Genomic DNA, 57,671 nt, shown 5'->3' with positions numbered 1-57,671 from the left:
TTTAATACCACAATTAGCATGAATCAGGATGATGAAACCCAAAAAAGGTTCACCTTTATGAATATAAACATAGCGGCTGATTATGTGGATAGCTTTGGTTTAACATTACTAGCTGGGCAAAATATTAGCCAAGCACAATACCAAGATTTAGATGATGTAGCACTTATTAACGAGACCTTTGCCAAACAAATCTCGACTGACGGTACGCTTGAATCTGTGGTAGGAAAAAATATTGCTAGCCGACGTATCATTGGAGTGGTTGCCGATACCTATACTATCATGGCTAAAAACCAAGGCTACCCAGCTATGCTTTATACTGACAAGAGCAACACCTCAACAATAAACTTGGTGATGCAACTGCCAGAAGGGCAAGAGTTTGATAAGAAAGCCATTATTCAAGCAATTAAAAGTGCTCATCCACAAGTCAACGAAGTTAAAGCTCGTACACTGACTGAACGCTGGGATGAGCAAACAATGCCAGCTCGCGTACAGTTTTACTTTATCAGTGCATTATCGGTATTAACGCTATTGTTAGCCGCGGTGGGCAGTAATGGTATGGCAATCAGCTTTACAGAACTAAAACGCTTTGAGCTTGCCATCCGTATGGCAACAGGAGCAAGTCGTAGTAATCTGATGAAACGCACCATTAAAAGCTTTAATGGTTTACTGCTGAGCGCACTTGTCATTGCGATTACACTTGCATGTGGTATTTACTTACTATTGCAATTGCAAATACCTTTGTTGCCGGCATTTTCCTGGCAGGCACTTACAATATTTACTAGTTTATTGATTGCTATCGTCTTTATTGCCATTGTTTTGGTAGTATGGCGTATTATAAATGCTGATCCTATGCGTGCGCTTAGAGAGCAATAAATTTAAGGAGTTGGCAGCAAACGCTGCCAATACGACCATTATGAACCAACCCACTATTTTGGTTGTGGATGACGATGACGATATCCGCTTTGCACTCACATTACTGTTAGAGCAAGCCGGTTATCGCGTGGTTGAAGCTGATGGACCTGTGCAATGCATGCAATTGCTTAGCCGATTAACGCCTGCACTGGTGTTATTGGATATGAACTTTACTCGTGATACCACCTCAGGAAAAGAAGGGCTCGCGTTACTTGCACAAATTAACCCATTAAATATTCCCGTCATTTTAATGACCGCTTGGGCTAACATTGAGCTGGCAGTCACTGGCTTACAAAATGGCGCAAAAGATTTTATTGAAAAACCATGGCGTAAAGAAAAATTGCTAAGCCAAATTGCTAATCATATTAAGTCCGTAACGGCAAAGCCTGTGGACACTAGTTGGATTGCTCAATCCAGCGCGATGCAGTCTCTCGAGACACTCATCAAGCAACTGGCGCCGACCGATGCGAATTTATTAATTTTAGGTGAAAACGGTACCGGGAAATCGCAATTAGCAAAGCGAATTCATCTGCTCAGTGGCCGCTGCGAAGCGCCGCTGATAAGTCTCAATATGGGGGCATTAGCAGAGTCGTTATTTGAAAGTGAACTATTCGGTCATCATAAAGGGGCTTTTACCGATGCCAAGCAAGACCGCTTAGGCGCATTTAGCCGTGCTAAAAATGGCACCTTGTTTATGGATGAAATCGGCACTTTACCGTTTCATTTACAGCCTAAATTATTACAGGTGTTAGAAACCGGTGAGTTCACTCCGCTTGGCGCAAACGCCAGCGAAAATATAAACGTGCGACTAATCGCAGCTACCAATCAAGACTTAGCCAGCGCAATTACAAACGGCCAATTTCGCCAAGATTTATATTATCGCTTAAATACCTTTGTCATTCGTCTGCCTGCGCTACGCGAACGTAAAGACGATATCTCTGCGCTGTGCGAACATTTTATCAATCAGTTTGCGGCTAAGTACAACAAGCCCATATTGCCATTATCCGCCAGTGCTCGCGAGTTGCTAAAAAACCACCCTTGGCCTGGCAATATTCGAGAATTAAGTCATGTAATCGAACGTGCGGTGCTGATCTGTAACGGTGAAGCAATTGAAATAAATCATATCATGCTCGACTATCAAACAACACAAAGTCAATCTATCCCTGCGCTGACTTTAGAGGAGCTAGAAAAACAACGCATAGTCGAAGTACTACAACAACATAATCAGCAGATCACAGCGGCAGCTAAAAGCTTAGGTATTTCTCGTAATGCGCTTTATCGGCGTATGGAAAAATATCAATTAGAGGGTTTGGATGAATCATTTTAAAATGAGCCATAAAGCCAAGATGATTGCCATTTTAAGCGCCATATTTGCCGCAATTCTTATTCCTACTGCTGCTTTAGTGTATCAACTAAGCCAAGATATTTTACTCACCGTCACTTTAGGGGTTTGCTTAAGTTATGCATTGATTGTTTGCGCCTATCGGTTATTCCATAGTCATTTTTCACCCGTGGCACAATTACAAGCTTATATTGATGCAAAACAGCAAGGGCAAAGTAACCTTAGCTTAGGCTACAGTGATTCAAGCTCCCCATGGGCAATACTCGGCGCACAAATAGAAACATTATTTACAACACAACAACCGCAGTCTGAGCACTTAATTGATGGGTTATTTCAGCATTGGCCACACCCTATTGCAGTATTTAACGAGCAAAGCCAACTGATATTTTTTAACCACCCAATGTATGCTCAGCTGAAAACGCCATTACTACGAGGAATGACTTTTACAGAATGTGGTTTTAGCCTTGATAATAACCAATGCAGCCATGCAAAATTAAACCTGGATTGGCAAATACAACGCATTGCCCTGAGCGATGCTAAACAAACACTTATTACCGCCAGCTATATAGGCCATCAGTTACAAGATGCAAAGCGCCAATCACAAGCTGATCTAATTCGTATTTTATCGCATGAATTAAACAACTCACTGACGCCCATGGCCTCAATGACAGATACACTAATGGCGGCAGATGAATTAGACGAAATACAAACGAGACAAGTGCTAACACGGATTAAATCGCGCAGTGAGTCACTGCTGCTTTTTATTAAAGCCTATTCAGAGTTAAGTCGTTTACCGAGCGCAAAACCGCAAACCTTTGATTTAAAAGCGCTCGCAATACTCAACGCCAAAGAACAAAGCGTTCAACTTAACTTCGCAGGTTCCCCATCCTTTTTTGCCGATAAACTACTGATAGAACAATTATTAATTAATGTATTTAAAAACAGCTATGAAGCCTGCGCAGAGCAAGCTTGCATAACATTGCGCTGTTTTGCACAAAGCGACATGCAAATATTACAGCTGACTGATAACGGTCCTGGTTTTGCCAATATTGATAATGCCCTGCAACCTTTATACACCACCAAAAAACAAGGCAACGGCTTAGGCCTTGCCTTGTGTAATGATATTGTGCAAAAGCACAACGGCCAATTGCAGTTAGCTAACACAGCAGATGGCGCGCAAATCACCATTAAACTACCGCAAAATAGCTGTTAAAAACTTACAAATAAATTGTGCCTTGCATATACCGCACTGCGTATCCTGTCAGAGTAACACTATGTTCACTGACTTCGCATTGCATATGGCCGCCACGACTAGAGGCTTGATAAGCACTTAAGGTTTTTTTAACTAATTGCTGCGCCCAATAAGGCGCGAGACCGGTATGAATTGAGCCGGTAACGTAATCTTCATCACCGCCATTAGCAGGCCAAAAATAACGTGAAATAAAGTCGTATTTTGCGCTTGGTGCGGTTGCAACTACATCAAGTGGAGCTAGTGTTTTTAGCAAGTTTGAATCTGTTTTAAGGTTTAATATATCCTGCTCACTTTCATAAATCGCAAAGTAAGCTTGTTTGTTTTTCAACACCTTAACTGGTTGTATAGACAAGCCAGAAAATAGCTCAGAGGGTATTTCTGTTGTAACAAAAGGAGCTTGTTTTGGAAAAGTCATGGCAAAGCTGCCATCGCTATTTTTATTAATAACTAACTCACCGACTGCAGCAGCTTGAAAACGAACTTGCGATAAATTGTGCTGTTCGCACAACACAAATGCCGCAGCGAGTGTAGCATGCCCGCAAAAATCGATTTCCATTAACGGCGAAAACCAACGGATAGCAAAACTACCGTCAGTTTGACGACAAGTAAACGCGGTTTCGGAGACGTTATTTTCTGCGCCAATTTTTAGCATTAGCTCATTATCAAGCCAATTATCTAAATCAATAACTGCGGCATAGTTACCTTTAAACAGCTCGTTAGTGAAAGCGTCTATTTGATGGATTGTGAGTTGCATTTTTGCTCAATTTATCAGGCTAAGTTTCTAATAACTTGCCACAAATTGAGCTAAAAGAGTATTAAATTTATCTAGCTAATATTAAGCTGCGACAGGGCGCATTTTATAATATTGAATACAACCAAGTTGCGCGGCATTAGTCAGTAAGATCATCACAAACGTTAAAACATGCGAAGTACTTGGTGCCGCCATCGCTAATTCTGCAAATAAACCACACACACCCGCTATAAACTGTAAACTAAAATAACGTGCACTTAGGTTGCTAATATCACCACTGCGCAGCGTTTTATAGGTTTGCGGCATCACTCGTACAGAGCTCATGATCAAACCCACAAAAGTAAGCCATGTGAGTACCTGTGCAGTTTCTAACTGTGGATTAAGCAACAATAAAAATGGTAAGAACGAAAAGCCTAGCATGGCAGTTAATTGAATTCGCTCTCTTGTCTTTGCATTATAACGGGCAAAATAATACAAAATTAAGCCACTTAAGCATCCAGTCACCACAAAAGGCAGCACCATATAAAAGCGCTCAAAGTACAAGTTATATGTAATAAAGTAGACACTTTGGGCAACACCAAAGGCCATCATTAGTAATGATAAACCCGATACACTGCGATTTTTACGAATTTTATTGAGTAACGGTAAAAAGCTAAACACTAAAATAAATGATGATAAAATAGGCAGGTAATGCGCCAAAGTAGACCTCGCTCGTTAGTAGTTGATTAATAAGTTAGCAACTTATAAACAAAACAATAAATCAGTGTAAATTACTGTTTTTATATGCTTTATGTAAGGCGCGGCATTGTAAAGGTCCTATAAAAACAAGCAACCATTTGTACAAAATAAACTCATTGCTAATGCGGCAAGTTAACCTTACAGTTTCCGTTTTTCGACTGACACTTTGCAGTTAACAAGTAAACATCTCATCGCATAGAATTGAAATAACATTGATAATTGTTATCATGCAACAAATTAATTTTGATAGCTCTTTGCCTTATGAGAAAAACACTTTTTAAAATACACAGTTGGATTGCGCTTTGTGCTTTAGTTCCACTTATTGTGATCAGTATTACTGGCAGCGTATTAGTGTTTAAAAGTGAAATTGATGGCTTACTCATGCCAGATAGTCACTTTGTCGTTGATAGTCACGCAGAACGCAAACCCATTGATAAATTAATAGCGGTTGCTGAGCATGAATTTCCTAGTTATATAGTAGGTAGTTGGGAAATATTTAATGATGATACTGCTGATCGGGTTTATTTAATCGAACGCGGTACCGACACTTGGTATAAATTTCATATCAATCAATATTCTGGCGAAATACTCTCGCAGCCAGTTAGCACCAGTCACTACTTCACAGATTGGTTTTTAGAACTGCATTACACATTTTTGCTAAACGATTTAAAAACTCTACCAGGTCAAACAGGCACCGTCCTTGGGTTCTTTTTTGCAATCTTTCTATTTATCCTCGGCGTTACAGGCTTAATAATTTATCGTAAATTTTGGCAACGTTTATTTTCAGTACGCTTCAAGGCGACGCTGCAAATTGTACTAAGCGATATTCATAAAATGACAGGGGTACTTGGCTCACCCATTATTTTAATTTTGGCGATCACTGGCGGCTACTTTAATTGGGCTGTGTGGTATCACGAAGTAGTCGAACACGCAGAAGAACAGCATTTTATACTCACTAAAAACTTACATAGCGATACCATTAACTTTCAAGCCATTCTAGATGACAGCAAAAAACAAATCCCGACATTTAATGGTACTTTTTTAGTTATGCCACTGGAGCCTGACGAAAACATTACGCTATTTGGTGAAGTTGATAGCAACAATCCACTGGCAAGCGAATACGCTAACACCGTTACTTATGATAAACAAACCGGTGAACATATAGCTAACTGGGATATTCGCGAAGTCGGCATTGGTTGGCAAGTAATTGATAGCTTTAGAAAATTACACTTTGGTTATTTTGCCGGTTTACTCAGTAAAATCTTATGGTGCGTGATTGGCCTAAGCCCAGTATGGCTTGCAGGCACTGGTTTTTACTTGTGGCTTAGCCGCCGTAATCGTAAAAAACAATCACAAAGAAATCGCGAGCAAAGGCGAACAGCGACAGCATTTAATACTTGATTAAATTTTTACCTCAGCGTACCTTTATCTAAACGCTGAGGTGACTATGAAACTTTACTTTTCTTTATTATTAATATGTTTATTAACAGCTTGTAAAAGCACAGAACAGCAGAGTACGGTTGCGCCAACACTAACTAGTTTACTAAATCACACTCTCTTTGAGTTACAGCAAGTCCCTTCAGAACAAGTTATTTTTCAACTGCCCAACGATGAAGCTAAGATCTTTCTATCTTATGTCGAGAATCAACGCCAAGAAGGTTTAACTGACGATATTATTCTTTATAACTACATTGAACGCAGCTTTAGTAATTTTAGCTATCATGGCGATACCCTCACAGCAGAGCAAACCCTCGAGTTATCTCATGGTAACTGTATAAGTCTGGCAATATTAACCCAAGCCTATGCAAACTTAATTGATCTGGAAACTGGTTTTCAAGAAATGACAAGCCAGCCTGTTTACGCCAAAGAAGGCAATCTGGTATTTATTGCTAACCATTTTCGTACTAAGTTATATAGCCCTTTCACTGAAGATGAAGATCAAATTACTTTTATTCGACCAGGAGTACTTATTGACTATTTTCCTTCGCGAGGAAGTTTTTATGTTGGCAGTGCTAGTTATGAGGATCTCATTGCCAAATATTATAGTAATTTAGCGGCTGATGCTTTACTGGAAAATGATTATAATCAAGTGTATAGCTTGTTAATTAAGGCTAATCAGTACGCCCCAAATGATGCTGAGTTATTCAATCTTGCGGCTATATTACATCGTCGAATTAACGATAAAACAACCAGTCAATTAATTTACCAAACAGCGCTTGATCAGCAATTACAAAGTTTAAACTTACTAAGCAATTACAAAGTACTCGCAGAAGATATTGGCAATGAAATGTTAGTTGAACAAATTAATTCATTGTTAGGTGCTCAAGAAAAAGATCCTTATGAATTAATTGCTCTTGGTGAAACAGAAGCATTGAGTGGACGCTTAATGAGCGCTAAAAAACACATAGATGAAGCAATAAACAAGGCACCTTATTTGGCTGATCCCTATGTAGCTCTTGCAAAAATCCGCTATCAGCAAGGTAATTTAAATGACGCTCATAAATTACTTAAACAAGCTATGGATCTCGAAAGAGATCATCAACAACGTAGTATTTATGCGGCAAAGCTTGCCGCTATAAGAAGTCACCAATAACCGCCTTGAGTGAAAAGACTCAAGGCGTAAGCGTTTACAACGAATAATAAAACCCGAGCCAGCCTCTAAGCTCATCATCAAAGCTGTCGCCTTCGACTCTGACTAGGCCAAAATCAAGCTTCACATCATTGAGGCCTGCAGGGCCTAAGCCAAAACTAAAGGGGCCTTGCCATTTCACACCATAGCTTTCCCCGTATACCTGTTGGTCAATCTGATGCTGTTGATAGTACAACCATGGCATGCCTTCTGCCCAGCTAATACCTCCACCATAACCTTGATAGCGTTTGCCAATAGCGCTGTAAAAGGGCAGTTCAGGTGCAAAAACAAAGTCACTGCGAATATTTTTTGATAACAACGAAGAGCTAAAACCACCTAATCGCAACTCACTATCATCTCTATATTGCTGGCTATAATTAGCATACATAGGGATTGCCAGCGCTTTACCAAATAGCTGCGCAGCAACATCATAGCCCTGCCAATTCTGCGTGTCGCTATCGCCACTATACCAACGCGCATCAATCGCTTGGCCAATGGCATAATCTTGTCTGTCATAGCTCCAAGATTGCTTCAAGCCGACTCTAAGCCACTGTGAACTCTGCTCTTGCTTGATATTTGCATCATCTATCTCTGAGTAGTTATAAGCCAGTTCTGGCTGTACTTTAAACTCTCCAAAGCTCAGTGGCAGGCTGGCAGCAATATAGCCGCCTTGCACTGACTGATCAGCCAACAGGCCATGCTGATATTGCTTGCTAGCATTCAAATCATAAGAAAATAACTGGCTGTCAAACTTGATTGCAAGCGCACTGTAACGTGCTTGGGCATAAATGCCTTGCAGTGCAGTGTCATGTAAATCAACACTGTAGCCCAGCTGCCAATCTAATTGCTTGAGTAAATCGCTGCCTTTAATACTCGCTGAAAATAATGCCGCAGAGGCTGAATGATATTGTTCACCTAACGCAAAAGTGGCTTTTTGCTGCCAAATATCGTAGTGCGTTTGCTCACCAATGGGTTGTTGATATACTTGAGCTTTTGGCAAGGTGTGCTCATTCACAAGCAACAAAGGCGCAATACTGTTAGTTGCAAAATCGGTGATTTCTTCTTCGTTATTATTTACTTGTAGCTGCATAATGTCAGGGCCATCACTACTGATTGAAAAATACAGTAAATCCCCGTCAGATAATGCGAGTGGATTAGCAACCGCTTGTTGACCTTGAGTCAGCTTGAACAAACGTTGTGTAGTTAAATCATAACGATAGATATCCGTTGCCTGAGCTAATCCTGCAACAAAATAAAGCTGCTTGCCATCCGCACTCCAACTTGGTTGTGATAAGTATTGATATCCCTTAGGCATTGGTACAGCAATTGATTTTTGTCCATCAATATCTTGTATATACAACTGCCAATTATGATTAAACTCAGTTTTAAGAAAGGCGAGTTGCTGTTGATTGGGGCTAACTACAGGATAATCGTAAACCGTTGCTAGACTTTTTTCGAATAATGGTTGAGCTTGACCGGTTTGTAAATCAACTCGCACTAACTCTGAGTAACCTCCTTTAACCTGTTCTCCATAAAGTGTTTGCCCATTATCTGCAATACTAAAGCGCCGCAGGGCAGCTAAATCAGTTAGTTTGGTAACTTCACCGGTTTGCGTATCCCAGCTAAATATATCTGATATACGCTGATTATCAATATTATCTACGTTGCTGTAGGCTGAAAAATACAACACGTCGTCATTTAGCCATTGTGGGTTTTGAATACCCGCACGGTTGATTTGATTCAAGACTTGCTTTTGCTTACGTTGAAACACCTTGGGTGGTTTATCAGCAACATCTTTAGGATCATCAGCGAGTAGCTCTTGTTGCTCTTGGTTAAACTCTTCTGCAGCTTTGAGGTTATCCTCAGTACTGTAGAGTTTTAACTGAGTCTTGCCGTCTTGATCACGCTCCACCACTGCAAGTTGCTCGCTATTTGGTGATAAAGCAGGACCACTAGCATAGTGATCTAACGCCAACCAAAGCTCACTAGTAAGTGACTGTTCACTTCTTTCTTTACTCATTGCTTGATAGGTATACTCAGCAATAAAACGTCGATACAACTTACTCGCAGAGTCACCAAAGACCCCTTCGAATGCGTCATCAAATTCGCGTTGCTTAACCCCTTGCATACGCGTCCAAACAGCATCAAGGGTTTGCTCTGAATAGTTTTTCTCTAGCCAAGCTAAAAATCGGGCGCCCATTAAATACGCCATAGAGCCAGCCATAAAGCCACCATCTGTACTATTCAACTGATCATAGCGGGGCAATGCACCTTGCTGAGCAAATTCGATTAAAATCGCCTCGCTGTAGTTATCAAATAACCGACCACGCCCCGTCATTTTCGATTCAAGTAATGTTGCGTAACCCTCTGCCACCCAGCGAGGCATCTCGCTGTGTGTTATATCGTATAAATCCCAAATATTCCTGAGCTCTTGACGCCATTTACTGCGGGTAGGTTGTGCTAAATGCACTAGATGAATATATTCGTGCAGTACCAGTAATTGCTGCCAACCACTATTATTTGAGATCACTGTATCTGACTGCGGTGGTGTAGTAAAAAGCGCCATCAATGGCTTATTTGAAACCGGTAATGCAAAACCATTAGCGGCATTGAGTGGATCAAACACCACCACATCAACCGCTTCATCTAAAGCACGGTTTTGTTGCTCAAGCACTTTGCTGCGGACGATTTCTAATTCATTGGCCGCAGAGCGTGCCCAATCTGCATTTTCTTGACTGTAATGAACATTAAAGTGTTCGGTATGAATTGTTTGCCATTGCACGGCGGCCTGTGTATGTGTGGCTAATAATAACGAAGTAGCGAGTAACGTTTTTTTCATCATGTTCCCTGATCTCTTATTTTAAACCCATTATTGTCATAACTTAGTCTAAAAAGAGAGCATAAAAATGTAAGAAAACGTGAGTTACCGCTATTACGCTTTATAGCCTAATAAAATACCATCCTAAGAACTTGAAAGCGGTGAATTACATCCAACTTCGTTGATCCGATTCAGCTTGGCAAAGAATAAAGTCGATAATTTCATCGGCTTGCTCTGCTTTGATATAAGGCATAGTCGCTGTGCCCGCAGCGAGTTGTATAGACAAGCTCTTCAAACCACTTTTTCGCATAAAATAAGTGCTTACTGCGCGCGTGCTTTGCGCTTTATATAGTTCAAACACTCGATAATGCACACTTATCATGCCACTGCGAAACACTGCGTAATATCGCCCTTGATATTGATAAAAATAATAACCGTATCGTCGATATGATAAGTACACCAAGGAACTTAGTAATACAGCACAAAGCAGGCCATATACAGGGCTGTAACCTTGTCCTGCATAGCCCATAAATGCAATTAAAGCGCTCGGTAACAAAGCATAAAAGCATAGATTTTTGATCAGTAACGCTTTTTCGACACCTTTAAAGTTGAGTGCTTTAAAATCATCACTGGTTAAATTAAGCCAAGGATGTACCCACTGACAAACTTGTTTTACTTGCTCAAGTGAAAGCACTGGCATCACTAAGCTTTGTTTGCTCTTTGCGCCCGCGCTAAAGCCGCCGCTGGTTGCTTGCAAGCACTGCACGGTATAACGTTTAAGTAGTCGTGCAATTAGGTTTTGCTTAATCAGCAGCGATTGTACTTTATCAAGACTCACCGACAACTGATGACGCTCTAATAATCCAGCAATGCGTTTAAATTTTCCGGCCTGAAAGTAAAGCTGAAAATTATAAAAGCGGATTAATGACATTAATACCGATAATAAAACGGCAACCAACACAACAAGCACAAGTATTGAAAACACAGCGAGTGCTGCAGCATCAACCAACACGCCCACTTCTTGCTGATAGAATGATTCTAGGCGATTAATCACCGCTTTTTCTAAAAACTCCAGCACAACATTCATAAAAGGCGCAAGCGCTGCTAATGCCAAAATAGCCATATTCGACATCAAGCCAAATTTTGCAACTTCTTTATTGCTCAGCACCAAACATTGTTGTGGTTCGTTGGTATATGTATCTTCAGGTTGCTGCTTAGCTGCAGTTTGTTGTTGGGTTTCTTTATAAGCCAATACTCGCTCGCGCATTTGCTCTGCATATAGCGATGTAACCCCGGGTAATACAGCCTCTTGGCTAGTGCTGCCAGCGGCATCAAAAATACAGTTAACCAAACCCAGAGGCTTAAAATAAAACGGTTCGGCAATATTAACATTCTGCACTCGCAAAAAGTTCAAGGTTAAACGCTCTTTTTTAAACACCCCTTTATTGAGTAATATTTCATGCTCATCAGTAATGCAAAAGCGAAAATTAATATAGTAAAAAAATGAATAAATTAACAAGCTAATAATCGCTACCGCTAATGCAACTTGCCCCCAAAACCACTTATTTTCAACTTGCGTAACAAACACAACCATAATAGGTAGTAAGTTAAATACACCGTCTTTGACAAATCGGAAAGCAAAATGCACGATAAAATAAACCAGTGACCAAGACGAAACACGCTGCCATTTCAAATTATCCATTTAACGACTCATCAGTAGCTAATACACTATCACCGGCTTGATTGCTGGTATTGTTAGATACTTGTCTTGCTTCAGTGTACTTTTGAATATACTGACGGATATTTTTACAATCATCATGACTTAAGCCACTAATGTTGAGATCGGCGCTCATTCCGCCAGCACTGTACAAACGCAAGCTAGCCAAGCCCAGTTTTCGCTCCAAAGGGCCACGATGTATTTCTGTGTGCTGCACTCGTGAGAAAGGTAAAATCGTCACCTGCTGCCAAATAACGCCTTTGCGATAAGCTATATCATGCTCACGCATAGCAATTCCTTTAAGTCGCATACTGACAACGTTATAAGCTAGCGATAAAGCTAAAATAATTGGTAAACCAATCAGTAAGCTCGTTTGTGCCAGTGCTGCAAACTCCTGATTAAAAAAGCAAACAGCGCCTAATATTGCAGTTAATGGTAGATAAAACAGCAGCCAGTTAAGCTGAGCGTGCAGCAACGCTTTATCTGCCAGTGGCTTATATACTATTTGTTGATGTTGGGGTAAGACGTCCAGTTGGTGGTTTTCGAACACTTTTTTTCCTTAACAAGCCAACGATTTGATACGTTGGCTTTGATTTATAGCAAAGTTGCGGCCCTATATTACACCCAGCGAATGGTCGTCGCTAAGGTATGACTTTCGCCTGGCGCTACAATCGCACTATCATCCATTACATTTGCCGCTTCAAGGCACAACATTGTATGGTATTCATCATCAGCAAAATTAGATAAACGCTTAGACTTATCAATCCACGGGTTCCACAGCACACAAGAGCTGGAGTTTTCACGGCCGACTTCAATAATTCCATCCGGGGTAATAATACGCTGGATAACTGCGGCTTGGGTATAAACCATATCTGTTTCACGAGCAAAACCAACCAGTCCATCTTGATCAAACGGGCCTTCGCTAAACTCAATATATTTGGAACCTTGCAGCCCATCCACTTGAGTTTCTTCAATAGCAGGGGTTGGAAAATAAGTGTGCAGCGCTTGCGTGAAAGTAATAGTTTGGTTACTTAAATTAGTGGTTGTTAAACGCACTTCAAGCTGATTAGTTAGTATAAATTCAACCTTTAGCTTTGATTTGTGTGGCCAGTAGGTTTCATCAACTTGTGCCATTGGCAAGGTTAAGCTAACTCGAATTTCATCGTCTTGCTCTGCAACTTCATCTGCTCGCCATAAGCTCGTACGTGCTACACCGTGAATTGGCCACTCAGGATTTGGATTGACACCAAACCATGGCCAACAAATAGGAATGCCACCACGTATACTTTTACCTTCTTGGTAATCTTCTTCGCTTGATACCCAAATTAATGGCTTTTTGCCACTTGGCGTGAATTCAGTGAGTTGTGCACCTTGTAGAAAAATTTTAGCGCTACAAAGCTCGCTTGCAACATTGATATATTCTAAACCAGTGTCAGTTTGTTCGATGCTTACAGATGGAGATAACTTCATTATACGTCCCATAAAAATGAAAAACCTATCTCACCTTACCCAATCCCCAACCAATTAGTAAATATTATTTAGTGAGTTTTTATGTCAAATTTACAATTTTTCACTCTGTCATGACTTATAGGTAAGCTCAGCACCAAAAACGTTTAATTAAATAATATGCAAATGAACTAAATTTAATTTCAACTCAAAACAAATAAAAAACAGCCACAGCTCTTTGTAAAGCCAATAATACAGTATAAATCGACCTTATCTATTTGAACTCTATTTATTAGATGTGTAATATTTATTGATTGCGCGAGCGCCTTGACCGTAAACCATCTGCGAATGAGATAAAAATGAAAAAATATGACGAATTATTGGTTTCTTTACGTAAAGTGATCCGCGCGATCGACCTCCATTCTAAGCAGTTAAATAAAATCTCCGGCCTCACCGGTCCGCAGCTATTAATTATGACTGAAGTAGCACAAACTGATGGTATTACAGCCAGTCGCATTGCCCAAAATGTAAACCTGAGTCCTGCAACTGTAACTAATATCTTGGATCGCTTAGAAAACCGCGATTTAGTGACGCGTGTTCGCAGCCAATTAGACAAACGTCGAGTGAGTCTTTACCTCACTGCAAATGGTCAAACGATTCTGCAAGCAGCACCACAACCGTTACAAGAACACTTTATTGAAAAGTTCTCAGCCTTAGACGAGTGGGAACAAAGCCAGCTACTATCATCAATGCAGCGTATTGCTACTATGATGGATGCTCAAAGTATAGATGCAGCTCCTTTATTAGAAGTTGGTGTGCTGACCCGCGCCGCTGAAGGCAAACCCACCGAATAAATAGTTTATAAAATCATATTAAACAAATGATTACCCTAGAACGCATGGTTAGTTAACTTGGGTTAAAGGTACAATTAGTCTATTCTATACAGACCTATATCAAGAATAGCGATTTATCATGCTTAAACTATCAAAGTTAGCTTTCGCGACTATGCTAGGCGCAACAAGCAGCGCCTCATATGCTTCAGACATTGATGCTATGCAAGCTCAACTTTCTCAACTCCAACAACAGATGCAGCAACTGCAACAGCAGCTTGCGGCTGAAAAAGCAAAACAAGCTAAAGTTAATCAACAGCTTGAAGAACAGACCAAGACTATCGCAAAGCAAACTCAAGATAATACCGAAACAGCCCTATCCGGAGTTAAATTTGGTGGTGCAATTCGTACTAACTACAGTCACACCTCATATGATGACGGCAATAAAAACCGTGGTGGCGATTTTGATTTTGATATTTTCCGTTTAAATGTTTCTGGCGATATTGGTGGAGTGCTGATCGGCGGAGAGATCCGCTTTTTTGATTACATGACCGCAATAAAATCAGCATGGGCAGGCTATCAATTTACTGACGACTGGCAAGTGCAAGTAGGTATCACAAAAGTGCCGTTTGGTAATGATCCTTATAACTCCCATAACTATTTCTTTAGTGCAAACTACTACGTTGGTTTAGAAGACGATCATGATTTAGGCGTGATGTTTAAACGTAAAGTAGCTGATAACTGGCAGCTCGATTTAGGTTTTTTCAAAAATGACGAACTCGGTGGTGTCGATGGTTATGTTGAAGATCGCAGCCATCGCTATTCGTACGATATTGTTGGTAGTCGCACCGTCGACGAGGGTATTTATGCCGAACCGAGCAAAGGGCTTGGTGAGTATAATACCTTTGCCGGCCGCTACGCCTATTACTTTGAACACGGCAAAGGCATGACCACAGAAGTCGGAATATCAGGCTTGGCCGGTGGCTTACATGACGGCCAAGACCGCGCAGGAAGTTACAACGCATGGGCACTGCATGTAAACAGCGTTATCAATAATTGGAATATTCAGCTACAGCATGGCGAATATGACTACAATATCGATGACACTAATCGTATCGCGGTTGGCGCATATGGGTTTTATGACTCTATTGCGACCGATGCAACCACAAGTAGCTTTAATGTCGCTTACAGCGTACCGGTTGAATGGGGTCCAGTAAGCAACCTGCAATTTTATAATGATTACAGCGCGATCTATAACAAGTCTGATGACACTGCCGATACTTGGATGAATGTTACCGGGGTATCCGTCGCGGCTGGCGGCTTGTTCACTTACTTTGATTTAGTTCATGCCCGCAATCAAGCATTTGTAGGTGGATCTGTTGCCGGTGATAGTAATGAAACCGAGCGTCGCTTTAATATTAATATTGGCTATTACTTTTAATCTTTAAAGTCAGCCTGTAATTAGGGGGGTTAGTCTTAAGAGGTTACCCCCTCATAAACTCATCCTTCATAACGCTGTAAGCAATGACTGCAAGCAATTACATTCCCATCAACTCATAATAGGATATAAAAAGAACAGCGGCATCAGGTTGAATCGCAAGCTGAGGCGCTGAACGTGGCAGAGTATAACGTCATCGAGTACAATTAACTGACAATGCTGAGTAAACTAGCAGCATATTGTTTAACGTTGCTTGCCAAGCATTTAGCCGTTTTCAACTTTATCAGGCACAAGTCTATTCATGAATTTAAAAGTAATTTTAGCCACTTATAAAAGTATTGGCTATCAACTATTAGGACTAGCCTTGGTTGGGCTGGGAATTATAGGTATTGTTTTACCTGTGATGCCCACCACTATTTTTTTCATTTTGGCATTAGCGTGCTTTACTCGCTCGTCCCCAAAACTCGCTGCTTGGTTACTCAATCATCCTCGTTATGGCGTAACCTTACGCCATTGGCAAAAGTACAAAGTAGTACCCGTAAAGGCGAAGTGGTTTGCGGGTATTGGTATGTCACTTGGCTTTATTGTATTGCTGCTTTGTGCACCGCCGTGGTGGGTTTTACTGCTGGTAGCCTGCATCGAAATAGCGGTTATGATTTATTTACTCTCTCGCCCTTCAAAATACCTACCAATGTAAATTTCGTAAATAATGTTGTGATAACTAATGCAAATCATTACCATGTAGATAACATTGCTTAACTACTAAATTATTTATGCCGTTAATAAATAAACGAACTTTATATAGTACCAGTCGTGCGTTGCATATTTATCTATCAACAGCACTGCTGTTTTTGCTTATTTTATTTTCTGTCAGTGGGATTGTACTTAATCATGTTGATTGGCTAGAAGGCGATAAAAGTGATGGGCAACTAACCACATCACTCCCAAGTGCATTACTTGAGCAGGGCCAAGAAAACCTAGCAACCTTACCCATTTTATACCCTGAAATAGAAGCTTACTTAGCCAACCAATATGGCTTAACTAAAGTAAAAAGTATCGACTGGGAAAAAGAAGATGCACTCGTGATGCTCGACTACCCACTGCCTGCAGGTTTTGCCTTCGCAGAACTTAATTTCATCAGTGGCGAACTGAATCTCGAATATCAAACTGGCGGCTTTTTAAGCTTAATTGGCGATTTACATAAAGGCCGTCATAGCGGCGAAGCATGGAGCTGGGTGATTGATATATCAGCCGTGTTAATGATTTTTTTTGCTATCACCGGGATGATTATTTTATTTCAAAATAGAAAAAAACGCTTAGTAGGAATATGGCTAACAGTGCTTGGGGTCGCAACACCAGCAGTCATTTATTTATGCTGGGTTCCGCAACTAAAAGGAGTGTCTTAATGCTAAAACTTAATACCTTAATAAGCGCTGTTGTTTTATTTACAGCAGCTTTGTTTCAACCTCATGCGAATGCCGCTGAACTTGAAATAGAACTAACCCTACCTGATCTAGACGTACAACCTTACCATCGACCTTATGTCGCGGTTTGGCTAGAAACCCCAGAGCGTAAGCATGTAACCACGGTTGCCTTATGGGTTGAAAAAGCAGAATGGTTTAAAGACTTACGCCAGTGGTGGCGTAAAGCCGGAAAAAGTGACGCTAACTTTGATGGTGTAACAGGTGCAACAAAGCGCCCAGGTACTTACACCATTAACTGGAATGGCACAGATCTAGATGGCAAAGCCGTAGCTGCAGGCAAGTATTTACTTAATTTAGAAGTCGTTCGCGAAGAAGGTGGCCGTGATTACACCCGTGTAGAACTTGATCTAAATAAAGACGGCAAGATCACCATCGATGGCACCAATGAATTTTCACAAAGCTTCGTCACCATTAAAAGTCAGTAAATGTAGCTGCTAAAACAATTTAAATAAGGAAAGACTATGAAAATCAATTTACTTAAAAGCGCATTTATCGGCGCACTTACTTTCACTGCCCTAGCATCTAGCTATGCCAATGCACATGCTCGCTGGTTAGTGCCTTCGCACACATCTCTTTCAGGCGACAAAGCACATTATGTGATGATCGATGCCAGTATTTCGAATGAAATTTTCGCACCAGATAAAGCATATCGTCCAGCACAAAAAGGCGCGGAATATGATGATAATCTGATTATGGCAATCGGCCCTGATGGCAAACCAGTTAGCGATAAAATTCGTGCATATTATCTGCAACGTAAAAATTCAGCGGCGGTAAAACTAGCTGGGGAAGGTACTTATCATATAACGATGAGCCAAGAACCACGACTAATGACTTTTTATAAAGATGCCAAAGGCGAACGTGGCCGTGTATTTGGCCCTAAAGACAGTAAAGATATCCCAGCTGATGCAACCGATATTAAAACCACAAAATCGATTGCAACGGTAGATACATTTGTAAGCCGCAACGGCACCTCAAAACCTGCGCTACTTGGTCAAGGCTTAGAGATCAGCGGCCCGACTCATCCTAATGATTTATTTGTTGGTGAAGAGGCGCGTTTTCAGTTATTAAAAGACGGTAAACCTGCTGCCAACATAGAACTTGCCATCTTAAAAGGTGATACACGTTATCGTAACGAACGTGGCGAAGTTAAAGTAACCACAGATAAAAACGGCTTTTTCACTAACACATGGCAACACCCTGGACGATACCTGATTGAAGCAAGTGTGAGCGAAGGTTCAACTGAAAAAGGTATCGATAGCGTACGTTATTCATTATTTACTACCTTAGATGTAGCACCTGAATAAAACCCCTCATTAAAAATAAAGGCCAAGTAACTTAGCTTGGCCTACAACTCTAAATAAACACATAAACAACTTAGCGCCAAAATTTTTCGAAAATTTGAATTTAATTCTTTTATTTTCCCTCTTTTGGGTTCATATTATAAACAATTAAATTAACATAACTATAAAATATTTAACGGAAATAAATATTATGAAAAATGGACTTTATACCAACCTAATTCAAACCAGAAATAATCCTCATTTAAATTTAATAGCAAGCACTACAGGCTTAGCTTTACAGTACCACTAAACACAACAAAACCAACAACAAGGAAAGTAATATGAAATGGAGTTTTTTAATCCAGCTAGCTTTGATCCTAACTCTCACAGCCTGTGGCTCAGGAGGTGGTGACTCAGAAAAAAAACCAACCAATAAAGTCACTAACAATAAACCCGTTGCCATGATCAGTGCACCAACCGGTGAAATGCGCGTAAATACCGCGCTAACATTTAGCGGTACAAAAAGTAGCGATCCCGACGGCGATTCATTAGTTTATAAATGGCGCTTAACCACTGCAGACGGACAAAATGAGCTCGCTCTTGCTGTTGATAATGAAAGTAAAGTTGAAGTATCACTTGCTGAAGCAAAGAGTTATAAACTAATTCTAGTTGTGAGCGATGGCAAACTTTCGAGCGCCCCAGTTGAAAAATTAATTGAAATTAAAGCCGAGCCAACGCAATTAATTGCTCATGCAGGACTTACTCAAACAGTAAAACAAGGTGATGTGGTTGCATTAAATGGTGCGCTAAGTAGTACATCTAACGGTGTAATAAATAAATACTTATGGCAGTTTACGGCAAAGCCTCTTACCAGCAATGCAATCATAGAAAATAATAATAGCGTTACCAGCAAATTCATTGCAGATAAAACAGGTGCTTACGCAATAAAGCTAACCATTACTAATTCACTGGGCGAAACAGCAAGCAACGAGGTAATGATAAAAAGTGAGTCTTTATACGAAAATTCAGCTCCTCAAGCGGTTATTAAAGTACAAAATAAAACCGTCGCTCCTCGCAGCATAGTCACATTAGATGGCAAGCAAAGCAGTGACCCTGATCAAGGTGATACACTAAGTTATCTGTGGACTATTACCGCACAACCTGCCGATAGCAACCCGACACTCACTGATAACTTAAGCCATACCGCAGGCTTCTCTTCTTTAGACCTCGGTGAGTACACGCTCTCACTAACAGTTAAAGATCAATACGGTGAAACTGATACCGCCACAGTTACTTTAACTGTAGAGATAGCAAATCAAGCTCCTATTGCACAACTTGTAGCTGAGAGAAACATTAACTTAGCTGAAACTATTACTCTGCAATGCGAACAATGCAACGATCCTGAAGGGCAACCCTTGAGCTACCTTTGGCAGATAAAAAGCAGACCTGAGAATAGTATAGCGCAGCTAATCCAAGGTACGACAGCAACCCCTTCTATCAGTGCTGATATTGAAGGTGATTATGTGATCACATTAATCGTATCAGACGGACAGCTTAATTCTGAGCAAGCAACAAGCGTTCTTCACGCTCAAGCCAATGCAAAACCAACAGCGATTATTGCTGATGTAGCACCTATTTTAGTCGATGAAGAAATTCAACTTGATGGCTCACAAAGCACAGATCCTGAAGGCAAAGAGCTTACCTACCAGTGGGAAATTTTATCGCCATTAGGACGTGCTACGCTTTCTAACACAGACGTTGCTAAACCTTACTTTAAAGCATCAGGTGCAGGAAGTTTTGTTATTTCGTTACGTACCAATGATGGTAATAAGGACTCCGATACGCAAACAATTACTATCATAGTTAGAGACAATGCAAAGCCAGTCATTATTTCTAAAGGCGAACAATTACGTCAGGCTTTTGTTGGTAATATAGTAACATTTGATGTTAGCCAAAGTTACGACCCAGAAGAGACCAATCTTAATTATACTTGGGGGCTTACCAAGCCTAATGAGTCAAATGCAGCACTGGTAAACATAAAAGATGGCGTCGCTGAATTTACCCCTGATATTATAGGTAGCTATAATGTCACTGTTACTGTTACTGATGCTGAGGGCAATGCAGCTGTAATGGAGTTTGCGATCTCTGCTACCGATCCCGCTTTACTAACAGGCATAGTTAAAGGACAAATTACCAACGTAGCTAAAGTTGGTATCAATAACGCTATACTGATGATAAATGGTAAGCAGCATACTACAAATAGTAGCGGCTTCTTTGAGGCAATAGTTAGTGTTGAACAAGGCGCAACTGTTAGTATTTCTACAGCAGATGAAAGACTGGCAACTAGCGAGTATAGTTCAGCAGCGATAACACAAAATGATTTCATCATTAATATTAATCAAACAAGCCTACCGGTTTTTCAAGATGTAGAAGTCTCTGTATTCGTCTGTCCTGATTTTACTGGACCCGACACCGTAAATCTGCGCTTTAAAATGATCGATACTATTTTAACGTCGAATAGTTTTCAGGCTCAGTATGATGAAACCAAGCCTTTGATATTACAAAAAAGTAATAACACATATCTAGATAGCACACTAAATATTGCACTCCCTGTAACTGCAACATATGAAATAACCGTGGTTGAAGACAATGTGCGCAATACATCTTATTCAAGTACTGCTATTTACTACTCTCAGTCGCTCCCAAACTTAGCGATAATCACCATTTGTAATAATTAGAAAAAACTAAGCCACTTCACGCGTGTTGAAGTGGCTTAGCGTACCTTCCAGATCCAATCTAAAGAATATTAAGAACAACCCTAAATTTAGTATTTTTGACCACTTATTCGCTATACTTATCTGATAATAAAAATAAAAACCAATAAAAACAAATCATTAAATTTTGGCTTTGTTTTTGCTATAAATTAGAAAATCGTAAAATATAATTAACAATGAGAAAATAAATAATGATCAACAAACCTCTTTCTTTGCTAGCCAAAGCCCTTCCTATTGCCACTAGCCTATTGTTTCTCAGTGGCTGTATTGTGCATGTTTCAACCTCGTCAGCCAATATACAACGACAGCAGCAACGCTCAGTATCAGCGTCACAATTACAGCAACTAAGTATTAATGCTGAGGCGGGTTCACTTAAAGTGATCGGCTCAACCACAGCAACTAACATCAGCGTAGATGCCACTATTTATACAGCAAAAAGTGATGACCCTTACATACTTACTCTGGAACAAAAAGACGATAAAGCCGTACTTATAGCAAAAAATTATAGTTCGTCAGGAATAGTGGTATATCAAGGTAATTCACCCAGTATTGATTTAGTTATTACTGTGCCAAGCTCATTTAACCTTGAGATTGACGATGACTCTGGCGATATAGATATTGCTGGTGTACTAGGTAATATCATTATAGATGACGACTCAGGGAGCATTCGTATTGATCAAGGTCATCACGTCACAATTGACGATGATTCAGGGGATATCGATCTGCAAAATATTACTGGTAATGTAGAGATCAGTGATGACTCTGGCAGTATTACTGCACGTAACGTTGCTGGCAATATGACTATTGAAGATGATTCGGGTGATATAACCCTTACTAATATCACTGGCAGCGTAGATATTGACGATAACTCTGGCAGCATCAATGCCAAAACTCTAGGCAGTTACATCACCATTGAAGATGAATCGGGTGATATTTATGTTGAACATGTAAATGGCCTAGTCACCATTGAGGATGGCTCAGGCAGTATTCGTGTTAACGACAGTAAAGGTCTCACCATCATTGACGCTGGCTCTGGTGATTTGAGCATCGATAATATCAACGGCCCAGTAAAACTTAACTAACTCTTGATGTAAAACGGCCAAGTAATTGGCCGTTTTTTACTGTCTAATTTTGTGTTGTCGGTCGTGTGCTCACAACAACTGCTATATTTTGCTAATCGCAAATACCCTCAGCGTCTTATCGCAATGCTTGATGAGCGTAAATGTGTCATCGTTAGTTTCCCTACCTGCGGTATTTTGCATTAAAAACATCAACAAGTAATAGTAAGCACTGTTTACTACGCATAAAGCTCCTTTTAGTGCCATACAACACACCATTAAAATTCTTTAAAAAAGAATGTTAACACCTATTTTTACTAATTTTCGTTCTTTTAACGTGAGTATATTATTAATCAAGCATCAATAGTGACACTCGAAATTAAGTGATCATCTATTGTTAGGGCTATAACTTATGTATTCAATTAATCGAATCAACGTGACTCTGCTTGGTCACCTTTAAGGAGCAAAACATGGCTAAAATACTCAACCCAACTGAACATGATATTGGTGGCTTAAACGTAAAGCGCGTACTGCCTAATTTTGATAAAAAAATGGTGGGACCATTTATCTTTTTTGATCACATGGGACCAAACGATTTTCCTGTTGGCCAAGGGATCAATGTTCGCCCTCACCCGCACATAGGCTTATCAACACTCACTTATTTATTTCGCGGCAGCATTTTACATCGCGACTCGCTAGGTAATAATTTAGAAATCCACCCAGGCGATGTGAACTGGATGACGGCAGGTAAAGGCATTGTTCACTCAGAACGAGAAAGCTTTGAAGTGCGCGCTAACCCGCATCATATTGACGGCTTACAATGCTGGATTGCGCTACCAGAAAATATGACTGAGATTGAGCCTTCATTCACCCATATAAAAAAACAGCAACTACCACACATAATTCATGAAGGTATCATGATGCGCTTAATTGTTGGTGAAGCTTACGGATTAAGCTCCCCAGTTAAAACCTACTCCCCCATGTTTTATATTGATGTGGTTGGCAGCGCCAATAGTCAAATTAAGTCGCCTAACCCACAGCAAGAAACCGCGTTATATGTTATTTATGGAAGCGTTACCGTGGGTCAACAGGATTATCAAGCGGGTGATTTTATCCTACTTGATAACCTCGATACTGATATTCACTTTGCCAGTGATGCACGCTTTATTTTGCTCGGTGGCGATAAGTTTGAAAAAGTCCCATACTTGCATTGGAACTTTGTTGCTTATAGCAAAGAACGCTTAGAGCAGGCAAAACAAGACTGGCAAACTCAACGTTTCCCAAAAATCCCTGGTGACGATAAAGAATTTATTCCGCTATAGTAAACAGTATTTTAAGGCATAATAAGTTAGCCAGTATTAGCAAAGGACAACTATGTTAGAGATCGCATTAATTTATTTAGCCGCAGCCATTGTTGCGGTGCCTATCGCAAAACGCCTTGGGTTAGGCTCCGTGCTCGGCTATTTGCTGGCAGGTATTTTAATTGGCCCGTATTTGCTGGGGTTAGTGGGCGATCAAACGTCTGTTATGCATTTTGCTGAATTTGGTGTAGTAATGATGCTGTTTTTAGTCGGCCTTGAACTACAACCTGCTAGGCTTTGGAAGTTACGCCACTCTATTTTAGGGCTTGGGGGGTTGCAAGTAACCCTAACAGCGGCGGTAATTTTTGCAATTTGTTATTGGTTTATGGCCATGCATTGGCAAACAGCACTAGCAATTGGTTTAATGCTCGCGCTTTCTTCAACAGCAATTGTGCTACAAAGCCTAGAAGAAAAAGGTTGGCTGAAAAATGAAGCCGGCCAAAATGCGTTTTCGGTACTGCTATTTCAAGATATTGCCGTTATTCCTATTTTAGCATTACTACCACTATTGGCGTTTGAGCCAATGTTAAATGCCACCAGCACGCATAATTCGCTAACTGCCGATTGGCCAGTTTGGGGGCAAGTAACCGCCTCAGTAACAGTGATCGCGGCAATTATTTTAGCTGGTAAGTATATTTCTGCGCCGCTATTTAGGTACATTGCTGAAACCAGAATGCGGGAAATATTCACTGTATTTGCGTTATTTTTAGTGGTAGCGATTGCGCTGATTATGCAAAATGTTGGCTTATCTCCAGCGTTAGGGACTTTTTTAGCTGGTGTGGTACTGGCAGAAAGTGAATTTCGTCATGAGTTAGAGGCCGATATAGAACCCTTTAAAGGACTGTTATTAGGATTGTTTTTTGTCGCTGTCGGTGCCTCTATCGACTTTGCATTGTTATTTAATCAATTTACTTTAGTGGTTACATTGGTTGCAGCTTTAATTGTTGTAAAGGCCGCTGTTTTGTATGCCTTAGCACGAACTTTTAAAATTCATCATACCCAGCAACTGTTATTCACTGTAGCCCTAGCACAAGGTGGTGAGTTTGCTTTTGTGCTCCTGACGATGACTAATACATTGCAAATTTTAACCCCAGAACAAAGCAACTTAACCACCTTAGTCGTGGCCATCTCAATGTTAATAGCCCCTTTACTATTAATGCTTTACGACACATTACAAAAACGTAGCAACACAACAACAAAACCTGAGTTTGATAAACCAGAGCAGATAAGCCCAGCCAAACACGTAATCATTGCTGGGTACGGCCGTTTTGGACAAATTATGGGGCGCTTACTGAGCACCCAAGGGTATGATATCAGTGTCCTTGATCACAGTCCTAGCCAAATTGATCTGCTGCGCCGCTTTGGTAATACGGTGCATTATGGTGATGCAGCACGTAAAGAACTACTCGAAGCCGCTGGAGCTGATACCGCACAATTACTGGTTATTGCTATTGATAATGCAGACAAAACTCTCGAAATAGTTAAACTTGTCCGCAAACACTTTCCGCACTTAAAGATTGTGGCGCGCGCTAAAGATCGTCGCCATGCTTACCAATTACTTAATTTGCACGTTGATGCGTTTAACCGAGAAACCGTTGACTCCGCCATCAACCTTGCCGTTGAAACCCTAGAACTATTAGGAAATTCAAAGGAAGACTCGCAGCGCGCAGGACACTTATTTAGAGAGCACGATCGTGCTTCAGTACTGCAATTAGCAAAACTGTGGGGCGATGATCACAGTTATGGTGTAGCGGTACGTCAACGCACTGAAGATCTAAAACAAGTACTCAATCAAGATAAACGTGCCAGAGAATCACTCAATACCTGTGACCAAGGTGACTGCGAGGACAACCATAAAGATGCTTAAAATAACTTTAGAGCAATGGCGTATGTTTAGGGCTGTGGTTGAACATGGCGGTTTTAATCAAGCATCACTAAAAATTTATAAAAGCCAATCAAGTATTCACAATGCTGTTGGTAAAATTGAGACCGCTTTAGGTGTTAAGTTATTTACTATTGAAGGACGTAAAACCGTGATCACCGAAGCTGGTGAGATGATGATGCGCCGCGCTAATTACCTACTCGATGAAGCCGCCAAAATAGAAGCAATTGGGCAGACTCTCAGTGAGGGGATTGAAAGCAAATTACGTATTGCTGTTGATGAAGTTTTTCCGCAAGCACTGCTTTATAAAGTACTCAACAATACCTCGGCAATGTATCCATTATTACGTATTGAATTATACGAATCAGTACTGACTGGCGCGAATGAATTACTAGAGAACACCAGTGCCGATATTGCAATATCGGGATTCACTGGCAAAGCCGGGTTTAGTGAAGAGTTGTGCAATATCGAGTTTACTGCTGTTGCGCACCCAGATCATGCGTTACATAGCATCACTCGACCTATCACCCTTGAAGATTTAAAATCGCACCGACAAATTGTGGTACGCGATTCTGCCTTACACAATAAACAAGACGGTGGCTGGTTAGGTGCCGACCAGCGCTGGACAGTAAGCCATATGCGGACTTCCATTGATATGATCAGCAACGGCTTAGGCTTTGCTTGGCTACCTAGCACAGCGATTACCAATCAGTTAGCACAAAATCGGCTCAAGCCCCTTAATCTTAGCCACAATAGTAAGCGCAGTGCCATGCTACATTTATTGTTTAAAGACGGTGATCGCCTTGGCCCGGCAGCGCGCACATTCATTGGCGAGTTACGATATCAAGTAATGCAGGCTGATCTTGATTGCTAATCAAGGGCTTTCATTCTATTAATTAGAACGAATAGTCCTTTTAAAAGCGATTTTAATCTTCCTTATAAAACTTATACTGCTGCTATTCAAATTAGGGTTTAATCAGGAGTTAAGTTATGCACTACATACGCAAAGCCAGCGAGCGCGGCCAAGTTGATCTTGGTTGGTTACAAAGTCAGCATAGTTTTTCATTTGGCCATTACCATGATCTAAAACACATGGGGGTGTCGGTACTTAGAGTGATCAACGAAGATAAAGTACTTGCTGGTCAAGGCTTTGGCACTCACGGACACCGGGATATGGAAATAATTTCCTATGTCATTTCCGGCGCATTAAAACACCAAGACAGCACCGGCAATGAATACATTGTTCCTGCTGGTGACGTGCAACGGATGAGTGCCGGTAGTGGTATTATGCACAGTGAATATAATGCTTCAAATTCAGCAACAGCGCACTTTTTACAAATTTGGATACAACCCAAATTGCGTGGTATAGCCCCTAGCTATGAGCAAAAAAGTATTCCGCAAACAACTCAGCTTACACCACTTGTTACACCAAATGGCGAACACGGCAGCGTGAGCATCAACCAAGATGCCAGTATCTATCGTTTAAAACTTGATGAGGGTCAATCGCATACATTGCAAACAGCGGATAGAAAAGGTTATTTGCATATTATCTGCGGGCATATAGACGCAAACAAGCAAAATTTTAGTAACGGCGATGCCTTTGCACTAAATCGCAATGAACGGGTAACATTAACAGCCACCAGCAGCTTAGAAGCGCTGTGGTTTGATCTACCAGCATAAAGTAAATAATCAGTAAGTAAAAAAACCAATGACAGTAACAACCCTTTCTATCATCGCATTTGTCGTATTGCTCACCGGCGTGTCAAAATCAGGCTTTGCAGGAGCGCTTGGAGTGTTTAGTGTCCCTTTACTAATGCTAGTGATGCCCCCCGTTGCCGCAATCGGTTTGATGCTACCGGTACTTATTGTTGCCGATGTCTTTAGTTTAAAAAGTTACTGGCAACAATGGGATATACAGCAACTTAAACGCTTACTACCGGGTTTATTGGTAGGCGTAGTTATTGCACATGCGTTAATTGGCTGGTTAGATGCGACGTTTATAAAAACAGCGATTGCTATTTTATGTATAGTGTTTGCTATTCGCAGTTTAGCCTTTAGCAAGTTTACTTTTAGTGCCTTAAATAGCCGTTTAGGTGCCTTCTCTATGGGCGGTTTAGCCGGTATTGCAAGTACCTTAGTACATGCTGGCGGCCCACCTTTAATAATGTATTTCAGTACCATTAAGTTACCACCGAAACGATTTGTCGCAACTGTGGCGATTATTTTTGCGATGATGAATGCCGTCAAGCTTATTGGCTTTATTAGTCTGGGTTTAATCGAAATAAAGTGGGCATTAATTGCACTTGCCAGCTTGCCGATTGCTTTTTGTGGTAATCGTTTAGGGATCTGGTTGCAGGGCAAACTCAATACTTCGCAGTTTCTGAAAATAATGAATGTACTACTCTTGTTGCTGGGTATTTGGTTGTTAGTGATGTGATCTGGCTAGTTAAACATTTCGTAGTTAGGTAAACTGATTCAACAAACGCTATTTAAGGCTCTATTTTGTTAAATAACCAACCACTTCGTAAACCCTTCTCTGTACTGGTTGTTATTTATAAAAAAAATAAAGACTGTTTACTGATCCAACGTACCGATGATGCTAACTTTTGGCAATCAGTCACCGGCGGGATTGATGAAGGCGAAACGCCTATTGTGACAGCTTACCGTGAGCTATTAGAAGAAACAGGGATAGATGCCCGCGCACTGGGTTTAACAATACGTGATCACCAAAAAACCAATCAATATACCATTAGAGAGTCATGGCGACACCGCTATCAAGCCAATGCGTTAATTAATACTGAGTATGTTTTTAGTATTTGCGTACCCGATGATATCGCCATTACTTTAGATCCGAATGAGCACACCGATTTTATTTGGCTAACGCAACAACAAGCGGCTGACAAAGCCTGGTCGCCAAGTAATCGCGATGAAATCTTGGCGCTATAGTTTATTTAATTGTTATCAATTAGGTTAACTGCTTACTTGTAGCACTTATTGAAACAATAAGCCCATATTGATTGCTTGTGGCAACCACATCATTGCGTCTGAGGTTAACTCATCGCTAGAAACCTCTAGCTGTAATGCTGTTTGCTTAATCGCCATATTAAAGCTACTTCCTTGTATACAAAAACCGAGTAGCAAATACTGCCAATGAGCTAAAGACCAGACTCTAAATCTATAATGTATACGTGTTAAAGCAAGGTAACATGGTTGCTGAATAGGTAAAATCAACTCATCAGGCATTACTTCTAATTTTGCTATGCAGGCTTCAATTTGTGAAATGAGCTCTAAAATAGGGTAATCTAATGTTATTACCCGCAAACAAGGCGCCGCTTGAATATCAGTATTATTTACTAAACACGTGAGCATTTGCTGTTCGATAGAAAGCTCGGTTGCCGTTACATTTTTTTCAAGACCTTGGGCTACTAACACCTCAGACTTGGTGCGTTCAAATAAGGCTATTTGAGCAGGTAAATCGACCATAGTTTGTTGAGCAACATCGATTATACCTTGTGGTTTAGTTTGTGCTAAAAATTCGGCAAATTGCTCACCTAAATAATATAGACTCCAACTTTTAGAAGGCACCGTCACAATAAATGCTTTAGCAAATGTGGAAAATAACGAATCTCCCATATACTGCGCCAACAATGAAAACTCACAACGTAAACAATCCACAAGCCTTAGCACATAACCTGCAGCGTAAATATCTACTCGCTGCTGGGCTGAAATTTTATCTGTACTTTTAATTAGCGTATCAAGCATAACGCCATCATGCGCATATGCCTGTAAGAGTTTATCATCCAAATCACCACGAACAATTAATACTGTTTGCAACCAATGTTGCACTTGCCTCAATGAATGTTCACTCATAATTTCTCTTTAGCTAAAACCAGCGGTGTAGAAATACAACCTTGTTGGTGGCTATTTTGTACTGGAGCATGAGGAATTTGACCCGCTAATACAGTTTTAGCTTTGTTTAACTCAGCGACTAATTCAGGAAACGCAGGAATATTTGCATCCCATTCCAGTAAAGTCGAGACAGGCCCACATAAAGATTGCGCGAGTTGATACAATTCCCATACAGGTTCAGGAACTGGTTTATCATGGGTATCTATCAAACAATGCCCGCTGAGTGTTGGCCCCGCCAAATGCATTTGCACAATACTTTTAAGCGGTAAGTTTTTTATATATGTCCTTGGGCAAAAACCGTGATTATACGCCGACACATAAACATTATTAACGTCTAGCAGCATAGCACACTGTGTTTGTTCGACCAGCTGCGTAAAAAACTCCGGCTCCGTGAGCGACGAGTTTTGAAACTCTAAATAAGTAGAGGGGTTCTCCAGCACTAATGGCCGCTGTAAAAAGTCTTGTACCTGATTAACCCGGTTAATAACATGCTTTAAGCTTTCCTCAGTAAGCGGCATAGGTAGTAAATCGTGGCTATTTACTCCTGCAAAGCCTGTCCAACATAGATGATCTGATATCCACGCTGGTTTTACAAAATCCGCCAATGCTTTTAACTTTTCTAAATAGTCAAAATCAAGCGCAGAGCTACTGCCTATATTCATAGACACACCATGCATAACAATAGGGAAATCAGCCATCAATTGTTCTAATACATGACGGCCATAGCCATAATTATCGATGTAATTTTCACTAATGATCTCAAACCAATCAACCCCTGTTACTGGTTTTTGCATTAAGTACGGATAATGCTCACTGCGCAACCCCAAACCAAAGCCTAGCGGGTTTATTTGCTCAATAGCAGAAGCAGCAAAAGGCTGCTTCTGTATGTATGATGTCATGTATTCAATCCAATTAAGTTGAAGGCGGAAGCGCTAAGCGAATATCATCTGCAGGTGGCGGCGTAGTTTGCACTCCTTTTGCATTACAATAGGCCTGCCACGCGATACTGTAAACCGCATCACCTTCTTTAAATGGCATTTGCTCTAGAACTTTACCTGTTTCTGGGTCGGTATATGGTTTAGCCGTAGATGCATAGTCTGGTCCATCACCAAATTCAAACAATTGCATCTGGGGTTTTGCTGATGGCTCTTTTGGGAATAGCTGCGAGGCAGAAATCGGCACAGCACAGCCACCTAAATTATTACATTTGTTATTTGCAGGAGCGCTAAATGGACCATCAGCAGGGGCGCTACCACCACAGCTTCCTCCCGGTGTTGTGCTATGCACAAACCCACACCCACCTTGCGCTTTGCAATTGTTCGAACCTTTACAGCTGTGGAAAACTGTTGCGGGAGGCAAATTATTTGAATTTTCTTTTGTATAATCCATACCTTGGCATGCATGGTATAAAACATCCTTAGACATATCCGCAATACCCGCAACCAGATCTGGAGCCTGCCCTGTTGTAGCCCAACAAATAGATACTCGATCGCCCGAACCACCCATTGCAGGACCTGGAAACTCAGTCGTTTTACCACCCCAATAGCGATCCAATGCTGTGGTAAGTCCTTTTAAAGTGCCAACCGCTGATTCACTAAAAATTTGATGTGTTTGTGCACGACGTTCAGGGCTAGAAAACAAATTATTCAATGCTTTTTCTACATCAACTACAGCAGGTAAATCTGGGTGCTTATGCTTAGCCTTATCGCCACCTTGCGGGTTAAGCATTGCTACTGTAAATTTACCGCACAAGTTATGCCACGTTTGCCAGGTCATATACACTTGGGCCGCGTTGTTATCACTGTAAGATTGACCCTCTTGGTATTCATATTGAATAATCAAATCAAGTACATCAGCAAAGGTAATAAAATGATCTTTTTTAGTATTTGTAATACGTGCGCATGCAATACCTGATACTGGAAGTGGCTTTTGCCCAGCGCTATCCGCTGGGTAATCTTCTTTTAGGTTATCAGCATTAGGTTGAAACTTAGCAGCGACCTGATGATCATCTGCCTCAATCGGTGTGCTTTTCAATGCTACCGTTTGTTGCTGCAAATACGTTATTACCCAACTCTCTGCCGCCCAGCGGCTGCAGATTTCAGAAACAACACCTTTACCTTCACCTTGATCCGTTATTGCATTGATATTATTAACAATCTCAATTTTTAACTTATCTAGATCATTACTTTCATTGATTGAACCATTAATCCCCGGGTATTGCGGTTTATATTCGCCTGAGTCACGAGTATTAAAGTAATCACGTTGCACGGAATCAGGTTTAGCTGGATTCACCAAAATATCAATTAAGCTACTACCATCCTCATACACAATTTCAAGATAGTCCCAATAACAGCAATACATATGCCCGATAGAACCAAACATAGGTAAATCAACTTCTGTATCTGTTGCTTTAAACCAATCAAAAGGAGCTGTTTCAAAGTATTTAGGGCGAACTCCATCTAAATCTTTATTAATTATTAATTTTTTTGCACTTTCCTCGGTTTCTTCAATCAATAAAAACAGTAAAGCCTGCTCTTTTGTCAATGCAGCTGCATTGACTCGCATATCTTGTAGTGTTTGACCCTGAAAGTGAGTTGCAAAGTATTCTTTCACTTTAGGGCTAAGTTTTGATAAATCACGGCTGCAGTCTTTAAAATCTAAGATATGCGGGATTTGCGTTGTATCGTCATAACAATGCCAACCAAACTTTTCTGTTTGCAGTGCATTACTGGTAAATGAAGGAGTTAGATTTAGTTTACTGGCGATATTAGAAGCCAACTGTAAATGCAGCATTTCTTCTATAAACACACTATAAACAGCATTAAACGCCTGTTCATTTACGCTCAGTGGCTTGCTGGGTTTTGGCGTTGGAGTAATATCTAATTTTGCTATTCGTTCATTAGGAATAAAGCCTGCTGTTGCCCCTAACCCAGGCCATAAACGCTCGGGATACAAGCCTTCATCCCCACCTATTGCATGCATGCCTTGTATTGAATACAGACCTGTCATATATAACGGGATGGTAAATAACTCAACGTTAATCGCAGCTTGTGCGATGGCTTTTATACACGCAATATCAGCGTCTTTGTAACTTACGGGACGCTCTTTAATTTTTTTGTATTGTTTGATGCTGACTTTAAGATCAAGATCGAGGTTAATCCTTACCGCCTTTTGTGCACTCTGCATTTTCAATTGCTCCATGATGACAGTTATATGCGACCAAGAAACTTGTCGCGTAAGTCAAATGAGTGTAGAAGGTTTCATCAGCGATGCAGTATTACAATACATTACAAAAGTAGATATTTGGTACAGAAGTAAAACTAATACTTTATTCAAAAACAGTAAAAAGCGCGTTGATAAGCACATTAAAGTGGCGTCCGTTCACCCAACAAGCATTATGCTGTTTCGGCTCAGTAATATCGTTTACCCGCTAGTAGCAATCATTTTACTGCGAATATTTACCTCTATCGGCATCATTGTAGATTTGCAAGTAAGATTTAATACTGAATACCCTTGTTATACCCAGCCCCAAAAGCTAGGTATAACAAGTGGATAAATAGCCGGCGCTATAACCGCTGTTTGTTACTATAAATACTTTAACCAAGGTTTATTTGCTTTGCGCTTATAGTGACTAAATGCCTTAGTTGGCCAATATAAAGTAACGGCTAACACAACCGTAATTAACCAAATCCATGTAATATCATTTACGGCAAAATATGCACCATGATTAGCACCAAAAATAGCACTGCAAATTGTGTATAAAATCAATAAAACGTAAAGATGAAAAATATAAAAGAACATCGGCACCGAGCCATACACTCTTAAAGCATTACTAAAGCGATTTAACGGACGCTCAAAAAACCATAAGCCAAAAAACATCAGCGCTAAAGTGATTAATAAAAAGCTCAGTGAAGGTGGATATTTGGTAACGTTAAATATCGACATAGCCGTTTGCACTGCTGTTGAAAACTGCTGCCAAGGTAGCGTTTCGCCATAGATATTTAAGCCGCGTAAAATAGCAAATAACGCTATACACGCTAAGCCCAAACCAATCAGCCACTGTTTACGATCTTCACTGTCTCGATTATGTGCGTACAGTGGGCCTGCGCAGTAACCAAGTAATATAACCCCAATCCAAGGTAATACTGGGTAACTGATTTTGACATTAACTAAACCACCTTCAGAGATAAAGCCGCGATCATGCAGAATAGTCCATAAGGTATAACCCCACTCATCAGGACTGAAGGTAATTGGTGTGAGTAAGTTATGGCCAAAAACGATCAATAAACCCAATGCTAACAATAGTCGTTGCGGTAAGTTAATTAGTAATGCCAGAGCCAGCATACACAGGCCAATAGCCCATATCACTTGTAGAAAAATAGTCGGGATAAACCAAATCCACAAAAAGCAAATAACCGTAACTTCAAGGGCAATTAAAAACAACCCCCGCTTAACTAAAAAACTACGTGCAGAGCGTACTTTACCTGAGCTTGGGTGGCTATAAAGCCACGCCGAAAGCCCTGTTAAAAAGATAAAGGTTGGCGCGCAAAAGTGCGCAGCAAAACGGCTCCAAAACAACCCTGAAGAGGTAACGTCAACATCCATTGGGTCTAATACCGGCATTTGCGAGAAAAAACGCTCTCGCACATGATCAAGTAGCATGAGTAAGATAACCACGCCACGCATAATATCGATACTGTGAATACGGTTTTTAACTTGTTCAGAAGTCATATGTTATACCCAATTTAAACTGTGTTGGTGCACCAGGGTAGGCCCATAATGCGTTGTAGCTACTGGCTATGTAGCTTTCATCAAATACATTATCAACATTAAGTGAAACATTTGTCCGTTCAGTCGCCTGCCATTGAGCAAATAAACCCACCAGTTGATAACTTGGTAAGTTAAAAGATAAGCTTATTGGGTCGCCTAGTCGCTCTGAAATATATTGATAATGACCACCAAATTTAATGTCTTGCTCAAGTACACGGGTATTGTGATTTAAAGAAAGCGAAAAATTATTTTTTGGTACGTTAACTAACGGGCTACCTTTAGGAATAGGCTCTAACCACTCAACATTAATCATGTCTTTGGCCGTTTCAGCCTTTACGTAAGCATACGAAAGTGTGTACTGAGTGTTTTCACCTAAACTACCAGTCAGATCAACCTCAATACCTTTACTGGTTACTTTACCAATAGGTTTTGAATAACCCTTATCGTCAGCCACCAACATGTTGCCTTTGCTAGCATCAAATAAAGCGATGGTACCGCTTACGTTGTCAAAGCCAAACTTCACACCCACTTCAAAGGAATCACTTTCTTCAAAACCAAACGATTTACCCTTAGCATCAGTACCACTTAAAGGTATAAACCCTTCGGAATAGCTGGTATAAAGGTTAATCGCATCATTTAGCTCATATACCATCCCTAGCCGTGGGCTAAGTCGGTTCATCGTGCTATCTGAGGCAACGCCTGACTTAGTCTCGAAAATATTCTGCTCAATTTCATCAAACCGCAATCCCAGCATTAATTTAAAACGCTCGGTAAGGTCTAACTGATCTTGTACATAAATACCGTATGCCTTTTGCTTTTCATTGTTTTCATACAGTTGCGCAACATCGGGGCCTTGCCCTTCACTGTAGTTTGGCTGATAAATATTTAATGTGTACGTATCTTTACCACCACGATAACGATAAAGCCCAGTGCGAAGCTCATAGTCATACCCATCAACACCAATCAAAACATGGTTAGTGATATCAGCAAGATCAAAATGACCACTTAATTCTGCGCGTACTGACAAATCATTAGAGTAATAATCTCTATAACGGTGTTGACGCGTAAGCATAGGATTATCTAAAGACAAAGTCTGTCTTGGAGGAGATAGTTCAGCATCAGACGAAAAACCTGTTAACGTAGCGGTACGATGGTTAGCGCCCAATAAGAGTGACCAGTCGCGATTAAAGTCATAGTCATAATTAAGTTGGTGTCCGCGAGAGTGCACTTTAGTTGGCGCATCATTAGGGTTACCTAAAAAGCGACTTCTAGGTACGGTGTCAAAATTATCGTTAAGTACAACAATACCTCGGTCATACATTTGCTGCTGGTCAACGTATTCAAACTCATACGTTAATGACGATTTATTATTGATGCTGTAATACAAAGAAGGCGTGATCACAAACTTATCATGATGTACGTGATCTCGAAAACTGTCACTATCTTGCCATGCACCATTAATTCGAAATGCAATATCTTCAGTTAGGCCGTTAGTGTAATCACCTTGCACACGTTTATGATCTTCACTGCCAAGTTCAGCTTTTAACTGGCCTTGCTGATAGAACTGTGGTTTTTTAGTAATGATATTAATTGTACCACCTGGTTCAGAACGACCATAGAGTGCAGAACCAGGACCTTTTAACACTTCAATATATTCAATGTTAGATACATCACGTGGGCCCGCAAAACCTCGCCCACCACTAAAGCCATTAATTAAATAGCCGGATGGCATATTTTCATTACCCGATAGCCCCCGTATAGAGTAGCTATCCCACAATGCCCCGCCATTATTTTTACGAGAAATACTGGCAGAAAAATCCAGTGCATCTCTAAACTTGGTAATGCCATTATCAACCATCATTTCTTTACTTAATGTGGTAATTGACTGCGGTAATTCTTTAAGCGGAATATCGCCTCTAAAGGCTTGCTTATGTGCAATAGTGATGGTTTCTATATCTGATTCTGTGGCATTAGAGCCAAAAGAAAGTGCTGCAAAGACAAGAGTTAATGCTGAGTACTTCATGATCCACTTTTAATAATAGCTAGGTTTATTTGGATATAATATAACATACTAAAAAATAGTGATACATTATAACGTTTAGTTTAATAAAAAATAAATAAACCTGTCTAGAAATCAAGCTATTAATTATAAGCAAATTACGTTAAGGTTTAGCTCTGAGCAATATTTAAGGATGATTATGAAAGCCCTCGTTTACATAGCCTGCTTAATTTTTTCGTTTAATACTTTATCGCAAAGTAATGATATTTCAGATAAAAGGCCCATAGCAGACATTCAAGCTCAATACTTAGATCTACAAGGTGTTTGGCACCGACTACAAAAAATACCTAATCATGAATACCCGCTAGAATTATTGAATATTCAGGGTAAAGGCTGTGCAGAAACCAGCTTTGTCATTTCAAAAAGCGGCACAGTGAAGAATATAATAATAAATAATACCGATCCAAAACGCTATGGCCGCCAGCTACAAACGGCTACCCGACAACTTGTTCGTAAATGGCATTGGCCTGAGCAAGAGCAAGCGACTAACCTCACTATGCGCTTTGATTATTGCTTTGACAAAGATGTCACTCGTGACGAAATAATTAGCCACTGTATTAAGCAATCAAAGCAACTGTGCAGTTAATTTATTTTGATCAGTATATTGAGCCTAAGGCCTGTATTGCCTACAATGGCACACAATATATTCAATGCAGATCACAATTATGACTGATACAAATAAACCAGAATTACCAGATCAACTTTCGATCAACCCACGTAGCAAATTTTATGTAGAAGAAGTATTCGAGCATGAAATCGGCATTACACTTAACGGCAAAGAGCGTTTTGACGTTGAAGAGTACTGCATCAGTGAAGGTTGGATCAAAGTAGCCGCACCTAAAGCACTAGACCGCCGCGGCCAGCCATTACTTATGAAAGTAAAAGGCACAGTAGAAGCGTTTTATAAGTAAACTAACTGTTTACTGTAAATGAAAAAGCCGACTGAAGTCGGCTTTTTTGTGTTTGTTACTTACGACGCCAGCCGCTCCATACATCATCTATATCATCGGCTTTATTTCTGTTCTTTTTCTTACCAGTACCTTCAGGCTTGGCCATTGGCTTGTCGTTTTTAAGCGCAAGTGCTGCATCAAGGTTGGCTTGGTTTACGGCAAAGCCTGTTACTTCTTCACGCTCTAGGCGTAGTTTGTTTTTCTTTTCGATAATTTTAAAGTGATGAAAGTCTTCATAATCAATCAGTGATAACGCTAAGCCTACTTCACCAGCACGGCCACTTCGGCCAATACGGTGCATGTAATCAGCAGGGCTGCGTGGTAAGTTAAAGTTAATAACGACAGGCAGTTTGGCAATGTCTAAACCACGGGCGGCAATATCGGTGGCAATCAGCACTTCAATTTCACCTGCTTTAAATTTTTCGATTACCCGAGTACGTTCACTTTGGCCTTTATCGCCATGGAATACTTGCGCGTTAACGCCTCGTTTTTCGAGCTTACTGGCTAAGTGCTCACAATCTTTTTTAGCGTTGACAAAAATCAGTGCTTGGCGCCATTGCTGCTGTTTAATTAAATGCGCTAAAACCGTGGTTTTTTCGCCTTTATTAACCGTAAATACACGCTGTACTAAGGTGCTTTCATCTTTGCTTTGTACTTGTATTTCTATCGGGTCGTTTAACAACTCTTGGGTTAATAGCTTAACTTGCTCAGGGAAAGTCGCTGAAAACAACATGGTTTGTTTTTTAGCGGGCATAAGCGCTAATAAGTTAGCCAGTTCTTCGGTAAAACCAAGGCTCAACATGCGATCAGCTTCATCAAGCACTAAAGTTTTGACTCTATCGAGCTTAATCGCATTACTTGAGATTAAATCAAGCAAACGCCCAGGGGTTGCCACGATGATATCGGCACCGCCACGTAATGCCTGCATTTGGGTATTAACCGATACACCACCAAACACGGCAACTGTTTTAATCGCGCCGTTAAAATGCGCCGAATACGACTTAACATTATCAGCTACTTGCGTTGCAAGCTCACGGGTAGGTACCAAAATAAGCGCCGAGACATAGTTCCCTTTGGTATCTCGCTTGAGTGCACCTTGTGATATTTTTTGCAATATCGGTAATGCAAAGGTCGCTGTTTTACCAGAGCCGGTATTTGCACCAGCAATAAGGTCACTGCCCGCTAATATACTTGGTATTGCCTTAGCTTGAATTGGCGTAGGCTGGGTATATTCCAGCTCGGTTAAACGAGCTAGTAGCTCTGGGATAAGGCCAAGTTCGGTAAACGTGCTAGGGCTTGCGGCTGAGGTCATATTTATTACGGGCTTATTGCTAAAAAAGTAGCCTGTAATTTTAGCGTATTTAGCACGTATTAAGTAGGGGTTAGTGGTTTAAATAGTATTTAGTTGCCGCCAATAAAAAAGACGCTTTAGCGCCTTTTTTATTTAAAACTTCTAACTTATTGTTATTTCACAGTAACTAAAAAGCTAATTACGCTCATCAAACTCTGCTTGTAACCTTGTATTTGCATTTTTTAACGCATCAAAATAAGGGTAAGTAGTGTCTGCAAGCTCTAATGCTGCTTTTAAATACTCTAGCGCTTTTTTAAGATTGCCCTGCATTTCATAGCCATAACTTAGCCCCCATAATGCATCCACAGATTTGAGGTGATGTTTAATATTATGCTTGAATACTGCAATTGCTTGCTCAAACTGCTTTGTATTTACAAGATTGTAGCCAAGTTGCCTAACCGCTGCCTCTGGTGGCGCTATCTGCTCGCCCCATTGTTGAGATAAGCTTTGATAATAAGCATCAATAGAGGCTACATCGTCAGTTAAAGCACTTATGGGCATTTGCTTAGGTAAAAATAGGTGGTGATAGGCATTAAATGCCCCAGCAACGGAAGTCAGGTTATGCGACACACCATCAAACGCATCACTAAAGAAACGCAAATTTGCTAACTTATTCGATTGCAATGATTGTTGTAAGTCATCGTACCTTTCACGCATGATGCCGGCTTCTTCGCCGATATTGATATAAACGTAACTATTAAGGTCTTTGCTTTTAGCTATAAACGACTTTGTACTTTTTACTGAAGCACCATAGTTCCACCAAACCGCAGGGCTATAAGCAATGTGTGCTTGAAATAATTCAGGTTTGGCCTGCAAGGCATATAACGCAAATACACCACCAGCGGAGGCTCCAGAAATCACTTTATAATCATGCGTACGATAGTTTTTATCAACTAAAGGAATGAGCTCTTGTTCAAAGAACGCTAAAAACTTATCAGCCCCACCCCCTTCACCGACAGGGCCTTGGGGTTCTTTATTCACCGTCGGATAGAAATCTCTTAATCGATTGGTGTTTTCAATAGCGACAATAATAACCTCAGGCGCACGATTATCATTTTGTAAACGCTCAATAACAGCACTGGCAAGCGGTATATTACCTGCTCCATCTAGGCGATATATAACAGGGTATACCTTATTTGGCTCAGCTTGATAGCTTTTAGGCAACTGCACTGTAACTGTGCGTTCTTCGTTTAAAACAGCCGATTTAATAGTGTGCGTGTGCACAGAGTAATCTGTACTTTGTTGTTTAGTGTTAGATTGTGCAAAGGTATTTTGTGAACTAAAAACAAAAAAGCTAACAAAACACAGAGTGGTGAGTAAACGCATAACTAATCCCTTAGAGAATAATGAGTTACTTAAGCTAACAGAGTTTCAGGCACAAAAAAAGCGCATTAAGCGCTTTTTTGATATGAAAAAAACATTATAACCTTTTGATTTTATTCAACAGTAACCGATTTAGCTAGGTTACGTGGTTGGTCAACGTCAGTGCCTTTAATTACCGCTACGTAGTACGAAAGTAACTGTAGTGGGATTGTATATACAACTGGAGCAATTACGTCATCTACGTGGTTTACGTTGATCACACGCATGGTTTCGTCTGACTCAAAGTGTGAGTCTTTATCAGCGAATACATAGATGATGCCGCCGCGAGCACGGACTTCTTCTACGTTTGATTTAAGCTTTTCAAGCAATTCGTTGTTTGGTGCTACAACAATAATTGGCATGTCTGCGTCAATCAATGCTAATGGACCATGTTTAAGCTCACCTGCTGCATAGGCTTCTGCGTGAATGTATGAAATCTCTTTAAGCTTAAGTGCGCCTTCCATTGCGATTGGGTATTGCGACCCGCGACCTAAAAACAGTGAGTGGTGTTTATCAGCAAACTCTTCTGCAAGGTCTGCAATGCCATCAGCCAATAGTAGCGTTTCTTCTAATTTAGCTGGAAGCAATTTAATAGCGTTAACAATCGTACTTTGATCTAAGCCTTTCTCTTGCGCAATAGACGCAGTAAGCATTAACAAACCAACAAGCTGTGTAGTAAATGCTTTAGTAGAGGCTACACCAATTTCAGCACCGGCTTTGGTCATAAAGGCAAGGTCTGATTCGCGTACAAGCGATGAGCCTGGTACGTTACAAATAGTCATTGACCCCATATAGCCTTGCTCTTTAGCTAAACGAAGCGCAGCTAAAGTATCAGCCGTTTCACCCGATTGAGAAATAGTTACTAGCAGGCTATTTTCGTGTACAAACGACTGACGGTAACGGAACTCAGAGGCAATTTCTACGTTACAGCTAACACCTGCAAATTGCTCAAGCCAGTAGCGGGCAACCATACCTGAGTGGTAAGACGTACCACAGGCAATAATTTGTACGTGTTTTACGTCTTTAAATATTTGCTGAGCGCTTTCACCAAAGGCATCAATCGCTACGCGGTCGTCGTTTAAACGTCCTTCAAGGGTGTTACGTACAGCAAGCGGCTGCTCGTAAATCTCTTTAAGCATGTAGTGACGGTATTCACCTTTACCTGATGCATCTTGTGTGATGTTTGATTCAATGACTTCACGTTCAACGGCATTGCCGTCTACATCAAAAATTTCCACACTGTTACGGGTGATACGCGCTACATCACCTTCTTCAAGGTAGATAAAGGTACGAGTTACTGGTAATAATGCAAGTTGATCAGAAGCAATAAAGTTTTCACCAAGGCCTAAACCAATAACTAACGGGCTGCCTGAGCGCGCTACAATAATTTCGTTATCATTCGCTTTATCAAATACAACTGTACCAAATGCACCTTCAAACTGTTTAACAGCTGCTTGAACTGAGGCTAATAAAGTGGTGTGCTGCTGGCGAAGTTGATGAATTAAATGCACCATTACTTCGGTATCTGTGTCTGATAAAAACTCGTAACCATCGCCTTTCAGCGCTTCACGTAAGCTGGCGTGGTTTTCAATAATACCATTGTGCACTAAGGCAATTTCGCTGTTTGAAATATGCGGGTGCGCGTTTGCTTTCGTCACGCCGCCGTGAGTTGCCCAGCGAGTGTGTGCAATACCGGTAGTACCTTTTACGCCAGCTTCATCAAGCGCGTTTTCAAGGTTTACTACTTTACCCACTGCTTTTACAGTATTAAGTGTATTACCATCTAAAAGTGCCACACCAGCTGAGTCGTAACCACGGTATTCAAGACGCTTAAGGCCTTCAACTAAAATTTTATTTACTGGGCGTTCTGCAACGGCCCCAACTATTCCACACATAATTTCTCCTTTTGCACATGCCAAAGCGTCAACTTTGGGTTTGTATGTGTTGTTTAATATTTAAATGAACATCACAGGTGTTGTCGGCCTGTAATAAACACGAATTTGTAAATTTATAGCTCAGCGCAGATCAACTGCACACCACACGCTTGTATTGCTTGGCGAGTATCGAGTGCTAAGTTGCTGTCGGTGATAAGCGTAGTCACTTGCTGCCAAGGTAATTCTAAATTAGGGATTTTTCGGCCGATTTTTTCTGACTCCACCAGCACTATAACTTCACGAGCAGCGCCCGCCATAACTTGGCTTAGGCCTACAAGTTCATTAAAGGTAGTGGTACCGCGCTCAACATCAATGCCATCAGCACCAATAAATAGCTGATCAAAATCATAAGAACGTAAAACCCCCTCAGCAACTTGCCCCTGAAACGACTCAGAATGCGGGTCCCACGTACCACCGGTCATTAAAAGTGTTGGCTCGTTTTCCAGCGCTAATAAGCGATTAGCCACTTTAATTGCATTAGTCATCACCACTAAACCGCGCTTATTACCCAGTTCAGGGATCATTGCTGCTGTAGTACGACCACTGTCGATAATAATGCGGTTATGATCTTTGATTAGTGCTGCTGCGGCTTTGGCAATCGCCACTTTACGTTTTGAATCAATATCATCGCTTACAATTTCTTGCGGCAATGCAATCGCGCCACCATAGCGGCGCAGTAATAGTCCGCTTTTTTCAAGCGCTGTTAAGTCTTTACGAATGGTTACTTCAGAGGTTTGAAACTGCTCAGCTAAAATATCTACGGCTACTTCACCTAACTCATTAACTTGAGTAAGAATAAGGTGACGACGTTGCTGGGTGTTTCGTTTAGTCATTAAGCAAACCATTTAAGTTTCGTTTCGAAAGTTACGAGATTTTAAACGAAACTATGAAAATGGCAAGTGAATGTATAAAAATACCTCTAAATTCATAACAATATAATAAACCCTTCCAAGCGTTGATCTTATTAGCAATCAAGTTAAGCTAAGTGAAATTATAAATAATGGCATTAATTCATGAATAAATTCAACAGCCTTGATAAGTCATACTTAGAGCAACGTAAAATCACCCATGAAATCTGCCGCTTGTTTGCTAAAAGCCCCAGCAAAGGCAATTTAAAACGCATTAAGGGGCTTTTTGCGCAGTGTGGCGATGGAGTGGTTATTGAGGCAGGCTTTCACTTTGACTATGGCTCGCAAGTTCAAATTGGTGATCGTACTTTTATAAACATTAACTGCACTATGTTAGATGCGCCAATTAATGAAGGAGCCATAAGCATTGGCGACGATTGTTTAATCGGCCCGAACGTTCAGCTTTTGACAGTCTCTCATGCAGTTAATCCCATAGAGCGGCTCAATAAAGAAAACTTTGCAGCACCTATAACCATTGGCAATAACGTATGGATAGGCGCAGGCGTTATTGTACTTGCAGGTGTTAGCATTGGCGATAATGCTGTAGTAGGCGCAGGGTCTGTCGTCACCAAAGATATTGCAGCAAATACTGTTGTTGCAAGTAATCCCGCAGTGAAAATTAAAGATATTTAAACAGCACGACTCAAGTTTGCGAGCATATAAAAACTCGGCTTAAGCTCCTGTCGCGGGATAAACCCGCTACTGCCTCCCCCCTCAAATTGTTGGTCGTCATTTATGACGACAAGAATATACAAAAGGCCTATCGATGTTCTGATAGGCCTTAAGTAGGGTTCTGTGCTAGTTATCATTCATACCTTAATGTTAACGAAGGTCTTGTACTGGCGGCTTTAAAGGCAAGGCTGGCAACCGTGAGCCAAGTGATCGCAGCAACACTAAGAGCTGCTATTAAGTAAACCCACATAGCTTGATCAACACGCTCATTAAAATTAGCCAACCAATCTCCTACCAGCCAATAAGTAAGCGGATATGCTATGGCCACACTAACCACGACTAAAATCAAAAACTCTTTCGCCAGTAGATTCATAATACTGATGCGTGATGCGCCAAGTACTTTACGCACCGCGACTTCTTTTTGGCGGCGTAATACCGAGAATGACGCTAAACCAAAGGTCCCCACACACGCTAAGAAGACAGCTAAGCCAGAGAATAAAGTGACAAACTCAGTGGCACGTTCATCATTACGATAAAGCGCACGATAATTGTCAGCCATCATTTCTATTTTTGGGTCATAAATATCAAGTGTTTCGGCCAAGATGCTAGCAAGCTGTGACTTTATATGCGGGAGCTGTGTTAAATCCAGATTAACGATAATTCTACCAACCCAACTGCTGGTGTAACCGCAAATGAAGATGGTTGAGGGCTGCGTATCTTTAACGCTGCCTACTTTTATATCTTTAACGACGCCAACAATCGTTATGGTAAGTTCTTGGCCGTAACCTGTGTCTGTGCGCCAAATGCTACCAATTGCATCTTCTGCAGTTACATAGCCCGCTTGTTTAGCTAAAGATTCGGTCAATATTGCTGACGCGGTAGCTTGAGTATCACTGACTTTATTAAACCAATCAGCCCCCATTTTTGCACTAAAGTCACGCCCAGCTACCAGTGATAAATCCAAAGCACTCACAGCATCATTACCCACACCAATAAAGGGTAAAGTTTGTTTAGTAAACTGACCGTTATCAGCCGTAAATGTACGAGACGAGTTATAAGCACCGGTTAGTGAAATATCTATTACGCTGGCTTGTTTCACACCATTAATAGCGTTAATGCGATCTAACAGCACATTGTTTTGGTTATAGAATATATCTCCTGCGTCAATATCACTGATCATCAGCTTGCCTTCTTTTGCGTAACCAACAGGGAGTGACTGCAAATGTGCCAGCTGCTGTTGTAACAATAAGGCGGCAATGATCAGTGCGACCGACAACGCAGACTGTAAAACTAATAAACTTTTTCTAACGGCAATGGCTGTGCGGCCGCGTTGCATGTCACCACTAAGTACACGCTTAGCACTAAACGCCGACATAAACATCGCAGGATAAATCCCTGCAAGCAAACCAACCAATAAGGTAACAACGGCAATTGCTGCACCTAAGGCTGAGCTGTAATTAAGCGCTAGCTGACGATCAACTAATTGGTTAAAAGCTGGTGTTAATAATTCAACCAACATGCATGCTATCAGTGCTGCAATAACGGTTATAAGTAATGACTCAACTAAAAACTGGCAAACAATTTGTGTCTTACTCGCACCAAGAGCCTTACGAACACCGACTTCTTTTGCGCGCTTTGCAGATTGCGCAATACTCATATTGATAAAGTTAAAAGCCGCTAGCAGTACTAATAAAATACTCAAACCAATACAAATACGCAGCGTTGAAAGCGAGCCATTCATTTTCATTTCAAAATTAGAGCTTGCGGTTAAATGCAAAGCAGTTAAGGGGTGTAATGTAAGCTGGGCTGAATCATACTCAGAATCTTTATAAACAACTTCTCTATAGCGATGCTCAATAGCTTTAGCAAGCTTGCCAACATCAGCGTCAGGAGTAACCCGGATATATGTATAGCCATTGTTATTTTGAAAGTTATTATTTGCAGGTGGCTCTTTAATTAATGCTTGAAAAAAGAAGTGCGTATTATCAGGTAAATCAGAAAACACAGCACCGACTTGCCAACGTTTATTTCCCTGTATTAAAGTTTCACCAATAATAGCTGTGCTACCAAAAATCCGTATTGCATACTGCTCGCTGAGTGCAATCATATTTGGCGTTGCAAGTACTTTTGCCAGATCCCCAGCTGCAATATCGATATTGATAAAATCAGTCACGTTACTACGCGCCGCAAGCACATTTTCTAATTTGTAACCAACGCCATCACGAACAAACTCAGAGCCTGGCGGAACCAAATCAAGTGAGAGTATGTCTTCAATTTCAGCCATGTCTTTAAAAGACGCGATCACATCTTTATTGACAACTGGTGCTCCCATTCCAAGTGATGGGAAATATTGATATACACGATACACGCGATCAGCATTAGGTTGCTGTTCATCATAAGAAGCTTCATTAAAGGCAAACATGGCCACTAAAATAGCCGCAGCTAAACCAACACTTAAGCCAATGATGTTAAGTAAAAAATGTTGTTTTTGCTGTTTAAATGCCCGTAGGGCTGTCACTAAATAATTAATAAACATGTTAAGCAACCTCAGCAGCGCTTTGCTGCACAACATTCGCTTTGTCAAGCATCACTTGGCCGTCGAGTAAGCGTACTAAACGGTCAGCATATGCACCTTCTTTCTCTGAGTGGGTCACCATAATTACTGTGGTGCCTTCGCGGTTTAGCTCGCGCAACATAGCCATGACTTCATCACCATTTTTAGAATCGAGGTTACCGGTTGGCTCATCGGCTAAAATTAGTTTAGGATTAATCACTAATGCACGCGCCACGGCTACCCGTTGCTGCTGACCACCCGAAAGCTGCTGTGGTAAATGCTCGCCTCGGTGATCAATGCCTACGCGCTTTAAAATGGCTTCAACGCGTTGTTTGCGCTCACTTTTTGATATTTTTTGATACTGTAATGGTAGCTCTACGTTCTCAAATACAGTTAGCTCGTCAATTAAGTTAAAGCTCTGAAATACAAAACCGATTGATGCTTTACGTAGCTCCGACAATTGCTTTTCGCTGTACCCTGCGATGTCTGTTCCAGCAAAATCAAAGCTACCTGCACTTGGTGAATCCAACATACCTAAAATAGACAGCAAAGTTGATTTACCACAGCCAGATGGCCCCATAATCGCTAAAAAGTCACCTTCGTTTACGGTTAAGTTAATGTTACTTAGCGCTGTTGTTTCAACATCTTGAGTACGAAATACGCGGCTTAAATTAGTTAGTTTGATCATTGTTATTTTCCTTAAAATTGTAGTTGCTGTGCTTTATCAAAGTTACTGTAGCTAGAGGTAATCACTTGCTCCCCAGCATTGAGCCCTTCAAGCACTTCAAAATAGTTTTGATTCTTTTTGCCTAAGCGAATATCACGACGCACTGCTTTATCGCCACCTTGCTCAATAACATAAACCCAGTTACCGCCCGAGTTGGTAAAAAAGGCGCCACGTTTAAGCAGTAGAGCATTGTTTTTGTCCCCCCCCAGCATTAACTCAATATCAATGCTTTGCCCGCGCTTAATGCTTTTGGTATTACTTGGTAAATCCACTTCAATTTGAAATTGCGACTGCTGTACGCGGCTATCAATTTTGCTCACCTTGGCGTTCACTGTGCCGCTTTCAAGTTCAATCATCACGGTCATGTCACGCTGTACTTGGTTTAAATAAAACTCATCAAGGCGTACCACTAATTTATATTCATTTGGAATATCAATTTGGCCTAATCGCGCGCCACTGTTTTTAGATTCACCAATTTCCACATCAAGCTCGCTTAGGTAGCCTGAAACAGGCGCTTTGACTAATAAATTGTCGAGATTTCGACGCGCAAACTGCAGGTTTTTTTCAAGCATTTTAGCGCTGTCTGATAACTGTGCGACTTGCACCTCACGGATTGAGTTTTCTTGCTTTTGGCGCTCAAGCGTGAGCTCTTTACGAGCGTGGTAATAATTTAAATCTTCTTCTAACTCTGCAAGTTGCTCCTGCGCTAATACGCCACTTTTAACCAAAGGTTTAGTTTGCTGTAAACGACGGGTGAGGTGCGTAATTTTTAGCTCTATTTCTAATAAGTCACGGCGTAAATTTAACCGGCTGGTTTCCATAGTCATTTGCGTATTGCGTAAAAAATTTAGCTGCTCAGTTACTTGGGCTTCGCGACTCATTACATCTAGTTGTAAGTTGGTATTGCTCAAACGCACTAGTGGTTGGCCTTTCTCAACATATTCGCCTTGCTCCACTAAACGCTCCTCAACTTGCCCACCGGCGATGGTATCAAGGTAAATACTGGTTTTTGGTACCACTTGACCGCGTAAACTTAAGGCATCTTTAAATGCACCTTGTTTCACCGTGCTAACGGTTAAGCTACTGCGTTCAATATTCTGGCTACGACCTGTATTACCTGTTTGTGTAAACCCATACGCAGCGGCAGCAACACCCAATGCCAATGCTGCAAAGGTGAATTTCTTTAAATACTTTTGGGTAAATGAGCGTTCTATTTTCTTATCCATGTTGGCCACCTTGATACAGGTTTAATAAACTAATTACCGATAGTTATTACAAACGCTGTGCCAACTTTATTTAACATTAAAATTCAATACCTTATAATTAAATGAAATTATTATTATGTTTGTAGTGTCCGTTAATAGAACACTTTTTTATTTTATAAACGTCCATTTATGGACACTGTTCCTTTTTTGTTTTAGGCTAAATAAAACTCTATAAAAATAAAAATCATGAAACACACAGGCTCGCTTTTAATCGTTGATGACAACCCCGATATTCTAATCGCCGCACGGTTATTGCTAAAGCAGCATTATCAAAGCGTTAAAACCACTGACAACCCATTTGAAATTGCAGGCATCATTAACGAGCAACACAAAGCTGATCAGCCAATTGATGTGATCTTACTCGACATGAACTTTACCCAAGACTCCATCAGCGGCAAAGAAGGTTTTTATTGGTTAAAAAAAATCATCGAGCAAGACGCTAATATCGTTGTTTTGTTAATGACCGCCTACGGCGACATTCAACTCGCGGTGGATGCTATTAAAGCAGGCGCATCTGATTTTATTGCTAAACCTTGGCAAAACGAGCAACTACTTGGCGCTGTGGCGGCGGCTTTTTCACATGCCAAAGACAAACAGCAAGTGGGTAAGCTTACCCGTCAAAAGGACGGCCTTAATCAAGTACTCAATAATCAGCCATTTGAGTTTTTAGGTCAAAGCGCCGCTATGCAGCAGGTATTCACCACCATTGAAAAAGCCGCACAAACTGATGCCAATATACTGATCACCGGCGAAAGCGGCACAGGTAAAGAACTCACCGCGCATGCCATTCACCAAGCAAGTATGCGCCATAATCAAACCTTTATGAGTTTAGACATGGGTGCTGTGGCACAGAACCTATTTGAAAGTGAGCTATTCGGCCATAAAAAAGGCGCATTTACCGATGCCAAAAGCGATCGAATTGGTAAATTTGAGCTCGCCCAAGGCGGAAGTTTATTTTTAGATGAGCTGGGTAATTTACCCCTAGAGCATCAAGCTAAACTGCTTGCCGCATTACAAAACCGCAAAATTACACCTGTTGGCGGCAGTAAAGCAGTTGATATTGATATCCGCCTAATTTGTGCCACTAACGACAATCTTGATCAAGCTGTCGCCGAGGGGCGTTTTCGCCAAGATTTGTTATACCGAATAAACACCGTTGAAATTCGCTTACCGGCTTTACGTGAACGCAGTGATGACATCCCAATGCTAGCAGATTATTACCTCAATCATTTCGCACAAAAGTACAAGCGCAACTTAACCATAAAAACACATGATATGAGCTTACTTTGTCAATATGCATGGCCAGGTAATGTCCGCGAGCTTGCTCATGCTATTGAGCGGGCTGTTATTTTAAGTGATGGCGATAATCTTGATGTTAGCTCAGTGATTGGTAGTGCTGGTACTACTAATCATACAACCACCAATGACAACGAGGCATACGACACCTTTGATCTTGAGATGCTCGAGCAGCGCACTGTGCGTGCAGCGCTAACACATTACCAAGGTAATGTTAGCCATGCGGCCAAAGCCTTAGGTTTAACGCGTGGTGCTATGTATCGCCGTCTTGAAAAGTATGGGCTATAACAATGCGCCCTCATTTATTATTAACTATTAATATTGTGGCACTTATTAGCGCCAGCGCACTCGTTAGTTATCTATTACAAAATAATGGGCTTTCAGCAACTTCGCTGTTAACTATATTAGTCACTGCGGCCTTGATAACGCATATTTTTACGCTCTTTAAGCGCCAACAAAAACAAGCAGAAATGGTGATCCGCGCCTTAGCCAATGGCGACAGCACCTTAGGTCTTGGCCAACAACATCCAATGCGCCAACAATTTGAGCAAGTAAAAACGCAAATGCAAACAGCACGCTTTAATGCCGAACAACAAGCGCAGTTTTTGCAAGCACTGCTTATTCATGTTGATTTAGCGGTTATGGTATGTGACGACAACGGCAAAGTGATTGAATCAAACCCAGCAGTCAGCAAACTACTGGGTAAAAACTTCCAAAATTTACATGAGTTAGGCGCTGTTGGAGAGTTAATTTTAAACGCCGAACATAATATCCGCAGCACCACCTATTGGCAAAATGGCGAGCAGCACGACACGCTTTCTATCCAACTCAGTATCGCCGAAATACAAGGCAAAGTGCGTCGCGTAGTAAGCCTACAATCAATTCATGACCAACTACAACTCAAAGAACAACAAGCTTATAAGCGCTTAACTAAAGTACTTACGCACGAAATTGCCAACTCTATTACCCCGCTTTCATCGTTAGCTGATACGTGCAGCAATTTACTGCCACAAGAACTGTGTTTTATTGATATTGAAGATAAACAAGACTTACAGCTTGCACTAAGCACCTTAGCATCAAGAACGGCACATTTAGGCGACTTTATTGCTCGTTTTCGCCAAGTTAGCAGCTTACCTAAACCTAATTTAGCGCCTGAAAATTTAGCCGATATGCTAGCGCGTATTGTCACCTTGCATCAACAACAGTCGCGTGAGCTGCAAATCAATATAGAACTTACAATTAAAAGCCAGCAATTAGTGATGCTAGACAGTAGTCAAATAGAGCAAGTATTAGTAAACCTGATAAAAAATGCACTTGAAGTGTTAAGCAGCAACAAAAAATATAACGCGCAAAGCCCCGCTCAGCCAAACATCAAACTCAGCTTGGCACAAAACGCCAGCCAACAACTCTATGTTGAAGTCAGCGATAATGGCCCAGGCATCAGCGAACATGTGGTGGATATGATCTTCGTACCATTTTTTACCACTAAACAACAAGGTTCAGGTATTGGCTTGAGCCTATCAAGGCAAATTATGCTCAACCACGGCGGTGATTTAATTTATGTACCAAAACCACAAGGCGCATGCTTTAGATGTGTGTTTGGTTGAGTGTAGAACACCATTTAAGATGACTACTTATTAGAATTGGCATTTTCGCGCTAAAGCACGACCTACATAATTTCACAGCATATATCGTAGGTCGTCGTTTACGACGATAAAAAGCTTGTATTGAGCTAGTCTGTAATCCCTAATTCAACCCTTAATTGCTCAATATTTTTATGTTGCTCAAAAAAGCTCACAACGGCCTGAATTTGTTGCTGCTTTTCACCTTCAAAATTATCGGTTAGGTAATATTTAATCTCACTAAATCCCCACGTTAATTCCATCTCCTTCGGAATTGCAGTTAAGGCAGTAAACACCTCTTCAATCGTTTTATCGTCAAGCAAAAAGCGAATAAACTGCATTACGGCTAAGTTCTCAGGGTTATCTGAGTATTTTTCTGACTCAGCAACACGTGTAAGAACTTGTTCTGGCGTTTCATAAAGTAAAGCAAGCTCGGCCATATTTGCTCTTGGGTTAGCTATAGTTTTTTGAATTTCTTCATTCGAAGAGTCTTTGAACTGCTCAATCAAGGTTGTGAAGCTATTGAGTGCATCCTCAAGTTTGCCTTGCTGACCATAAGCGAAACCTTGGTTAACCATCGCTTTAGCCACCCCAATTTTAATCTCTTCATTCGACGAGTCTTTGTATTGCTCAATCAAGGTTGCGTAGCTGCTGAGCTCGTCATCAGGCTTGCCTTGCTGACCATAAGTAATGCCTTGGTTACCCATCGCTTTAGCCACTTGAATTTGAATCGCTTCATTCGGAGAGTCTTTGAACTGCTCAATCAAAGCCGCATAAGTGTTGAGCTCGCCATCAGGCTTGCCTTGCTGACCATAAGTAATGCCTTGATTAAACATTGCGTTAGCCACTTTAATTTGAATCGCTTCATTCGGAGAGTCTTTGAACTGCTCAATCAAAGCCGCATAGCTGTTGAGCTCGTCATCAGGTTTGCCTTGCTGACCATAAGTAATGCCTTGGTATAACATCGCTTTAGCCACTTGAATTTGAATCGCTTCATTTGGAGAGTTTTTGAACTGCTCAATCAAAGCCGCATAGCTGTTGAGCTCGTCATCAGGCTTGCCTTGCTGACCATAAGCAATACCTTGGTTATACATCGCGTTAGCCACTTGAATTTGAATCGCTTCATTCGGAGAGTCTTTGAACTGCTCAATCAAAGCCGCATAGCTGTTGAGTGCGTCATCAGGCTTGCCTTGCTGACCATAAGCAATACCTTGGTTAACCATCGCTTTAGCCACCCGAATTTGAATCTCTTCATTCGACGAGTCTTTGAACTGCTCAATCAAGGTTGCGTAGCTGTTGAGCTCGTCATCAGGTTTGCCTTGCTGACCATAAGTAATGCCTTGGTTAGCCATCGCTTTAGCCACCTCAATTTGAAGCTCTTCATTCGATGAGCCTTTGAACTGCTCAATCAAGGTTGCGTAACTGTTTAGCTCGTCATCAGGTTTGCCTTGCTTAGCATAAACGACACCTTGGTTTAACATCGCTCTTGCAACAAAACCCCAACTCTCTTCATTATGTATACTTTTAAAGTTTTGTATTAACTCATCATAAGATTTAAGTTCAGCATTTACATTTTGCAACATAGAATGGGCAATAGCTGTATTCCATAACAGCTGTGCATGAAATCGAGTTTGTTTTTCACTATCTTTCAAAGTTTTAATAGCTAAATTTAGATATTTTAGAGTCTCTTTATAGTTCTTTTTCCCATAACCAACACTTGCTAGGTTTGAGTATTCACGCGCAGTTGTATGCCCTTTACTTATTTTATTAGTGCTATTTTCTAATATTCTTAATGACTCAGGGTTTGGCTCTTGTTTCTCTGCAATAGACCTTTGCACATCATCAGCCGCTGCTTCAACTTCTTTTCTCTTCTCTTCGATAATCTGATGGGCTTCATCGATATATTTCTTTAAGTATTCAACCGATGCATTAGCCTCGCCCAATTGTTCTTGCAAAGAAGTCTGCGCACCTTCTAAAATTTGATTTGAATTTTCCATAATAAATTTTTTCATCTGCACGTTAGCTACATCTTCAGCTTCTTTTTTACTCTGTCTGTAGACTATGTAACCACCTCCAGCTAAAAGAACTGTCAATGTGAAAAACCACCAATTGAATGAGTCTTTCATATCTGCTGCTCGTTCATTAAAAAGGTTTGTCCGATCCGAATGTAACTTGTCCTGCACATCTAATTTAGTCTGGAGACTGGCTAGCTGTACTTTTAACTCTTGCTGCGCCGCTTCTAGGGCTTTAAAATCATTACCGAGTGATTTTTGTTGCTGTAGCTTTTCATCTAGTCGAACAAGCTGGCTTTGCATACTAAACAGTTGCTGATACATAAAATCTTGGCTATTTTGCGTATTAGCTATAATCGGAGCTGAATTTACAGGCGTTGAATTAGGTGCTGTTGTAGCAAAAGCTGCGCTAGGCAAGCCCCATAAAAAAACAAGTAGTAATAAAAAACGCATCAATCATCCCTAAAATAAATTTGCTTTGCCAAGGTTGCAGTCAAAACCACATATTAGTCTTTTAATCTAACCGAGTTTTGTAGCACATACCACCTAAAACCAACCATTTATAAAATATTCTAAATTATATTTTTGATGCTAAATCAACCTAAATATCAGCGGGCTTACCAATATAAGCCCGCAACCAAAGCCTGCTTTAACTTGCCATGCTTTATATTTGCCTGTGACTTTAATCCCTAAAAATGGGCTTAATAGATCGACACGGCGAACAGCAATAAATACCAGCCAACAAATAATGAAAGTGAGGCTGAGTATAAATAATGGCTCCACCAAACCACCTAATTGCAGTTCAGACAAATAAAAGGCTAAGCCAATAATCACACTTTGATGTAATAAATAAAAAGGGAATACTGCACAGTTTAGTAAAGCCAGTTTAGGGTGATCGTGATTCAAAAAGCGTTTTGCTAATGCCAGCATTAACATCACACCCACTAATCGTTGCGCGGTATACAGCATTTCCATGCTGGTAATTTGCCATTGGCTCGTAGCTGGGTTTTGCCAAATCATGTGATAACCCAGCACGACAACTAAATAACCTAAAATGAATACCACTAATAACGCCTGCCAGTGACGTAGCAGTTGGCTGTAAAATGCAGGCTGCCAAGCAAGCAAGTAACCGTAAAGTAAAAACAACGCGCCCATGGGGTATCGGAATGTATCACTCGGCCAGCTCAGTTTTAAAATACACAGCGGCAATAGCAATACAATAAAAACAATAACTAACGATCGCTCACATAAACGCGTCATTATTGCTTGCACAGTAGCGAGATGAAGCAGCGGTATCATTAACACCAGCAATAAAGTAAATTGCCATAACGAACGTAAGTACCAAAGATGGTTTACATCAACATGTGGCCAAATACCTGCTTGGTAGTGATTAAATAAAGGGTTAGTTAAATCAAAGAACTGCTGGTAGAACTGCCAAAAGCTCATAGCTAAACCAACCTCTTGGCTCATTTGCGCATAAAGCTGAATCGGCACTATAAACCAAATGCCAAACAATAAAGGCAGTAATATTTTTACACTGCGCGTAACTAAAAACATATCTAAACTAAAGCGCGCAATAATAAAGCGCAGCGCTACTCCTGAAATAAACCAGATTAGTCCCATTCGCCACGGTGACAGTAACAACATGACATTTTCAACACTGCTAGACAAATACTGGCTTTTAAAATGAAATCCCCAGTTTTGGCTGTATAACATGCCGGTGTGATAAAAAATTAATAAACCAAACGCAATCACCCGTAGCCAATCAAGATCATAACGGCGCTTTGGCAGTTCATCATGCTGATTAAATACATTTAGCCATGGCTGTAATAGCGTACGTGTTGTGTTTTTAATTACTATTTTAAGTTTCATGGTAGATTTAGCTTACGACTAATTAATAACAAATATGAACAACAATCTGCGTTAAGCAATCAGAAAAGGCTGATAAAACAGTCAGTAGGGATAAACGGTGGATATCAGGGATGATAAGTTTGGTGATCTATCACTATCTTGCTAGTCTAATTATGGTCTTTTAAAGAGTAACAATAATAATGATCTCCTTAACGCATTTTCAGCGCTACCAGAGATGGTATGCGGCATTATTTTTATCTAGTTATATTTTTATCAACAATACTATAAATGCCAGCTCAAACATTATGGAAGCCCAGCGAGATGGCGAACTCCCATTTATGATCTGGGAGCCGTTTGTATGGGAATATTCCAGCGCTATTGGCACCTTGTTGTTGTTTCCCGCTTTAGTTAGGCTATTAAAAACCCAGCCTTTTAATTGGCAAAAAATCCCCCGCTCATTACTGCTATATCTGCTGGCAAGCATTGCTTTTTCGTTATTGCATATTGGCATTATGGTCACCATTCGCAAGCTCATTTACACCGTACAAGGCAAGTATTATGACTTTGGTTTGGTCTGGTTTGAATTACTTTATGAATACCGCAAAGACTTGTGGGGGTTCTTATTTTTAATTGCTGTTATTAAAACCTATCAATATGTAGTGAGCCAATTAAGTGGTGAAGCAGCACCGATCAGACAAGGCGAAGATACGCCTGAAAATTTAAATTTCGATAGACTACTGGTAAAAAAACTGGGAAAAGAATTTATTGTCCGCGTAGCACAAATAGACTGGCTTGAATCTAGCGGTAATTATGTAAATCTACATATTGATGCAAGAATTTATCCGTTACGTGCAACTATGAGCCAACTTATAACTCAGTTAGAACCGCAAGGGTTTTGCCGTATTCATCGCTCCCATGGCGTTCGGTTAGATGCGATTGAATCAATCACGCCACTACCGAGCGGAGACAGTGAAGTAAAACTTACAACCGGCAAAGTACTTAACTTATCGCGTCGCTATAAAGAGCAATTTAAGGGACAGTTAAATTCAACTACAAGTCATTCTTAACTCACGCTATGTTAAGCTAGCCTGATTTAAGTTAACCGCATTTATATTTTCGGAGTAGTTTAGTACGTGTCTTTAAATCGATTTATCCGAATTCTGCCATTGATTGTTATTTTATCCGGTTGTGAAACCACACCCGAAAAACCATCTTCACAACCTGATATTAAGGCTAACCCAAATATTGTTGTTAAAGAACAAAACGAAAATATTGAGCAAATAGCTCCCTTAAGTCCTCAGGAACTCGATGATGTGTGGCAACGCATCCGAGCGCAGCTTACATTTTCCAATTCTAGCCACCCAGATGTGCAACAACGCATTGCATGGTATTTATCTCACCCAAACTATATGGATGAAATTAGTCGCCGTGCTGAGCCTTACCTTTATTATATTGTCACAGAGGTTGAAAAACGGAACTTACCCATAGAATTAGCGTTAATGCCGCTAATTGAAAGTGACTTTGATGCCAGTGCCTATTCGCACAAGCATGCATCTGGGCTTTGGCAATTAACGCCTGCCATTGCTAAGTACTTTAAGGTAAAAATTAGCCCTTGGTACGATGGCCGCCAAGATGTGATCGACAGTACCCGCGCTGCTCTGGATTTTATGGAGTACTTATACAAACGCTTTGATGGTGATTGGTATCACGCTATAGCAGCCTATAACTTAGGTGAAGGCCGTGTACTTAGAGCGATCAGCAACAATAAAAAGCAAGGTAAACCAACTGACTTTTTCAGTTTAAAACTCCCTCAGCAAACCAGTCAGTATGTACCTAAACTACTTGCTGCGGCACAATTATTAAAAAGCCAAAAAATGGCGTTCCCTGCAATAGCAAATAAAGATGCAATTGCCAAAATAGCCATTTCTGGCTCAGTTATTTTAGATAATAAAGCCCAATGGCAACAGTTAGAGCCCTTAAACTACGGGGTCATTCGCTTTCCGGCGATTATTGATGCACCGCATCTCGTCGTTCCTGCTAGTGAGCAAAAGCAATTTGAGACTATGATTGCTGATCAAGATTCTAACGACTACAGCCAATGGCAACATTATACAGTTAAGCGTGGCGATAGTTTGAGCGTGATCGCTAAGCGCTACAAAGTAACTGTAAGCCAACTAAAAGCATTTAATAATTTGAAAAATAGTACCATACGTATTGGTCAAAAATTAGTGCTACCGCAGTTAGCCGATACGCAAATAGAGCATAAGGTTAAATCTGGCGAAAGCTTGTGGAAAATAGCTAACCATTACAAAGTCAGCATCACTAAGCTAAAACAATGGAACAGCCTTTCAAGCGATCGCTTAAAAATAGGCGATAAGCTAACCGTATTTTTATCAGCAAGTTAATAATATGAACGCTGGATAATAAGCCTATCTTCAGCGGCTATATGCAATGCTAACTGTGTTAGGCCTGAATAATTAAAGGGCTGCAATCATGCAGCCCTTTGCAAACAGTGATTAATCATCAGCTTGTGATTTAGTGTGGTACCAATTTACTGTGCGGGTCAGCATCATAATCAAACTCAGTACCACAAATACCAATCGTGTTAAGTTACTGACCATTTATAGCGACAGATAAATACAGTGATAACAAGGCGTAAATTTTGACATGTAGTTGTTCTACTTGAAAAAATTATAACGCAGTTAGCGCTTTATTTA

Annotated in this window: 46 protein-coding genes (1 of these 46 running past the window's edge); 26 read left to right on the top strand and 20 right to left on the bottom strand. The window is 40.7% G+C overall.

Annotation, left to right across the window (positions count from 1 at the left end; genetic code table 11):
• The 3 genes in view from H5162_RS06780 to H5162_RS06770 are tightly spaced (each overlapping or abutting the next) and all read left to right on the top strand, a layout consistent with a single transcriptional unit that may run on beyond the window.
• Window positions 1-873: the 3' portion of an ABC transporter permease gene (locus H5162_RS06780; protein WP_182778026.1), read on the top strand. The gene continues 1,623 nt to the left of window position 1, outside the view; only the last 873 of its 2,496 coding nucleotides appear in the window; its start codon lies off the left edge, out of view; it ends in the stop codon at window positions 871-873.
• A complete protein-coding gene (locus H5162_RS06775; RefSeq protein ID WP_257325203.1) occupies window positions 839-2,239 on the top strand; it encodes a sigma-54 dependent transcriptional regulator in 1,401 nt (466 codons plus the stop codon). The genes H5162_RS06780 and H5162_RS06775 overlap by 35 nt, the downstream gene beginning before the upstream one ends.
• Window positions 2,226-3,467, top strand: a complete 1,242-nt coding sequence (locus H5162_RS06770) for a PAS domain-containing sensor histidine kinase (protein ID WP_182778024.1) — start codon at window positions 2,226-2,228, stop codon at window positions 3,465-3,467. The genes H5162_RS06775 and H5162_RS06770 overlap by 14 nt, the downstream gene beginning before the upstream one ends.
• A gap of 4 nt (window positions 3,468-3,471) precedes the next feature.
• Here H5162_RS06770 and H5162_RS06765 read toward each other — a convergent pair whose 3' ends face one another.
• Both H5162_RS06765 and H5162_RS06760 read right to left on the bottom strand, forming a co-directional pair.
• Entirely contained in the window at window positions 3,472-4,260 is a 789-nt protein-coding gene (locus tag H5162_RS06765; RefSeq protein ID WP_182730694.1) for a PhzF family phenazine biosynthesis protein, read from the bottom strand.
• Between the two features lie 81 nt (window positions 4,261-4,341).
• Window positions 4,342-4,956, bottom strand: a complete 615-nt coding sequence (locus H5162_RS06760; RefSeq protein WP_145240221.1) for a PQ-loop repeat-containing protein — start codon at window positions 4,954-4,956, stop codon at window positions 4,342-4,344.
• A gap of 300 nt (window positions 4,957-5,256) precedes the next feature.
• Here H5162_RS06760 and H5162_RS06755 point away from each other — a divergent pair, with 300 nt between their 5' ends.
• Together H5162_RS06755 and H5162_RS06750 are read left to right on the top strand one after the other, a co-directional pair.
• Complete coding sequence (locus tag H5162_RS06755; protein ID WP_145240219.1) at window positions 5,257-6,396, top strand: PepSY domain-containing protein; 1,140 nt, start codon at window positions 5,257-5,259, stop codon at window positions 6,394-6,396.
• 46 nt (window positions 6,397-6,442) lie between these two features.
• Window positions 6,443-7,588, top strand: a complete 1,146-nt coding sequence (locus H5162_RS06750; protein WP_182735006.1) for a lipopolysaccharide assembly protein LapB — start codon at window positions 6,443-6,445, stop codon at window positions 7,586-7,588.
• Window positions 7,589-7,622: 34 nt separating this feature from the next.
• Here the strand turns inward: H5162_RS06750 and H5162_RS06745 are convergent, their stop codons facing one another.
• The 4 genes from H5162_RS06745 to H5162_RS06730 form a co-directional block, all read right to left on the bottom strand.
• A complete protein-coding gene (locus H5162_RS06745; protein WP_182778065.1) occupies window positions 7,623-10,463 on the bottom strand; it encodes a PD40 domain-containing protein in 2,841 nt (946 codons plus the stop codon).
• Between the two features lie 145 nt (window positions 10,464-10,608).
• Window positions 10,609-12,144 carry a PH domain-containing protein gene (locus tag H5162_RS06740; protein ID WP_182778022.1) on the bottom strand — a complete coding sequence of 512 codons (1,536 nt, stop codon included), beginning with the start codon at window positions 12,142-12,144 and terminating at the stop codon, window positions 10,609-10,611.
• Entirely contained in the window at window positions 12,137-12,709 is a 573-nt protein-coding gene (locus H5162_RS06735; protein ID WP_182730691.1) for a PH domain-containing protein, read from the bottom strand. The genes H5162_RS06740 and H5162_RS06735 overlap by 8 nt, the downstream gene beginning before the upstream one ends.
• A 68-nt stretch (window positions 12,710-12,777) precedes the next feature.
• Window positions 12,778-13,629, bottom strand: a complete 852-nt coding sequence (locus H5162_RS06730) for a D-hexose-6-phosphate mutarotase (RefSeq protein ID WP_182739467.1) — start codon at window positions 13,627-13,629, stop codon at window positions 12,778-12,780.
• Window positions 13,630-13,964: 335 nt separating this feature from the next.
• Here H5162_RS06730 and H5162_RS06725 point away from each other — a divergent pair, with 335 nt between their 5' ends.
• The 14 genes from H5162_RS06725 to nudB all read left to right on the top strand — a co-directional run bounded on the left by H5162_RS06725 (window position 13,965) and on the right by nudB (window position 28,658).
• Window positions 13,965-14,459, top strand: a complete 495-nt coding sequence (locus H5162_RS06725) for a MarR family winged helix-turn-helix transcriptional regulator (RefSeq protein ID WP_145240209.1) — start codon at window positions 13,965-13,967, stop codon at window positions 14,457-14,459.
• Between the two features lie 118 nt (window positions 14,460-14,577).
• Entirely contained in the window at window positions 14,578-15,876 is a 1,299-nt protein-coding gene (locus H5162_RS06720) for a porin (RefSeq protein WP_145240207.1), read from the top strand.
• 298 nt (window positions 15,877-16,174) lie between these two features.
• On the top strand, window positions 16,175-16,570 hold the full coding sequence (locus H5162_RS06715; RefSeq protein WP_145240205.1) for a YbaN family protein: 396 nt from the start codon (window positions 16,175-16,177) through the stop codon (window positions 16,568-16,570).
• Between the two features lie 76 nt (window positions 16,571-16,646).
• Window positions 16,647-17,279: a PepSY-associated TM helix domain-containing protein gene (locus H5162_RS06710; protein WP_145240203.1), complete on the top strand. Its 633-nt coding sequence runs from the start codon at window positions 16,647-16,649 to the stop codon at window positions 17,277-17,279.
• A complete protein-coding gene (locus H5162_RS06705; RefSeq protein WP_145240201.1) occupies window positions 17,279-17,782 on the top strand; it encodes a DUF2271 domain-containing protein in 504 nt (167 codons plus the stop codon). Before H5162_RS06710 ends, H5162_RS06705 begins: the two co-directional genes overlap by 1 nt.
• 36 nt (window positions 17,783-17,818) lie before the next feature.
• Window positions 17,819-18,661 carry a DUF4198 domain-containing protein gene (locus H5162_RS06700; RefSeq protein ID WP_182778020.1) on the top strand — a complete coding sequence of 281 codons (843 nt, stop codon included), beginning with the start codon at window positions 17,819-17,821 and terminating at the stop codon, window positions 18,659-18,661.
• A gap of 317 nt (window positions 18,662-18,978) precedes the next feature.
• On the top strand, window positions 18,979-21,375 hold the full coding sequence (locus H5162_RS06695) for a PKD domain-containing protein (protein ID WP_182778018.1): 2,397 nt from the start codon (window positions 18,979-18,981) through the stop codon (window positions 21,373-21,375).
• 227 nt (window positions 21,376-21,602) lie between these two features.
• The gene (locus tag H5162_RS06690; RefSeq protein WP_182778016.1) at window positions 21,603-22,493 is read left to right on the top strand and encodes a DUF4097 family beta strand repeat-containing protein; all 891 of its coding nucleotides are present in this window, start codon (window positions 21,603-21,605) and stop codon (window positions 22,491-22,493) included.
• 446 nt (window positions 22,494-22,939) lie between these two features.
• Window positions 22,940-23,791, top strand: a complete 852-nt coding sequence (locus H5162_RS06685; RefSeq protein WP_145240193.1) for a pirin family protein — start codon at window positions 22,940-22,942, stop codon at window positions 23,789-23,791.
• A gap of 52 nt (window positions 23,792-23,843) precedes the next feature.
• Window positions 23,844-25,697 carry a monovalent cation:proton antiporter-2 (CPA2) family protein gene (locus H5162_RS06680; protein WP_182778014.1) on the top strand — a complete coding sequence of 618 codons (1,854 nt, stop codon included), beginning with the start codon at window positions 23,844-23,846 and terminating at the stop codon, window positions 25,695-25,697.
• The gene (locus H5162_RS06675; RefSeq protein ID WP_149982269.1) at window positions 25,690-26,586 is read left to right on the top strand and encodes a LysR family transcriptional regulator; all 897 of its coding nucleotides are present in this window, start codon (window positions 25,690-25,692) and stop codon (window positions 26,584-26,586) included. The genes H5162_RS06680 and H5162_RS06675 overlap by 8 nt, the downstream gene beginning before the upstream one ends.
• Window positions 26,587-26,702: 116 nt before the next feature.
• Window positions 26,703-27,392, top strand: a complete 690-nt coding sequence (locus H5162_RS06670) for a pirin family protein (RefSeq protein WP_182757865.1) — start codon at window positions 26,703-26,705, stop codon at window positions 27,390-27,392.
• A gap of 28 nt (window positions 27,393-27,420) precedes the next feature.
• Window positions 27,421-28,149 (top strand): sulfite exporter TauE/SafE family protein, encoded by a 729-nt coding sequence (locus tag H5162_RS06665; RefSeq protein WP_182778011.1) that lies wholly within the window; start codon window positions 27,421-27,423, stop codon window positions 28,147-28,149.
• 65 nt (window positions 28,150-28,214) lie between these two features.
• Window positions 28,215-28,658, top strand: a complete 444-nt coding sequence (gene nudB / locus H5162_RS06660) for a dihydroneopterin triphosphate diphosphatase (protein WP_182717536.1) — start codon at window positions 28,215-28,217, stop codon at window positions 28,656-28,658.
• 45 nt (window positions 28,659-28,703) lie between these two features.
• Here nudB and H5162_RS06655 read toward each other — a convergent pair whose 3' ends face one another.
• The 5 genes from H5162_RS06655 to H5162_RS06635 all read right to left on the bottom strand — a co-directional run bounded on the left by H5162_RS06655 (window position 28,704) and on the right by H5162_RS06635 (window position 36,414).
• Window positions 28,704-29,582: a DNA-binding domain-containing protein gene (locus H5162_RS06655; RefSeq protein WP_182717537.1), complete on the bottom strand. Its 879-nt coding sequence runs from the start codon at window positions 29,580-29,582 to the stop codon at window positions 28,704-28,706.
• Window positions 29,579-30,520 (bottom strand): DUF692 domain-containing protein, encoded by a 942-nt coding sequence (locus tag H5162_RS06650; protein ID WP_145240178.1) that lies wholly within the window; start codon window positions 30,518-30,520, stop codon window positions 29,579-29,581. The genes H5162_RS06655 and H5162_RS06650 overlap by 4 nt, the downstream gene beginning before the upstream one ends.
• Before the next feature lie 13 nt (window positions 30,521-30,533).
• Window positions 30,534-32,807, bottom strand: coding sequence for a ferritin-like protein (locus H5162_RS06645; RefSeq protein ID WP_259398180.1), 2,274 nt, complete (start codon window positions 32,805-32,807; stop codon window positions 30,534-30,536).
• A gap of 399 nt (window positions 32,808-33,206) precedes the next feature.
• Window positions 33,207-34,352, bottom strand: coding sequence for a DUF1624 domain-containing protein (locus tag H5162_RS06640; RefSeq protein WP_182778007.1), 1,146 nt, complete (start codon window positions 34,350-34,352; stop codon window positions 33,207-33,209).
• Window positions 34,342-36,414 (bottom strand): TonB-dependent siderophore receptor, encoded by a 2,073-nt coding sequence (locus H5162_RS06635; protein WP_182778005.1) that lies wholly within the window; start codon window positions 36,412-36,414, stop codon window positions 34,342-34,344. The genes H5162_RS06640 and H5162_RS06635 overlap by 11 nt, the downstream gene beginning before the upstream one ends.
• A gap of 175 nt (window positions 36,415-36,589) precedes the next feature.
• Between H5162_RS06635 and H5162_RS06630 the strand changes: the two genes are divergently transcribed.
• Both H5162_RS06630 and H5162_RS06625 read left to right on the top strand, forming a co-directional pair.
• The gene (locus tag H5162_RS06630) at window positions 36,590-37,036 is read left to right on the top strand and encodes an energy transducer TonB (RefSeq protein ID WP_182734996.1); all 447 of its coding nucleotides are present in this window, start codon (window positions 36,590-36,592) and stop codon (window positions 37,034-37,036) included.
• Window positions 37,037-37,115: 79 nt separating this feature from the next.
• Window positions 37,116-37,361 carry a DUF3297 family protein gene (locus H5162_RS06625; protein ID WP_149982278.1) on the top strand — a complete coding sequence of 82 codons (246 nt, stop codon included), beginning with the start codon at window positions 37,116-37,118 and terminating at the stop codon, window positions 37,359-37,361.
• A gap of 55 nt (window positions 37,362-37,416) precedes the next feature.
• Here the strand turns inward: H5162_RS06625 and H5162_RS06620 are convergent, their stop codons facing one another.
• The 4 genes from H5162_RS06620 to H5162_RS06605 all read right to left on the bottom strand — a co-directional run bounded on the left by H5162_RS06620 (window position 37,417) and on the right by H5162_RS06605 (window position 42,880).
• Window positions 37,417-38,712 carry a DEAD/DEAH box helicase gene (locus tag H5162_RS06620; protein ID WP_182778003.1) on the bottom strand — a complete coding sequence of 432 codons (1,296 nt, stop codon included), beginning with the start codon at window positions 38,710-38,712 and terminating at the stop codon, window positions 37,417-37,419.
• Between the two features lie 174 nt (window positions 38,713-38,886).
• Window positions 38,887-40,077, bottom strand: coding sequence for an alpha/beta hydrolase-fold protein (locus H5162_RS06615; protein WP_182778001.1), 1,191 nt, complete (start codon window positions 40,075-40,077; stop codon window positions 38,887-38,889).
• A gap of 110 nt (window positions 40,078-40,187) precedes the next feature.
• Entirely contained in the window at window positions 40,188-42,008 is a 1,821-nt protein-coding gene (gene glmS, locus H5162_RS06610; protein WP_182734993.1) for a glutamine--fructose-6-phosphate transaminase (isomerizing), read from the bottom strand.
• A gap of 113 nt (window positions 42,009-42,121) precedes the next feature.
• Window positions 42,122-42,880 (bottom strand): DeoR/GlpR family DNA-binding transcription regulator, encoded by a 759-nt coding sequence (locus tag H5162_RS06605; RefSeq protein WP_182730667.1) that lies wholly within the window; start codon window positions 42,878-42,880, stop codon window positions 42,122-42,124.
• A 180-nt stretch (window positions 42,881-43,060) separates the two neighbouring features.
• Here H5162_RS06605 and H5162_RS06600 point away from each other — a divergent pair, with 180 nt between their 5' ends.
• Window positions 43,061-43,588, top strand: a complete 528-nt coding sequence (locus tag H5162_RS06600) for a sugar O-acetyltransferase (RefSeq protein WP_182777998.1) — start codon at window positions 43,061-43,063, stop codon at window positions 43,586-43,588.
• 172 nt (window positions 43,589-43,760) lie between these two features.
• Here H5162_RS06600 and H5162_RS06595 read toward each other — a convergent pair whose 3' ends face one another.
• The 3 genes from H5162_RS06595 to H5162_RS06585 are packed head-to-tail and all read right to left on the bottom strand — an operon-like array spanning window position 43,761 to window position 48,134.
• Window positions 43,761-46,163: an ABC transporter permease gene (locus tag H5162_RS06595; RefSeq protein ID WP_182730665.1), complete on the bottom strand. Its 2,403-nt coding sequence runs from the start codon at window positions 46,161-46,163 to the stop codon at window positions 43,761-43,763.
• Between the two features lies 1 nt (window position 46,164).
• Window positions 46,165-46,869: an ABC transporter ATP-binding protein gene (locus H5162_RS06590; RefSeq protein WP_182730664.1), complete on the bottom strand. Its 705-nt coding sequence runs from the start codon at window positions 46,867-46,869 to the stop codon at window positions 46,165-46,167.
• Window positions 46,870-46,880: 11 nt separating this feature from the next.
• Window positions 46,881-48,134 carry an efflux RND transporter periplasmic adaptor subunit gene (locus H5162_RS06585; RefSeq protein WP_182777996.1) on the bottom strand — a complete coding sequence of 418 codons (1,254 nt, stop codon included), beginning with the start codon at window positions 48,132-48,134 and terminating at the stop codon, window positions 46,881-46,883.
• Between the two features lie 225 nt (window positions 48,135-48,359).
• Here H5162_RS06585 and H5162_RS06580 point away from each other — a divergent pair, with 225 nt between their 5' ends.
• On the top strand, window positions 48,360-49,757 hold the full coding sequence (locus H5162_RS06580; protein ID WP_182777995.1) for a sigma-54 dependent transcriptional regulator: 1,398 nt from the start codon (window positions 48,360-48,362) through the stop codon (window positions 49,755-49,757).
• Window positions 49,758-49,759: 2 nt separating this feature from the next.
• A complete protein-coding gene (locus tag H5162_RS06575; protein WP_182777993.1) occupies window positions 49,760-51,076 on the top strand; it encodes a PAS domain-containing sensor histidine kinase in 1,317 nt (438 codons plus the stop codon).
• A 125-nt stretch (window positions 51,077-51,201) separates the two neighbouring features.
• Here H5162_RS06575 and H5162_RS06570 read toward each other — a convergent pair whose 3' ends face one another.
• On the bottom strand, window positions 51,202-53,556 hold the full coding sequence (locus tag H5162_RS06570; RefSeq protein WP_182760556.1) for a tetratricopeptide repeat protein: 2,355 nt from the start codon (window positions 53,554-53,556) through the stop codon (window positions 51,202-51,204).
• A 138-nt stretch (window positions 53,557-53,694) separates the two neighbouring features.
• The gene (locus tag H5162_RS06565) at window positions 53,695-54,975 is read right to left on the bottom strand and encodes an acyltransferase (protein ID WP_182777990.1); all 1,281 of its coding nucleotides are present in this window, start codon (window positions 54,973-54,975) and stop codon (window positions 53,695-53,697) included.
• A 182-nt stretch (window positions 54,976-55,157) separates the two neighbouring features.
• Here H5162_RS06565 and H5162_RS06560 point away from each other — a divergent pair, with 182 nt between their 5' ends.
• Window positions 55,158-56,021: a LytTR family DNA-binding domain-containing protein gene (locus tag H5162_RS06560; RefSeq protein WP_182778063.1), complete on the top strand. Its 864-nt coding sequence runs from the start codon at window positions 55,158-55,160 to the stop codon at window positions 56,019-56,021.
• 66 nt (window positions 56,022-56,087) lie between these two features.
• Window positions 56,088-57,359 carry a LysM peptidoglycan-binding domain-containing protein gene (locus H5162_RS06555; RefSeq protein ID WP_182730660.1) on the top strand — a complete coding sequence of 424 codons (1,272 nt, stop codon included), beginning with the start codon at window positions 56,088-56,090 and terminating at the stop codon, window positions 57,357-57,359.
• Window positions 57,360-57,671 lie beyond the last annotated feature (312 nt).

Source organism: Pseudoalteromonas sp. SR41-8, assembly GCF_014163915.1.
GTDB lineage: Bacteria > Pseudomonadota > Gammaproteobacteria > Enterobacterales > Alteromonadaceae > Pseudoalteromonas > Pseudoalteromonas rhizosphaerae.
This window is presented reverse-complemented; position numbering and strand designations above follow the sequence as displayed.

Excerpts from the sequence above, each read along its gene's own strand:
- H5162_RS06775 (WP_257325203.1), top strand. The coding sequence starts at position 839 with ATGCTGATCCTATGCGTGCGCTTAGAGAGCAATAAATTTAAGGAGTTG.
- H5162_RS06770 (WP_182778024.1), top strand. The coding sequence starts at position 2,226 with ATGAATCATTTTAAAATGAGCCATAAAGCCAAGATGATTGCCATTTTA.
- H5162_RS06765 (WP_182730694.1), bottom strand. The coding sequence starts at position 4,260 with ATGCAACTCACAATCCATCAAATAGACGCTTTCACTAACGAGCTGTTT.
- H5162_RS06755 (WP_145240219.1), top strand. The coding sequence starts at position 5,257 with ATGAGAAAAACACTTTTTAAAATACACAGTTGGATTGCGCTTTGTGCT.
- H5162_RS06750 (WP_182735006.1), top strand. The coding sequence starts at position 6,443 with ATGAAACTTTACTTTTCTTTATTATTAATATGTTTATTAACAGCTTGT.
- H5162_RS06745 (WP_182778065.1), bottom strand. The coding sequence starts at position 10,463 with ATGAAAAAAACGTTACTCGCTACTTCGTTATTATTAGCCACACATACA.
- H5162_RS06740 (WP_182778022.1), bottom strand. The coding sequence starts at position 12,144 with ATGGATAATTTGAAATGGCAGCGTGTTTCGTCTTGGTCACTGGTTTAT.
- H5162_RS06730 (WP_182739467.1), bottom strand. The coding sequence starts at position 13,629 with ATGAAGTTATCTCCATCTGTAAGCATCGAACAAACTGACACTGGTTTA.
- H5162_RS06725 (WP_145240209.1), top strand. The coding sequence starts at position 13,965 with ATGAAAAAATATGACGAATTATTGGTTTCTTTACGTAAAGTGATCCGC.
- H5162_RS06720 (WP_145240207.1), top strand. The coding sequence starts at position 14,578 with ATGCTTAAACTATCAAAGTTAGCTTTCGCGACTATGCTAGGCGCAACA.
- H5162_RS06715 (WP_145240205.1), top strand. The coding sequence starts at position 16,175 with ATGAATTTAAAAGTAATTTTAGCCACTTATAAAAGTATTGGCTATCAA.
- H5162_RS06710 (WP_145240203.1), top strand. The coding sequence starts at position 16,647 with ATGCCGTTAATAAATAAACGAACTTTATATAGTACCAGTCGTGCGTTG.
- H5162_RS06705 (WP_145240201.1), top strand. The coding sequence starts at position 17,279 with ATGCTAAAACTTAATACCTTAATAAGCGCTGTTGTTTTATTTACAGCA.
- H5162_RS06700 (WP_182778020.1), top strand. The coding sequence starts at position 17,819 with ATGAAAATCAATTTACTTAAAAGCGCATTTATCGGCGCACTTACTTTC.
- H5162_RS06695 (WP_182778018.1), top strand. The coding sequence starts at position 18,979 with ATGAAATGGAGTTTTTTAATCCAGCTAGCTTTGATCCTAACTCTCACA.
- H5162_RS06690 (WP_182778016.1), top strand. The coding sequence starts at position 21,603 with ATGATCAACAAACCTCTTTCTTTGCTAGCCAAAGCCCTTCCTATTGCC.
- H5162_RS06685 (WP_145240193.1), top strand. The coding sequence starts at position 22,940 with ATGGCTAAAATACTCAACCCAACTGAACATGATATTGGTGGCTTAAAC.
- H5162_RS06680 (WP_182778014.1), top strand. The coding sequence starts at position 23,844 with ATGTTAGAGATCGCATTAATTTATTTAGCCGCAGCCATTGTTGCGGTG.
- H5162_RS06675 (WP_149982269.1), top strand. The coding sequence starts at position 25,690 with ATGCTTAAAATAACTTTAGAGCAATGGCGTATGTTTAGGGCTGTGGTT.
- H5162_RS06670 (WP_182757865.1), top strand. The coding sequence starts at position 26,703 with ATGCACTACATACGCAAAGCCAGCGAGCGCGGCCAAGTTGATCTTGGT.
- H5162_RS06665 (WP_182778011.1), top strand. The coding sequence starts at position 27,421 with ATGACAGTAACAACCCTTTCTATCATCGCATTTGTCGTATTGCTCACC.
- H5162_RS06655 (WP_182717537.1), bottom strand. The coding sequence starts at position 29,582 with ATGAGTGAACATTCATTGAGGCAAGTGCAACATTGGTTGCAAACAGTA.
- H5162_RS06650 (WP_145240178.1), bottom strand. The coding sequence starts at position 30,520 with ATGACATCATACATACAGAAGCAGCCTTTTGCTGCTTCTGCTATTGAG.
- H5162_RS06645 (WP_259398180.1), bottom strand. The coding sequence starts at position 32,807 with ATGCAGAGTGCACAAAAGGCGGTAAGGATTAACCTCGATCTTGATCTT.
- H5162_RS06640 (WP_182778007.1), bottom strand. The coding sequence starts at position 34,352 with ATGACTTCTGAACAAGTTAAAAACCGTATTCACAGTATCGATATTATG.
- H5162_RS06635 (WP_182778005.1), bottom strand. The coding sequence starts at position 36,414 with ATGAAGTACTCAGCATTAACTCTTGTCTTTGCAGCACTTTCTTTTGGC.
- H5162_RS06630 (WP_182734996.1), top strand. The coding sequence starts at position 36,590 with ATGAAAGCCCTCGTTTACATAGCCTGCTTAATTTTTTCGTTTAATACT.
- H5162_RS06625 (WP_149982278.1), top strand. The coding sequence starts at position 37,116 with ATGACTGATACAAATAAACCAGAATTACCAGATCAACTTTCGATCAAC.
- H5162_RS06620 (WP_182778003.1), bottom strand. The coding sequence starts at position 38,712 with ATGACCTCAGCCGCAAGCCCTAGCACGTTTACCGAACTTGGCCTTATC.
- H5162_RS06615 (WP_182778001.1), bottom strand. The coding sequence starts at position 40,077 with ATGCGTTTACTCACCACTCTGTGTTTTGTTAGCTTTTTTGTTTTTAGT.
- glmS (WP_182734993.1), bottom strand. The coding sequence starts at position 42,008 with ATGTGTGGAATAGTTGGGGCCGTTGCAGAACGCCCAGTAAATAAAATT.
- H5162_RS06605 (WP_182730667.1), bottom strand. The coding sequence starts at position 42,880 with ATGACTAAACGAAACACCCAGCAACGTCGTCACCTTATTCTTACTCAA.
- H5162_RS06600 (WP_182777998.1), top strand. The coding sequence starts at position 43,061 with ATGAATAAATTCAACAGCCTTGATAAGTCATACTTAGAGCAACGTAAA.
- H5162_RS06595 (WP_182730665.1), bottom strand. The coding sequence starts at position 46,163 with ATGTTTATTAATTATTTAGTGACAGCCCTACGGGCATTTAAACAGCAA.
- H5162_RS06590 (WP_182730664.1), bottom strand. The coding sequence starts at position 46,869 with ATGATCAAACTAACTAATTTAAGCCGCGTATTTCGTACTCAAGATGTT.
- H5162_RS06585 (WP_182777996.1), bottom strand. The coding sequence starts at position 48,134 with ATGGATAAGAAAATAGAACGCTCATTTACCCAAAAGTATTTAAAGAAA.
- H5162_RS06580 (WP_182777995.1), top strand. The coding sequence starts at position 48,360 with ATGAAACACACAGGCTCGCTTTTAATCGTTGATGACAACCCCGATATT.
- H5162_RS06575 (WP_182777993.1), top strand. The coding sequence starts at position 49,760 with ATGCGCCCTCATTTATTATTAACTATTAATATTGTGGCACTTATTAGC.
- H5162_RS06570 (WP_182760556.1), bottom strand. The coding sequence starts at position 53,556 with ATGCGTTTTTTATTACTACTTGTTTTTTTATGGGGCTTGCCTAGCGCA.
- H5162_RS06565 (WP_182777990.1), bottom strand. The coding sequence starts at position 54,975 with ATGAAACTTAAAATAGTAATTAAAAACACAACACGTACGCTATTACAG.